The sequence below is a fragment of the Sediminibacillus sp. JSM 1682029 genome (assembly GCF_041366435.1).
GTDB lineage: Bacteria > Bacillota > Bacilli > Bacillales > Amphibacillaceae > Sediminibacillus > Sediminibacillus terrae.
The window spans coordinates 173,014-230,684 of sequence record NZ_JBEWYY010000003.1 but is presented as its reverse complement, the minus strand read 5'-3'; the positions used below and the strand labels follow the sequence as shown (position 1 = coordinate 230,684).

Annotated in this window: 53 protein-coding genes, 1 pseudogene and 1 riboswitch (1 of these 55 running past the window's edge); of the genes and pseudogenes, 21 read left to right on the top strand and 33 right to left on the bottom strand. The window is 45.9% G+C overall.

Annotated elements, in window-relative coordinates; translation table 11 throughout:
• The 3 genes in view from ABVF09_RS07400 to ABVF09_RS07390 are tightly spaced (at most 33 nt apart) and all read right to left on the bottom strand, a layout consistent with a single transcriptional unit that may run on beyond the window.
• Positions 1-135, bottom strand: the start of a protein-coding gene (locus ABVF09_RS07400) for a glycoside hydrolase family 1 protein (RefSeq protein WP_371068896.1). 1,314 nt of this gene lie to the left of the window's left edge; only the first 135 of its 1,449 coding nucleotides appear in the window; it begins with the start codon at positions 133-135; its stop codon lies beyond the left edge, outside the window.
• Positions 136-168: 33 nt separating this feature from the next.
• Entirely contained in the window at positions 169-609 is a 441-nt protein-coding gene (locus tag ABVF09_RS07395) for a threonine/serine exporter family protein (protein WP_026568774.1), read from the bottom strand.
• An 18-nt stretch (positions 610-627) separates the two neighbouring features.
• Positions 628-1,380, bottom strand: a complete 753-nt coding sequence (locus ABVF09_RS07390) for a threonine/serine exporter family protein (protein ID WP_026568775.1) — start codon at positions 1,378-1,380, stop codon at positions 628-630.
• A 319-nt stretch (positions 1,381-1,699) separates the two neighbouring features.
• Here ABVF09_RS07390 and ABVF09_RS07385 point away from each other — a divergent pair, with 319 nt between their 5' ends.
• Together ABVF09_RS07385 and ABVF09_RS07380 are read left to right on the top strand one after the other, a co-directional pair.
• Positions 1,700-1,951, top strand: coding sequence for an AbrB/MazE/SpoVT family DNA-binding domain-containing protein (locus tag ABVF09_RS07385; protein ID WP_026568776.1), 252 nt, complete (start codon positions 1,700-1,702; stop codon positions 1,949-1,951).
• Positions 1,948-2,349: a type II toxin-antitoxin system death-on-curing family toxin gene (locus tag ABVF09_RS07380; protein WP_371068895.1), complete on the top strand. Its 402-nt coding sequence runs from the start codon at positions 1,948-1,950 to the stop codon at positions 2,347-2,349. Before ABVF09_RS07385 ends, ABVF09_RS07380 begins: the two co-directional genes overlap by 4 nt.
• A gap of 143 nt (positions 2,350-2,492) precedes the next feature.
• Here the strand turns inward: ABVF09_RS07380 and ABVF09_RS07375 are convergent, their stop codons facing one another.
• Positions 2,493-2,945, bottom strand: a complete 453-nt coding sequence (locus ABVF09_RS07375; protein ID WP_371068954.1) for an NUDIX hydrolase — start codon at positions 2,943-2,945, stop codon at positions 2,493-2,495.
• Between the two features lie 518 nt (positions 2,946-3,463).
• Here ABVF09_RS07375 and ABVF09_RS07370 point away from each other — a divergent pair.
• Complete coding sequence (locus ABVF09_RS07370) at positions 3,464-4,207, top strand: MerR family transcriptional regulator (protein WP_153463851.1); 744 nt, start codon at positions 3,464-3,466, stop codon at positions 4,205-4,207.
• A gap of 93 nt (positions 4,208-4,300) precedes the next feature.
• Here ABVF09_RS07370 and ABVF09_RS07365 read toward each other — a convergent pair whose 3' ends face one another.
• Together ABVF09_RS07365 and ABVF09_RS07360 are read right to left on the bottom strand one after the other, a co-directional pair.
• On the bottom strand, positions 4,301-4,918 hold the full coding sequence (locus tag ABVF09_RS07365; RefSeq protein ID WP_371068894.1) for a flavin reductase family protein: 618 nt from the start codon (positions 4,916-4,918) through the stop codon (positions 4,301-4,303).
• Entirely contained in the window at positions 4,908-6,287 is a 1,380-nt protein-coding gene (locus ABVF09_RS07360; RefSeq protein WP_371068893.1) for an MATE family efflux transporter, read from the bottom strand. Before ABVF09_RS07360 ends, ABVF09_RS07365 begins: the two co-directional genes overlap by 11 nt.
• A gap of 201 nt (positions 6,288-6,488) precedes the next feature.
• On the opposite strand from ABVF09_RS07360, the gene ABVF09_RS07355 reads away from it, so the two are divergent.
• Entirely contained in the window at positions 6,489-6,704 is a 216-nt protein-coding gene (locus ABVF09_RS07355; RefSeq protein ID WP_035426385.1) for a Fur-regulated basic protein FbpA, read from the top strand.
• A complete protein-coding gene (locus tag ABVF09_RS07350; protein WP_162832893.1) occupies positions 6,697-6,834 on the top strand; it encodes a hypothetical protein in 138 nt (45 codons plus the stop codon). The genes ABVF09_RS07355 and ABVF09_RS07350 overlap by 8 nt, the downstream gene beginning before the upstream one ends.
• A gap of 208 nt (positions 6,835-7,042) precedes the next feature.
• Here the strand turns inward: ABVF09_RS07350 and ABVF09_RS07345 are convergent, their stop codons facing one another.
• The 7 genes from ABVF09_RS07345 to ABVF09_RS07315 all read right to left on the bottom strand — a co-directional run bounded on the left by ABVF09_RS07345 (position 7,043) and on the right by ABVF09_RS07315 (position 16,210).
• Entirely contained in the window at positions 7,043-8,248 is a 1,206-nt protein-coding gene (locus tag ABVF09_RS07345; RefSeq protein ID WP_371068892.1) for a M20 metallopeptidase family protein, read from the bottom strand.
• Between the two features lie 17 nt (positions 8,249-8,265).
• Positions 8,266-9,465: a cystathionine gamma-synthase family protein gene (locus tag ABVF09_RS07340; RefSeq protein ID WP_153463859.1), complete on the bottom strand. Its 1,200-nt coding sequence runs from the start codon at positions 9,463-9,465 to the stop codon at positions 8,266-8,268.
• A gap of 29 nt (positions 9,466-9,494) precedes the next feature.
• Positions 9,495-10,664, bottom strand: a complete 1,170-nt coding sequence (locus ABVF09_RS07335; protein WP_051382175.1) for a M24 family metallopeptidase — start codon at positions 10,662-10,664, stop codon at positions 9,495-9,497.
• Between the two features lie 340 nt (positions 10,665-11,004).
• The gene (locus ABVF09_RS07330) at positions 11,005-12,672 is read right to left on the bottom strand and encodes a PucR family transcriptional regulator (protein WP_153463862.1); all 1,668 of its coding nucleotides are present in this window, start codon (positions 12,670-12,672) and stop codon (positions 11,005-11,007) included.
• 101 nt (positions 12,673-12,773) lie between these two features.
• Entirely contained in the window at positions 12,774-13,103 is a 330-nt protein-coding gene (locus tag ABVF09_RS07325; RefSeq protein ID WP_026568785.1) for a MerR family transcriptional regulator, read from the bottom strand.
• A 622-nt stretch (positions 13,104-13,725) separates the two neighbouring features.
• Entirely contained in the window at positions 13,726-15,432 is a 1,707-nt protein-coding gene (locus tag ABVF09_RS07320; RefSeq protein ID WP_371068891.1) for an ABC transporter ATP-binding protein, read from the bottom strand.
• A gap of 136 nt (positions 15,433-15,568) precedes the next feature.
• A complete protein-coding gene (locus ABVF09_RS07315; protein WP_371068890.1) occupies positions 15,569-16,210 on the bottom strand; it encodes a hypothetical protein in 642 nt (213 codons plus the stop codon).
• 294 nt (positions 16,211-16,504) lie between these two features.
• Between ABVF09_RS07315 and ABVF09_RS07310 the strand changes: the two genes are divergently transcribed.
• Positions 16,505-18,862: an immune inhibitor A domain-containing protein gene (locus tag ABVF09_RS07310; protein WP_483314318.1), complete on the top strand. Its 2,358-nt coding sequence runs from the start codon at positions 16,505-16,507 to the stop codon at positions 18,860-18,862.
• A 119-nt stretch (positions 18,863-18,981) separates the two neighbouring features.
• Positions 18,982-19,296 carry a HesB/YadR/YfhF family protein gene (locus tag ABVF09_RS07305; RefSeq protein WP_026568789.1) on the top strand — a complete coding sequence of 105 codons (315 nt, stop codon included), beginning with the start codon at positions 18,982-18,984 and terminating at the stop codon, positions 19,294-19,296.
• Positions 19,297-19,623: 327 nt separating this feature from the next.
• Here ABVF09_RS07305 and ABVF09_RS07300 read toward each other — a convergent pair whose 3' ends face one another.
• Positions 19,624-21,111, bottom strand: a complete 1,488-nt coding sequence (locus ABVF09_RS07300) for an amidase (protein ID WP_371068889.1) — start codon at positions 21,109-21,111, stop codon at positions 19,624-19,626.
• Positions 21,112-21,260: 149 nt separating this feature from the next.
• Here ABVF09_RS07300 and ABVF09_RS07295 point away from each other — a divergent pair, with 149 nt between their 5' ends.
• A complete protein-coding gene (locus tag ABVF09_RS07295; RefSeq protein ID WP_371068888.1) occupies positions 21,261-21,986 on the top strand; it encodes a DUF421 domain-containing protein in 726 nt (241 codons plus the stop codon).
• On the opposite strand, the gene ABVF09_RS07290 is transcribed toward ABVF09_RS07295, so the two are convergent.
• Positions 21,976-22,896, bottom strand: coding sequence for a DMT family transporter (locus tag ABVF09_RS07290; protein ID WP_371068887.1), 921 nt, complete (start codon positions 22,894-22,896; stop codon positions 21,976-21,978). The genes ABVF09_RS07295 and ABVF09_RS07290 overlap by 11 nt on opposite strands.
• Before the next feature lie 167 nt (positions 22,897-23,063).
• On the opposite strand from ABVF09_RS07290, the gene ABVF09_RS07285 reads away from it, so the two are divergent.
• Entirely contained in the window at positions 23,064-25,085 is a 2,022-nt protein-coding gene (locus ABVF09_RS07285) for a methyl-accepting chemotaxis protein (protein WP_081718026.1), read from the top strand.
• Between the two features lie 517 nt (positions 25,086-25,602).
• Here the strand turns inward: ABVF09_RS07285 and ABVF09_RS07280 are convergent.
• The 3 genes from ABVF09_RS07280 to ABVF09_RS07270 form a co-directional block, all read right to left on the bottom strand.
• Positions 25,603-27,588: a fructose-specific PTS transporter subunit EIIC gene (locus ABVF09_RS07280; RefSeq protein ID WP_026568793.1), complete on the bottom strand. Its 1,986-nt coding sequence runs from the start codon at positions 27,586-27,588 to the stop codon at positions 25,603-25,605.
• Positions 27,589-27,935: 347 nt separating this feature from the next.
• Positions 27,936-29,894 (bottom strand): BglG family transcription antiterminator, encoded by a 1,959-nt coding sequence (locus ABVF09_RS07275; RefSeq protein ID WP_026568794.1) that lies wholly within the window; start codon positions 29,892-29,894, stop codon positions 27,936-27,938.
• Between the two features lie 45 nt (positions 29,895-29,939).
• A complete protein-coding gene (locus ABVF09_RS07270) occupies positions 29,940-30,488 on the bottom strand; it encodes a 3-dehydroquinate synthase II (protein ID WP_237648663.1) in 549 nt (182 codons plus the stop codon).
• Between the two features lie 215 nt (positions 30,489-30,703).
• Here ABVF09_RS07270 and ABVF09_RS07265 point away from each other — a divergent pair, with 215 nt between their 5' ends.
• Entirely contained in the window at positions 30,704-31,657 is a 954-nt protein-coding gene (locus ABVF09_RS07265; protein WP_371068886.1) for a DMT family transporter, read from the top strand.
• Between the two features lie 44 nt (positions 31,658-31,701).
• On the opposite strand, the gene ABVF09_RS07260 is transcribed toward ABVF09_RS07265, so the two are convergent.
• Complete coding sequence (locus tag ABVF09_RS07260) at positions 31,702-33,735, bottom strand: catalase (RefSeq protein WP_371068885.1); 2,034 nt, start codon at positions 33,733-33,735, stop codon at positions 31,702-31,704.
• 380 nt (positions 33,736-34,115) lie between these two features.
• Between ABVF09_RS07260 and ABVF09_RS07255 the strand changes: the two genes are divergently transcribed.
• Together ABVF09_RS07255 and ABVF09_RS07250 are read left to right on the top strand one after the other, a co-directional pair.
• Positions 34,116-34,283 carry a hypothetical protein gene (locus ABVF09_RS07255; protein ID WP_162832894.1) on the top strand — a complete coding sequence of 56 codons (168 nt, stop codon included), beginning with the start codon at positions 34,116-34,118 and terminating at the stop codon, positions 34,281-34,283.
• A 466-nt stretch (positions 34,284-34,749) separates the two neighbouring features.
• Positions 34,750-34,917: pseudogene (locus ABVF09_RS07250) on the top strand (IS5/IS1182 family transposase); the annotation flags it as partial.
• A 125-nt stretch (positions 34,918-35,042) separates the two neighbouring features.
• On the opposite strand, the gene rlmN reads toward ABVF09_RS07250, so the two are convergent.
• The 5 genes from rlmN to ABVF09_RS07225 form a co-directional block, all read right to left on the bottom strand.
• The gene (rlmN, locus tag ABVF09_RS07245; protein ID WP_026568798.1) at positions 35,043-36,119 is read right to left on the bottom strand and encodes a dual-specificity RNA methyltransferase RlmN; all 1,077 of its coding nucleotides are present in this window, start codon (positions 36,117-36,119) and stop codon (positions 35,043-35,045) included.
• Between the two features lie 197 nt (positions 36,120-36,316).
• Entirely contained in the window at positions 36,317-37,198 is an 882-nt protein-coding gene (locus ABVF09_RS07240) for a metal ABC transporter permease (protein ID WP_026568799.1), read from the bottom strand.
• Positions 37,195-38,067, bottom strand: coding sequence for a metal ABC transporter permease (locus ABVF09_RS07235; protein WP_026568800.1), 873 nt, complete (start codon positions 38,065-38,067; stop codon positions 37,195-37,197). Before ABVF09_RS07235 ends, ABVF09_RS07240 begins: the two co-directional genes overlap by 4 nt.
• Entirely contained in the window at positions 38,064-38,813 is a 750-nt protein-coding gene (locus ABVF09_RS07230; RefSeq protein WP_026568801.1) for a metal ABC transporter ATP-binding protein, read from the bottom strand. The genes ABVF09_RS07235 and ABVF09_RS07230 overlap by 4 nt, the downstream gene beginning before the upstream one ends.
• A gap of 10 nt (positions 38,814-38,823) precedes the next feature.
• A complete protein-coding gene (locus tag ABVF09_RS07225; RefSeq protein WP_237648664.1) occupies positions 38,824-39,750 on the bottom strand; it encodes a metal ABC transporter solute-binding protein, Zn/Mn family in 927 nt (308 codons plus the stop codon).
• 281 nt (positions 39,751-40,031) lie between these two features.
• On the opposite strand from ABVF09_RS07225, the gene ABVF09_RS07220 reads away from it, so the two are divergent.
• A complete protein-coding gene (locus ABVF09_RS07220; protein ID WP_371068884.1) occupies positions 40,032-41,267 on the top strand; it encodes a dicarboxylate/amino acid:cation symporter in 1,236 nt (411 codons plus the stop codon).
• Between the two features lie 198 nt (positions 41,268-41,465).
• Positions 41,466-42,515 carry an NAD(P)H-dependent flavin oxidoreductase gene (locus ABVF09_RS07215; RefSeq protein ID WP_026568804.1) on the top strand — a complete coding sequence of 350 codons (1,050 nt, stop codon included), beginning with the start codon at positions 41,466-41,468 and terminating at the stop codon, positions 42,513-42,515.
• A 23-nt stretch (positions 42,516-42,538) separates the two neighbouring features.
• On the opposite strand, the gene ABVF09_RS07210 is transcribed toward ABVF09_RS07215, so the two are convergent.
• Both ABVF09_RS07210 and ABVF09_RS07205 read right to left on the bottom strand, forming a co-directional pair.
• On the bottom strand, positions 42,539-43,381 hold the full coding sequence (locus tag ABVF09_RS07210; protein WP_371068883.1) for an aldo/keto reductase: 843 nt from the start codon (positions 43,379-43,381) through the stop codon (positions 42,539-42,541).
• Positions 43,382-43,422: 41 nt separating this feature from the next.
• Positions 43,423-44,634 carry an MFS transporter gene (locus tag ABVF09_RS07205; protein ID WP_026772010.1) on the bottom strand — a complete coding sequence of 404 codons (1,212 nt, stop codon included), beginning with the start codon at positions 44,632-44,634 and terminating at the stop codon, positions 43,423-43,425.
• A 163-nt stretch (positions 44,635-44,797) separates the two neighbouring features.
• On the opposite strand from ABVF09_RS07205, the gene ABVF09_RS07200 reads away from it, so the two are divergent.
• Together ABVF09_RS07200 and ABVF09_RS07195 are read left to right on the top strand one after the other, a co-directional pair.
• Positions 44,798-45,160, top strand: coding sequence for a winged helix-turn-helix transcriptional regulator (locus ABVF09_RS07200; RefSeq protein WP_026772011.1), 363 nt, complete (start codon positions 44,798-44,800; stop codon positions 45,158-45,160).
• A 354-nt stretch (positions 45,161-45,514) separates the two neighbouring features.
• Positions 45,515-45,829 carry a hypothetical protein gene (locus tag ABVF09_RS07195; RefSeq protein WP_026568808.1) on the top strand — a complete coding sequence of 105 codons (315 nt, stop codon included), beginning with the start codon at positions 45,515-45,517 and terminating at the stop codon, positions 45,827-45,829.
• A gap of 136 nt (positions 45,830-45,965) precedes the next feature.
• Here the strand turns inward: ABVF09_RS07195 and ABVF09_RS07190 are convergent, their stop codons facing one another.
• The 3 genes from ABVF09_RS07190 to ABVF09_RS07180 form a co-directional block, all read right to left on the bottom strand.
• The gene (locus tag ABVF09_RS07190; protein ID WP_035426389.1) at positions 45,966-46,154 is read right to left on the bottom strand and encodes an anti-repressor SinI family protein; all 189 of its coding nucleotides are present in this window, start codon (positions 46,152-46,154) and stop codon (positions 45,966-45,968) included.
• Between the two features lie 30 nt (positions 46,155-46,184).
• Positions 46,185-46,271, bottom strand: a riboswitch (cyclic di-GMP riboswitch).
• A 213-nt stretch (positions 46,272-46,484) separates the two neighbouring features.
• Entirely contained in the window at positions 46,485-48,035 is a 1,551-nt protein-coding gene (locus ABVF09_RS07185; protein ID WP_371068882.1) for an alpha/beta hydrolase, read from the bottom strand.
• A gap of 297 nt (positions 48,036-48,332) precedes the next feature.
• Positions 48,333-48,680 (bottom strand): MerR family transcriptional regulator, encoded by a 348-nt coding sequence (locus ABVF09_RS07180; protein WP_371068881.1) that lies wholly within the window; start codon positions 48,678-48,680, stop codon positions 48,333-48,335.
• A 96-nt stretch (positions 48,681-48,776) separates the two neighbouring features.
• Between ABVF09_RS07180 and ABVF09_RS07175 the strand changes: the two genes are divergently transcribed.
• Positions 48,777-49,118: a hypothetical protein gene (locus tag ABVF09_RS07175; RefSeq protein ID WP_371068880.1), complete on the top strand. Its 342-nt coding sequence runs from the start codon at positions 48,777-48,779 to the stop codon at positions 49,116-49,118.
• A 67-nt stretch (positions 49,119-49,185) separates the two neighbouring features.
• On the opposite strand, the gene ABVF09_RS07170 is transcribed toward ABVF09_RS07175, so the two are convergent.
• From ABVF09_RS07170 to ABVF09_RS07155, 4 genes are all read right to left on the bottom strand, one after another.
• Positions 49,186-50,622, bottom strand: coding sequence for a carbon starvation CstA family protein (locus ABVF09_RS07170; protein WP_371068879.1), 1,437 nt, complete (start codon positions 50,620-50,622; stop codon positions 49,186-49,188).
• Positions 50,623-50,797: 175 nt separating this feature from the next.
• Entirely contained in the window at positions 50,798-51,151 is a 354-nt protein-coding gene (locus ABVF09_RS07165) for a hypothetical protein (protein WP_371068878.1), read from the bottom strand.
• Between the two features lie 49 nt (positions 51,152-51,200).
• On the bottom strand, positions 51,201-51,836 hold the full coding sequence (locus ABVF09_RS07160) for a TasA family protein (RefSeq protein WP_237648665.1): 636 nt from the start codon (positions 51,834-51,836) through the stop codon (positions 51,201-51,203).
• 146 nt (positions 51,837-51,982) lie between these two features.
• The gene (locus tag ABVF09_RS07155; protein ID WP_371068877.1) at positions 51,983-52,456 is read right to left on the bottom strand and encodes a hypothetical protein; all 474 of its coding nucleotides are present in this window, start codon (positions 52,454-52,456) and stop codon (positions 51,983-51,985) included.
• A 134-nt stretch (positions 52,457-52,590) separates the two neighbouring features.
• Here ABVF09_RS07155 and ABVF09_RS07150 point away from each other — a divergent pair, with 134 nt between their 5' ends.
• The 4 genes from ABVF09_RS07150 (at position 52,591) to ABVF09_RS07135 (ending at position 57,084) form a co-directional block, all read left to right on the top strand.
• Positions 52,591-53,280: a response regulator transcription factor gene (locus ABVF09_RS07150; RefSeq protein WP_026568815.1), complete on the top strand. Its 690-nt coding sequence runs from the start codon at positions 52,591-52,593 to the stop codon at positions 53,278-53,280.
• The gene (locus ABVF09_RS07145; RefSeq protein WP_371068876.1) at positions 53,277-54,284 is read left to right on the top strand and encodes a sensor histidine kinase; all 1,008 of its coding nucleotides are present in this window, start codon (positions 53,277-53,279) and stop codon (positions 54,282-54,284) included. The genes ABVF09_RS07150 and ABVF09_RS07145 overlap by 4 nt, the downstream gene beginning before the upstream one ends.
• Before the next feature lie 102 nt (positions 54,285-54,386).
• Positions 54,387-55,148 (top strand): ABC transporter ATP-binding protein, encoded by a 762-nt coding sequence (locus ABVF09_RS07140; RefSeq protein WP_026568817.1) that lies wholly within the window; start codon positions 54,387-54,389, stop codon positions 55,146-55,148.
• On the top strand, positions 55,138-57,084 hold the full coding sequence (locus ABVF09_RS07135; protein WP_371068875.1) for an ABC transporter permease: 1,947 nt from the start codon (positions 55,138-55,140) through the stop codon (positions 57,082-57,084). The genes ABVF09_RS07140 and ABVF09_RS07135 overlap by 11 nt, the downstream gene beginning before the upstream one ends.
• Positions 57,085-57,671 lie beyond the last annotated feature (587 nt).

Sequence of the window (57,671 nt, the reverse complement as noted above, 5' to 3'; positions counted from 1 at the left end):
AGGTATCCGGACGAACTCGTCCCATATCGATGGAGATTTACCTTCTTCGTTCCATGCCCCTTCGATTTGATAGGCTGCCGAAGCAGCTCCCCATAAAAACCCATCTGGAAATGCTTGCAACTGCTTATGTAACATTTCATTTCCTCCTCTTTCGGATCATATTTCCTTCTACTTCGCCTTCCGTTTCCTGCCTGCTTTTTTTATCACCTGGTTGATTACTTCAGAAAACACAAGCCCAATGGCAATCGCTCCTGAAATCAATCCCGCTTTTGCAGCCAGTTGGACCCCTGCATTATAGTCATTCTCCACGAGATTGCGCATGGCGTCATAAGCCAGTCCACCTGGTACCAGCGGAATGATGCCAGAAACGTTGAAAATGATTACAGGTGTTTTATAATATTTTGCACATACTTGGCTTAACCCGCCGACCAAAAATGCACCTGCTAGTGTTGCCGGGACTGCATCGGTCCCCTCGGATGCCAATCCATAATACAGTACCCAGCCAAGCATCCCGACCAATCCGCATTGTATCAATGCTTTGCGTGGTGCGTTGAAAAGCACGCCGAAGCCGGCGGCTGCTATAAAGCTGGTGATCAGCTGTTCTCCCATACCATCCAAACCTTTCTATCAAACAAATGAAATTCCGACAGCGATCCCAGCACCGATGGCACATGCTGTCAGCAGCGCCTCTGCACCTTTGGATAAGCCGGCAACGAGATGCCCGGCCATCAAATCGCGGACAGCGTTGGTGATCAATAAACCTGGTACCAGCGGCATGACAGCCCCAATGATTATTTTATCCATTTCAGCGCCAAGCTGGAGGTGAATAAACAGAAGGGACAACAGACCGATAATCACAGATGCCAGAAACTCAGCAAAAAAGCGGATTTCCACCCAATCATGAAATCTTTCCATTGCCAAATAGCCGGCAGCACCGGCCAACATCGCCGGTACAAAATCAAGCCAGCTCCCATCAAACATGATTGCAAAGCAGCCGCTTACCAGTGCCGCTGCAATCACTTGGAAGAAGAGCGAAAAGCTATAACTGTCCAAATCGGTTTGTTTCAGCTGATCATTTGCTTCCGCCATGGAAAGCTCGCCGTTTGTAACCTGCCGCGATATACTGTTGACAATGGCTATTTTATGCAAGTCCGTCGAGCGTTCAGAAATCCGCATGAAATTGGTCGGGTCCGTTCCGTCTATTGAAAAGATAATGCCTGTGGGAGTTACATAGCTTTGAGAGGCAGTCTTTCCGAATGAAGCAGCAATCCGCTGCATGGTATCCTCGACGCGGTGTGTTTCTGCCCCGCTTTGCAGCATGATTTTCCCTGCCAGCAGGCAGACACTCGTAATACTTGGCGGTGTTGATTTTACATCCATATCCATCTTCTCCGTAATCAGCTTATATTGGTATTATAAGAGCAAATACTGACGAAAAACAATGACAACGGACTGCTTTTCCATAGCCGGGAATAAAGAATGTCATTTTCGGCATCCTGGTACCTGATCAGAGTGACTCAAAGCTTCATATGATTACTGGATAAGATATCAAAGCAATTAAATAACGAAGTTTTTTTATATCCATATAATCCCCTTTTTATAATCATCGCCAACTACCAATTCACATATTATCATATTTTTTCTAACACGCTTTTATGTGTTATAATAGTTATAACAATTATAACAAGGATGTGATCTTTTGGAACAATTCGATAGAAAAGTTACTAAGATTGGAAATAGTCTTGGCATTACCCTCCCCACTGAATTACTTAAACAAGTTGGTTTAGCCCAGGGAGATGATATCCAAGTTGAAGTTAAAGATGGAAAAATTGTGTTGAGAAAAAAAGAACAGATAACACTTCCTGAAGGCGTTGATGCTGAATTCATGGATGTTTTAAATGACGTCATAAAAGAGCATGACAAGGCATTTAAAGGGTTAGTAGATAGATGATGTGTGAAGTCATTTATTTAACGACAAATCAAGTTATCGCTATTAATACCGTTCAAATTCGACTATATTCCCCTGCTGAGCCAACTGGAGTTAAAGATCCAAAATTACTTGACTCAGCTTTAAATCGTCCTAAACAATCAGTGTTTGGTAGTGACGCTTATCCTACAATTTATGAAAAAGCAGCTGCACTTTTCGAATCAATTGCAAAAAAACACGCTTTTCATAATGCGAATAAACGAACGGCTTTAGCTTCATTAATTGTTTTCCTGAAAATAAACCATCATCTTTGGACGATGGGAATTGAAGAAGAACAAGATTTCATAGTTGATGTGGTTAATCATAAATTCACGTTTGAAGAAATAGTTTCAACGATTAAAAATCATACAGAAAGACTTTAAATCGATTCCCGATTTAATTTGAGAATGGACTTTTAAAGTTTTTACAGGAAGTCTGTATTCCAGAAACACCTCCATTAGCACAGTAGAAAAAACCTTATTCTTGCCTAGTTTTCCTGAATCCATAAAAGGTACGTGATGAACGATTAGCAAGTCTTATGTTTATATGCATTTATTATTGGTAAATCAGGCGGACTAATATTAGAAGGAAGTTCAGTCAAATTAAAAAACTTTAATTCTTGAACTTCATTTTCTTCTCTTCTTAATCCTCCCTCATAGTCCCTGCATATGTAAGCTGTCACCACATTATATACTTCATCTCCATGAGGATATTTATAGTAAAAATCTTGTCCTGAAAAGACTTTGAATAAAATTAATTGATTTGCTGTCAAACCAGTCTCTTCAAATAATTCCCTTTTTGCTACTTCTTCTAACGTTTCTCCAATCTCTAACGAGCCTCCAGCTAATCCCCAACAATGATTGTCCTTACGAAGTTGTAATAATAACTCACCATTTTTATTTACAAGAATTACACAGGCACCAGTCATAATTAAAGGGCGACTACCCACTATTTTCCTTAAATCCATAATATATCCCATAACTTCCTCCGATTTTGTGCTTACCTTTACTTCCACATAAAAAGCCACTAATCCTGCTTGGATCAGTAGCTGGTTTTCTTTTATTGCATCGTTACTTTTAGTGAAGACAATCACAAAGACGCCAAAAAGAAAAAGACAGCAGTGAAATTTTGATTCCTTACTGGTTGGCTTGAAATAGGAAAGAATTTAGCATTTGATAAACGAGTAGAACAAATGCCTATTTCAGAGTGTCAAATGTCTAACTACACAACGGTTGAGATGTTGCGGAGTGCATAAAAAGAGACCTCGTAATAGAGGTCAATAAACTTTTGTACTGTAATATACCCATCGTCTTTAAGTCTTGTAATTTCAGTGGATTTCTTTACTCCGCAGATGGATATTTTTGGAACCCCACTTTCTAAAAATCTCCTTTTACCTTTACCAGCCCTTTATGGCTTTTTGATCAAAAAATTAAAAAACCGGTTGACTCTCACGTTACGTGATAGCTTATCGTTACAAAGGAAGGGAGGTTTTAAACCATGGGAATGACAGTAAAACAAGTCGCCGATCTAGTCGGAATCAGTGTGCGCACACTCCATCATTATGATGAAATCGGATTGCTGCCTCCATCTGACATATCTTCCGGAGGGTACAGAATCTATTCCGACAAGGATTTAGAGCAGCTCCAACAAATTCTCTTTTATAAGGAACTCGGATTTTCTTTAAAGCGGATCAGTGAAATAGTAAACGCCCCTTCCTTCAACCGCCAAGAAGCCCTGGAAACCCAGCATAGCATGCTGCTGGAAAAAAGGCGCCGGCTCGATAACATGATTGCATTGGTCGCACAGACAATTCAATCAGCAAAAGGAGAGATTGAAATGACGAATGAAGAAAAGTTTGCCGGGTTTGATTTCAGCCAAAACCCTTATGAGCAAGAAGCACGGGATCGATGGGGAAATAAGGCCGTCGATGACTCGAAGCAAAAAATCGGAAACATGACGAAAGAAGAGCAGCAGGCTCTGGGTGAAGAAATGAATAAGATTTACCGGTGCCTTGCCGGCTTACGCCACCAAGACCCTGCATCAGATGAAGCACAGACTGCTATTGGAGACTGGTTCCATTTGTTGAACAGGATGGGCAGCTATTCGCCCGATGCCTTCAAGGGGCTGGGCCAAATGTATGTCGACGATGAGCGGTTCACGAAAAACATCGACCGGTTCGGACCGGGCCTTGCCATATTCATGCGGGATGCCATGGCGGTTTTTGCCGACAACCGCAAATGATCAGTAATGAAAACCCAGGTGCCATGAAGGGACCTGGGTTTCTTTTTTCTGTTTGCATATTACGTTTTTTTCTTCACATTGTGAACGGCATCTTCATGTTGTTTCATGTGAATCACGAGAAGCGCCCTTCCGTCCGGGAAGCATAAAGAAATCATCGATATGCGTATAATCACCCGCCATACGCCCAATCACCTTTAATGCTTCCGGATCCACTTTATCTTTTTCCATATATACTTCATCCTGGATATGGAAACAAACCAGCCTGCCCAGCACGAGACTGTTGCTTCCGATATCGATGATACGATCGAGCTCACATTCCATTTGAACAGGAGCAGCTGCAACGCGCGGAGGACTTACCTTCTCACCCGGAACGGCTGCAAGGCCGGTTATCGAGAATTCGTCCGTTTCAGGAGGATGTGCTTTGCTTGTTTCGTTCATTTGATTGGCAAGCTGTTCATTGACAATGTTGACGACAAATGCTTTTGTAGCCCGGACATTTTCCAGCGTGTCCTTTACTCTTCCTGATCCACCGACAGAATAACAAAGGGTGATCGGGTCCATGGAAGCCACGGTGAAAAAGCTGAAAGGTGCCAAATTGGGGATGCCTTCCTCATTGATTGTCGACACCCAGGCAATCGGACGTGGAACTACCGCTCCCTTGACCAGCTTGCTCATGTCTCGTTCTGTAAATTGCGATTGCTCAATTTTCATCCCTATTCCCCCTCGTCTTTTGACTGTCATCCTTATTCTGGAACAGTTTTTTCTCCCGCCATTTTCCATAGCGGTAATAAAGGAAAGCAAACAAGCTGCTGATAACGAAACTTATACCCATTCCAAAGGCGATACCGGTTTCCCCTAGTAGTTCCGAACATAAGTAGGTCAGCGGATAACGCAACACCCAGAAAGAGATAATATTCAGGATAAGCACCTGATACATGGCCCCTGCTGCACGTACCGTTCCATTCAGGATAAAATTGATTCCCAAAAAAGGATAAAAGAAAGCAACGATGCGTAAATAGTGACTGCCGAATTGCACCGGTCCTGGCTCCTGAATAAACAATTTGATAGCGACTTCAGCCATTATCACCAGCAACAGGGCCAACAGAAGCATGATTCCCAAGTTATACAACAGCCCGTATGTTGTAATTTTGCTAACCCGGTCCCATTTGCGTACGCCGATGTTTTGTCCGGCCATGCTGTTGACAGCCGTTCCCAACGCTTGGGCAGGAAGCATGATGACACTGTCCAGGCGCTGAGCAGCGCTGAAGCCTGCGACCACCGCTTCTCCATGAGATGTCACCACACTCATGATCGCCGCCACTCCAGCAGATATGACCGACATCTGCAATCCCGAAGGTACGCCAAGATTCAATATCAACAGTACTTCTTCCCGTTTTGGCAGTTTAGGGACAGTGAATGGCACGAGTTGATGCTTACGTACATAATAAATGCCATATAAAAAAGCGCTTCCCTGGGACAGAATGGTTGCATAAGCAGCCCCATCCACTCCTAATCCAAACCCGCTGATCAACAGTGGATCCAAAAAAATATTCAAGACTACTGCAATCGTGACGAATCGAAGCGGAGTCCGGCTGTCTCCAACCGCTCGCAGTACGGTGCCAATGAAGTTATACCCCAATAAGAAAAGGATACCGAGCGCATTGATCCGCAAGTATGTGACTGCTTCTCCCATCATGGCCTCCGGAGTGCCGAGCAAACCCAATATTGTCTCGGCGAAAAGGAAACCTACGATTCCCAGGAAAATGGCCATGGCCGTCAGCACTACAACAAAAGCATTGAGATAACGCTTCAATCCCTCTTCATTGTCTTTTCCTTTTTGCTGGGACAGAATCGTCAGAGTGGCATTATTTATTCCGATAATAAAAGATAAGATAGTAAAGATGACCGTACTGGAAACGGCGACCGCGCCTAACGCATTTCCACCGAGCAAGTTTCCCACCCACAAACTGTCCGTAAACTGATACGAAACCTGCAGCAGGTTGGTGAAAATGATCGGAGCCGAAAACGCCAGCATCTGTTTCACTATGTTACCTTCCGTAAAATCTTGTTGTCTGCTCAATAGTAAGACTCCCTTAGCTCGTCTTTCTCCTCATCTTATCACGGTGATAACAGAAAATCATGAAGCATGGCTTGGCAGTGGGAAAGAATACACAAAACCTATCGAGGATCAGAAACCATGTAAGGTTTTCTCACCGAACTGCTGTCAGTTCGAACAGCATCTTTTAAAATAAGGATATATTAACGACGAAGGAGCGCTGAAATGGCTTTTTTGAGAGAAGCGGTCGACAAACAAAAGCGGGCAATGATCCAACAGTTGGTAGTTGAAGGACTAATCAGTATCGATGACCGGGACATCTATCAAAAAACGATCAGTGAACTGGCGGATGAGTATGCGGATGTTGCAGCTGTTTCCCAATTGACCAGAAAAGCTGCAGAGAAAAATACCAGGCGAAAAGGAGTATCGATCCATGATTGATCAGGAGGCAGTGGACTTAGCAAAAAAGATCGTCGAGCTTGATTTGAAAAGGGATGAAACATGGGAGAACTTGGCTGCCCTTGCCGGAGATAAAGCGCATGAGTTACTGCGCAGAGTCCAGAACAGCTAAACATTAAAAACGACTAAGACAAAGGCGCACACCCAAAACAGAAAAACCGGACAATCATTCGAAAACCCCCAGCATTCGAACTTGTTCGGTTTTTCTGTTGTAATTATTCGTATAACGAAAAATGAACTGAAATAGCAGGCGGAGTACTACCGCTATCTGATAAATGTTTTTTCCAAGTGAATGTATGTTATGTCCCGACCCTCACTTTTCATAGCTGCCTTTGTAAAAATTTGTGAGTCGCTCCGGTTAATAATGCAACACCAAGCGGCAGCACCTCTTCATTCAAGGTGAAGTTGGGACTGTGAAGAGGAAAGTTTTCCTTGTCCTTCCATCCGCATCCCAAGAACGCCATGGCACTGGGCAACTCACTCGCAATGTGACTGAAATCTTCCCCTCCCATGCCATAAGGGGCTTCATAAATTTCTTGATCAGGGAAAAGAGTCTGAGCAGTTTCCTTCCATAACTCCACCAGTTTTCCATCATTGGACAGAGCCGGCTCACCGTTTTCAATATGCAACTGATAAGAGCCACCAAAAAGCCGTGCAGAAGCGGCAACGGCCTCCAACTCCTCGACAAGCTGTCGCCTTATCCTTTCTGTATAGGCCCGCACCGTCCCCTTGATCGTCACCTGATCGGGAATGACATTAAAAGCAGTCCCGCCACTTATACTTCCTACACTAACGGCGGCAACTCCGAGCGGATCGATTCTTCGGCTGATCAATCCATATAGTCCTTGCAGCACACTAGTCGCAATCCACACCGGGTCGATTGTCTGGTGCGGGTAGCCGGCATGCCCGCCATTTCCTTGGATTGTCAGGAAAAAGTTATCAACACTGGCCATGCTCGGTCCAGCATTCACTTGCAGGTCCCCTGTATTTCGCCAAGGACACATATGAAGAGCAAGGGCGCCCTCTACATCTTCGAGCACTCCCGCCTCCAGAAAGTAAGGTGCACCGGTCAAGCCATGGTCATCGGTATCTTCCTCTGCAGGTTGAAACAGGAATTTGATCGTTCCATTGGGAAGCAATCCAGCATGAAAATCTTCCGTAAGCAGTCGCGCAGCGCCGAGCAAAATTGCCGTATGTGCGTCATGACCGCATGCATGCATCACGCCATCAATAGCCGAAGCGAAAGGAAGTCCGGTTGTTTCCTGAATCGGCAATGCATCCATGTCAGCACGTAAAGCGAGGACGGGACCGGCTCCATTTTTCAATACGGCCACAATCTCGTAACCGGCAATTCCTTTTTGTATTTCGATTCCTTGCAGTTCTTCCAAACGGGCAGCCACAAACGCACTCGTCCTCTCTTCCTGAAAACTAAGTTCCGGAAATTGATGCAAATAACGCCGCCATTCGATTAGTTCCTGCTTTATCCCTGCCGCCCGTTCTTTAAGTTTCTCCTCATAATCAGGCATTCCTGCCCACCTCTCCCTCAACTGTTCACCAATACCTCTTCGGGTATAGAACGGAAAGCCTGCTCCAGGTCTTCCAGTAAATCTTCTATATCCTCAATGCCGGCAGAGTAGCGGATCAATCCTTCCGGAATCCCCATGGCCGCCCGCTCTTCTGGGGTGCACTCGACATGACTAGTCGTTCTGGAAGGGCCTACGATCGTTTCCACTGAACCAAGGTTGGCCGCCCGATTGGCGTATTTCAATTTTGGCAGCAAGTGTCGTACGGTATCCACACCGCCTTTAACGGCGAAGCTGAGCATTCCCCCGTATCGTTCCATTTGCCGTGAAGCAATTTCATGTCCCGGATGGTCTTCTAGACCAGGGTAGTAAACAGACTCTACAATATCTTTTGTTTTCAGATACTTGGCGACAGCCATGGCATTTTCACATTGCCTATCGATGCGCAGCTTCAACGTTTTCATCCCGCGAAGCAGCAGGTATGCTGCCATCGGATCGAGCGTAGCCCCGTTGATTTCCCGATAGTGGTACACTTGGCCGACAAGTTTTTTGCTGCCGCAAAGTGCACCACCGAGTGCATCGGCGTGGCCTCCCAGGAACTTCGTCGCACTATGGATGACCAAATCCGCTCCAAGCTCCAGCGGCTGCTGGTTGATCGGCGTGGCGAACGTATTGTCAACAATGACCAGCGCCCCTGCTTGCTTACCCGCCGTCGCCATTCTTTCAATATCGGTTATTTTCACTGTCGGATTGGTCGGCGTTTCCAAGTACAATACCTTGCAGCCTTTCGCCACCTCCTTTTCGATGGCTTCATGGTCGCCCGTTTCACAAAGGATCACCTCGACTTGCTGACGGGGAAGGAATTCCGTGAAAATTTTATTGGTGCCGCCATACGTATCCTTGATGGACACAACTCTGTCTCCCGGACTGAGAAAAGTTCCCAACGTATTGCTGATGGCAGCCATGCCGGTCGAGAAGCTGGTAGCGGCTTCTGCATTTTCCAGACAGCGGATTTTTTCCTCGAATGCTTGGACGGTCGGATTCGTGTTCCTGCCGTATATATGTCCCGGCTTGTTGCCAACCGCCACCTCGTACCATTCATCCATATCATCGTAACCAAACGATACACTATGAACGACAGGAACTTGCGTTGCACCAAAAGCCAGCGATTCCTTTTCCCCTGCCCATATCGCCTGTGTCCCTTTCCTGATATCTGTCATCACGACTCCTCCTTTTTTTGATTTAAAGTTTAACTGATTTTACCGTCTGAAGGATTGAGAAACACGGAATCCCGTATGATCACTTCCCTTGGATAGTTGGTAAACGTCTCACAGCCGGTTTCGGTGATCCGGATGGTTTCGCTTATTTCTATCCCGAAATGTTCCAACCACAGTGCAGGTATCAGATGAAACGTCATATTAGGCTGTAAAATCGTCTTGTCGCCACTGCGAAGACTCGCCGTATGCTCTCCCCAGTCCGGCGGATAGTTCAATCCGACCGAATAACCGAGCCTTGCTTCTTTCACGATGCCATGCCGCTGTATCGATTGCTTCCATATCCCGTTTACTTCTTCGCACGTCATGCCTGGAGCTATTCTTTGCAGAACTTCACTCAGGCCTTCTGTCACATAGGATGCGGTTGTAAGGATTTTTTCGTTTGGCTTACCAATGGCAACCGTCCTCGCCAACGGTACGTGGTATCGTTTATAGCAGCCAGCTATTTCTATGCTGACCGTCTCTCCCTCCTGAAAGCGATCATCCGACCAGGTCAGATGAGGGACGGCCGTATTTTCACCTGTCGGAAGAAATGGCACGATAGCCGGATAATCACCGCCATACTGCTCGGTACCTGCTACCATATGGTAATAAAGTTCGGCAGCAGTGTCGCACTGCCTGCCACCAGGTTTAACCGTTGTAATCCCTTTGGTCATCGCCTGTTCCACAATTTTTCCCGCACGGCGCATATATTCGATTTCCTGATCCGACTTAATCAGCCGGATATGATTGACCAGCAAGTCTGCGTCTTGGAAAACTGCATCCGGTAAATGCCTCACCAGCTGGGAAAACGCCTTGGCAGTAAAATAATAGTTATCCATTTCCACCCCGATGCGGCGGTTGCCCTGCCCGATTTGTTTCAGTATATCCGCAATGAAGGCCATGGGATGATGTGTGGTGGAATGAACGTAATAATCCGGGTAGTCAATGACATTTTCATCATAAAGCCATGTTCCTGATTTGGCTCCGGCTGCATCCATATGCCTTCCGATCCATAACGGCTGGGGCTGGTCCAGTATAATCACAACCATTTGGTGAACGTAAAATGACCAGGCATCGTAACCGGATAAGTAATTCATATTGGCCGGATCGGTAATGAGCAGCACCTCGATACCCTGTGCTTCCATTTGCTGCTTCGTCTCCATCAGTCGTTTCTGGTACTCCAAAATATCAAAGGGAAGCAATCCCACCCCTCCTTCAGTTATTAATTTTCTCACTATTATGATAATTAATTGGAGAGGCCGACTGCGATATGCAGGATGTATGATGTTGGGGAACAGGACGTTATACAACTTTTTGGAAGAGCGGCAGACCTTCCGATCAAATAAGTTTTTTCCTTTTCATTTTGAGTTTTTATCGCCTCGATGAAGGGATTTTTTCCCGTTTCTCTTCCTTCACTGTGGATTCCTTTGACCCGAGACAGAGATGATATTTCAAAATGCCCTTTTAACCCATGAAAAAACCTTCCATCCTGGAAGGCATTGTTCACTCTATTTTTTGCATCATCCAAAGCCGTACACTCAGCTCCAGCAGGAACAAATCATCCGGATCAACAAGCGAAAGTTGTGTCAGGGATTCGATATTGCGCAGGCGGTGCAGCAAGGACTGCCTGTGTAGGTTCAAAGAACGGGCGGTCTGACTGACATTGCCCTTATGCTGATTGTAAGCGAGAAAAGTCCGGATTAAATCGGTCTTTCGTTTTTTATCGTATTCGATTAATGGGGAAACGGTTTGGCTGACTATTTCCACGATCGCTTCATCGCCTGCAAAATTCATTAACAAACGGTTGATTTTCGTATCTTCAAAAAAAGTCCTGCCACCAGGTCCATGTTGTTTTCTCCCGATTTCCAGCGCCGTTTTTGCCTCCTGATAGCTCTCTTTAAAACAAGCAATCCCGTTGTCATGTTTACCTGCTCCCCAGGAAATGGCAAGAATCGGCAAGAAAGCATACAATCGTCTTTCCACAATGTCGAGAAATTGATTGGCCGCTTTATAATACAGGTTTTCACTGTCCTCCAGGTAAATGATCACTTCCCCGTCCTCAAAGGTCGCCATCGTCCTTCTGTTCAATACGGCACCCGCATTGGTGATCTCTTTTTGCAGATTGAAATTGAGGCTTTGGAGCGAAGAGTTGTCCGGATTGTCATTCCGGAAATCGACTTGGTTTTTGTAGGATATTTTTCCGACGAGACAAGTGTATGGAAGGGATAAGTCGTAACCAAGCAAACCCGCTTTTGCAGACTGGGACCCTGTTGGCTGCTCGCTTTTGACCAAATCGAGCACATAGGTATCCTTTAAACGGATCTCTGCCATTTCCACCGCATTTTCTTTGGCGAAATGCAGGGCAAAAGCAGTAAGTGCATGTTCGAGCACATTCATCAGGAACCAGGTTAAAGGTTGGCCTGTTTCGGGCTGGAACAAAAGATACCCTTGGATTTTATGATTGTTCTGGATGGAAAGTCGGTAGCAAGGGCGGCCCTGAAGAAAACCCGGCTCCATATAGTGATAAAGTGGGTGGTCATCAACGATACCGTTCGAGGCAGGAAAACGGCTTTGCTGATTGGAAACACCGATTTCAAACAACGCAGCTTCCGCCTCATCGAAACAAGAGTGACAGCGGATATCACCAGCCTCGTTTTGGACGGCAACCGGCATTTGGATATGCCGATACACAAGATCCGTTATATCAGTCAGCCCTTTGTCGTGCAGGACACTGCTGATAAGCTGCTTACGAACTTCTTCCGCCTGGTTTCTTTGTCCTTGTTTATCCTTGTTGATTTCCTGCAATACACTTTGCAGGATATCTCCGAAGCGGACTTCCCATGGCATTTCCACGATGATAAACTGGTGTTCCGCAGCAAGAGAAATAATCCTGTCTGGTATATTGAATACATAGCGCCCCGTGGCAATTCCCAATAGAGAAGCGCCGGATTTGATAACGTCGAGTACAAATTGCTCGAGCCTTTCCGGGTGTTCCTCACACCCAATGCCGGTGCTTAAGACAAATTCATTTTTACGGACAAAATTCTCCACCGGGCCTTCAATCACCGAGACCCATTCGACTTGCTTCCCATCAAGCAATTCTTTCCCCGTTTTTACTGCCGAGGTTTCCATCACCGGCAAGTGGACAATGTCATTCGCTGTCAAACCCATCGAATCACCCCGCCTTAAAGAATCAATCAAAAAATGAACCTGTTATTAAAATATTCTGTTAATAATGATTCTATTATGACGGTTTGATTCTGGCAATTCCCTCAGCCATCTTTTTGCACGCCGAAGCGGGCATTGATTTGACCGCGCATCAGTTCTTTGCGGATTTTTTTGTCCTCCTCCTTCCGTTTTTCTTTTAACATCTCCTGCCTGATTTCAAAAGTTTGGACGCCCTCTTCCCGCTTGTTTGCAATATCGATCAACTGCTCCACATCCGTAAAGGAATACTTTCTATTCCCGCGATGGGTGCGTTCAGGAAATATCAGTTTCCGTTCTTCATAGTAGCGAATCTGCCTTTCAGACAAACCGGTCAGTTCGCTGACAACGCCTATGGTGATTACTTTTCTTTCCTTATAAGATGTGTCCTGTTCCATTTACTCACCACCGCTAGTTAGATTCGTCAACATCTTATTCCTGATTATACATGGCTGTCAAAAGCATTCCTATGTTTATGTAAGATAATCTGACAATAGAAAACGGATATGTGAATAAACTTGACATGAAGGCCGGCATTTTTTCTTATCTATTAGGATGTCGGAGTATAATTTCATGTTACTTGCAAGACTGTACTTCCAGATTTCATGCAAAAAACTCGGACCTTTGCGATTAGAGGACCGAGTTTCAATAGTTAATTATATAATATTCTATTTCATTAAAAACCATATAATGAAAAGTATAACAGCTACGACCAGCCAAATAATGGTTTGCTTCATAATATACCCCCTCTCTCTACATCTTTAGATTTATAAACCATTATAAAGAGTGGATGCATAGCTGGTTTGCGAGTAATTCTACATGAACGAAGGCAAGGTACGCAGACTCCTGCGGGATGAGCGCGAGCTGAAGCCGCGCCCGCGGAAAGCGAAGTACCTTGCCGGAGTGGGCGTTGCTCTTTTTAAAAGGGAAGGTTAGAACGGTTTACTTTTTATAACTCAAAAACCGGGCGAATTAGTTTTGACCACGATCCATTTGTCCCTGCCTCTTCCATTCTACTATTCAACCATGCTTGTTCAGACCGGCAAACACGCCGCCTTTGTCCATCAACTCCTGATGGGTTCCTTCTTCTTCGATTCCATTTTCCGTGACGACGACAATCCGGTCGGCATTGCGGATCGTTGCCAGGCGGTGCGCAATGATCAACGTCGTTCTATCTTCAGCAAGTTCATTCAACGCCTGCTGGATGATCAGCTCTGTTTCCGTATCCAAAGCAGAAGTTGCCTCATCCAATATTAAAATCGGAGGATTTTTCAAAAACATTCTGGCGATTGCTATCCGCTGTTTCTGTCCTCCGGATAGCTTTAAGCCTCTCTCCCCAACAGGTGTTTCATAACCCAACGGCAAGGATTCGATAAAAGTCTGCAAATGGGCTTTTCGTGCCGCCTCTTCGATTTCCTCGTCACTGGCATCAAGCTTGCCATAAGCGATGTTTTCTTTTAAGGTGCCGGTAAACAAAAACACATCCTGTTGAACGATGCCGATCTGGTCACGCAGCGATTGTTTGCGCAGTTCCCGGATATCCATGTCATCCACGGTGATTCTTCCCTCATCCACATCGTAAAATCTTGGAATCAATGAACATATCGTTGTTTTACCCGCTCCGGAAGGACCGACAAAAGCCACTGTTTGCCCCGCCGGAATTGTTAAATCGATATGAGTCAAAACTTGCTTGGAATGCTCATAGCTGAAAGAAACATCCTCAAATCGGATATTCCCTTTCAATCCACTGATTCTTTTCGCATCCGGCTTGTCTTGCACCTCAGGTATGGTATCGATTAAATCGATAAACCGTTTGAAGCCCGCCATTCCCTTCGGATAGAGCTCCATCAGCGCGCTCACTTTATCAATCGGCTTGAACAATACATTGACGTACAGGACGAATCCCACCAGCTGACCATAGGATAGTTCCCCGGTAAAACTGAGCCAAGCGCCGACGACCAGAACAATCAGCGTGATAAATCTGGTCATCATGTAAATTCCGGACGTTCCGTAGGACATCACTTTATAGGAACGCAGCTTCGCCTTCCGGAAGTTTTGATTATCCTTTTGAAACCGGCTGATTTCATAATCCTCATTGGTAAAGGATTGGACGACCCGCACACCGGAAACACTGTCCTCAACCCTGGCATTGACCTCCGCGATTTCCTTGTACATCTTTCTCCAGGCATCGTTCATTTTAAAATTGCAGTAGGAAATCAGCCAGACCAAGAACGGAACAATGATCAAAATGATGACAGCCAGCTTCATATTGACCGTAAACATGATGATAAAGGCGCCCGTGAATGTCATGATCGAAATAAACAGATCTTCGGGACCGTGATGGGCAAGCTCCCCGATATCGAATAAGTCATTGGTGACACGGCTCATGATATGGCCTGTTTTGGTATTGTCGAAAAAACGGAACGATTGCTTTTGCACATGCTGAAACAGCTGGCGCCGCATATCGGTTTCGATATTGATGCCCAGCTTGTGTCCCCAGTAATTGACAATATATTGCAAAAAGGTACTTAACACATATAACGCAAACAACCCGAAGCTGACCCAGGCAATGGCATTCCAATTATGGGTCGGGAGCAATTTATCGACGAACCTTTGGACTGCCAGCGGAAATGCCAGCTCCAACAAGGCCACAATAATGGCACAGGTGAAATCTATGATAAATAACCTTCGGTGTGGTAGATAATAAGAGAAAAAACGAGAAATCACGTATAGCACTTCCTTTAATTCGACAAGTCTATACGGATTATATGCTTTTACAGGGCTTTAGGCAAGGAAGATATAGTAACAAAAGAAGCAAAATCTTTTTCAGGAAAAGGCCGGGATCCATCCCTTGCCTTCACCATTATGGTAAAACTGTTTGGTTATGATTGTCCCACGCATTATGTTTTCTATCTAACTTATAGAAAATAGCATCAAGCTCTTGGAGGACCTCTTCTTTTTCTGATGCCTCATCGCTTTCTTCGTATCTATCGAGAAGCTCCAATGCTCCGGTCATATCATCTTCCGCGTACCCAAATCCTCTGATGGTGTGTATTTCCTTACGGACGATAGATGTTACAAACTCTCCCTCGGCCTTTTCATCTGCCAACCCTTTCACACCAATATCCCCGTTCCGCAGATTGTCAATGGATTGGTGAGCGCTGTGTATCGCCATTCCTGGTTCGTTATTGATGGATACAACGTTGTTTTCTATGTCAACCTTTTTGTCAGCTGTGCTTCGTCCGAAATGGTTTTCTTTGGTAAGTTGTTCCTTATCCACTTGCACTGGCAGCGGAATATCTTCCCCCGTTTCCGTCATTGCTGCCGACTCTGCCTTTGGTTTCCCGCGGTTTGATTGATTCTCCATATCCGAGCCATGAAAGACCCTTTCTGTTACAGATCTATACTCTAAATAATCAAAAATCTCTATACTCATTATACCCAGTGTGCCAAAGCCACCTACAATAAGCACTGCGCAAGCCCACTTCATCACTCTGTTCAGCATACAATCCCCTTTCTAACATACTCTATAAAAAAGCTTATCGAAATAGTTTTTCTACTACAACCATATCATGGAATTTTTATCCTTCACATCGAGAGAACCTCCTATATCTCCCATTTTTCAAAACTGCTGCCTTTCTATGAAAGAACACACTACCATTTACCCATTCCCGTCCTGGTATTCCGGGTAGATACTACCATTTTCTTGAAATCATACGGTTATATATAGCAATCTATTAGAATTATATGGTATTTTATACTATGTAAATATTCAGAAAATTCAGGGGAGGGAAGTTTTTTGAACAAACAAAAAATAGTTTCAACTGCTATGGCGGTGGCTCTGGGTTTAGGCACCTTGACTGCAGGGGCTTTATCACCGGTCCAAAAAGCACAAGCAGAGACATTGAGTACCAAGATTCCCACGGCTCAAGTCGGCTCGCCGACAGATTTGGGAATAGCCAACGATGAAAAGCTGATCGAGATGTTGAAAGAAGAGGGGAAAATTGCTGCGGATGCAACAGCTGAAGAGGCCCAGGAAGTTCTTAACCGTTACTTGAAGGCTAAAGCAAAAGGTGCTCCTAAAGAGGAAACTCCTGATCAGGAAGTAAACAAGAAGAATATCTTGAATGAAAATAAAAGCAATAACGCATTGACGAATGGAAAAGGAAACAAACTCGGCATAGCCAAGAAGAATAAAGTCGGCAGCGTCGACGAAGAATCGTATGACGGCTCTGTCCGGGAAGACAAAGTATTGGTTCTGGCCATCGATTTTCCGGATTATGAAAAAAGTTCGATCACGGAAGATGAAACAGATATGTTCTATGAAAATTATACCCATGATCACTTCCAAGACATGATTTTTGGAGAAAATGGCTATGAAGGTCCGAACGGAGAAAACCTCGTGTCCATGAAGCAATATTATGAACAGCAGTCCGGCGGAAGTTATACCGTGGACGGAACGGTCGCCGGCTGGTACACAGCCGATCATGAAGCAGCTTACTATGGCGGAAACTACCCGACTCCAGATGGCAGTGATGCACGTCCACGTGAATTGGTGTACGAAGCATTGAGCAAGGCTGCGGAAGATCCTAACGTTGATTTGTCAGAGTACGATCAATGGGATCGCGATGACTATGACGGAGACGGCGTCTACGATGAACCAGACGGAATTATCGACCATTTGATGGTCATCCATGCCGGTGTCGGTGAAGAGGCTGGCGGAGGCAACCTGAGAGCCGATGCTATCTGGTCGCATCGCTGGAATCTTGGCAACCTGGTCGCCGTACCTGGCGCAAGCTCGGACAGCCCTCGTTTTGGCGGACAACTGGCAGCCTATGATTATACCATCGAACCAGAAGATGGAGCTGCAGGCGTATTCGCACACGAATACGGCCATGATCTTGGTTTGCCGGATGAATATGATACCCAATATACCGGAGCAGGAGAACCTGTTTCTTACTGGTCGATCATGTCGAGCGGCAGCTGGGCAGGTGACGTGCCAGGTACGGAACCTAGTGGTTTCAGTCCTTATGCAAAAGAATACTTGCAAGCAGAACATGGCGGGAACTGGCTGAGCGGAACGACCTTGAATGCGGATGATATCACCAGCAATGGGACAAGCATCCTGCTCGATGAAGGAGTTACAAAAGGGACAAACAACGATGCCGTAAGAATCAATCTTCCCGATAAGGAAACCGAAGTGAACCAGCCTTTCAGCGGCCAATATGAGTATTTCAGCGGCAGCGGCAACAATTTGAATAATTCCATGTCTCTGACTGTCGACTTAACCGGGGCATCCAGTGCGGAACTGAACTTCAAAGCATGGTATAACATTGAAACTGATTGGGATTACGCCTCTGTAAAAGTGAACGGTGAATCGATTGAAGGAAATCTCACCACCACCGAAGATCCAAACGGACAAAACCCTGGACACGGTATTACCGGAAATTCCGATGGATGGGTGGACGCCAGCTTTGATTTGTCCAGCTATGCCGGACAGGAAGTGGAACTGGAATTGAACTACTGGACAGACGTCGCAGTGGCACAGCCTGGTCTCTACGTGGATGACATAACGGTTACTGCAGATGGAACTGCTGTCGTTGAAGACGATGCGGAAAGTGACTCTCCTTTTGCATTCGATGGATTCGTGAAGGATGAAGGAAAGTTCTATTCAGAAAATTATTATCTGCTCGAGTGGAGATCCCACAACGGAGTGGACGAAGGATTGGCCCATATCCGCCGAGGTGCAAGCTTGATGAGCTTCGATGAAGGACTGATGGTATGGTATGTCGATAATTCCTATAGCGAAAACTGGACCGGCATACATCCCGGCGAAGGATTCCTTGGTGTAGTCGACGCCGACCAGCACACGAATTATTGGAGTGACGGCACAGTGGCCGATACACGCTATCAATTGAACGACGCCGCATTCAGCCTGCACAAATCAAGCAAAATGTTCCTTGATTATACCGAAACACTCGGCGTCACGTTGACAGACAACCATACGAAACGCCGACCATTGTTCGATGACAGTGTGGATTACAGCAATCCAGAATTGCCTGATGCAGGACGCATTGTACCTACAGAAGGCCTGAAATTCCGCATTATAGGAGAAAGTGATGACGGAACAGTAGGAAACGTGTTGATTTACAAGTAATGAATAGAAAAGCCGGCTGCAGAGCCGGCTTTTTTGTGTCTATTTTTTGTCGTACCATTGCGAATATAGTGAAGACAGGGGTTTTTTTGATATAGTAAAGGGGACAAGGAGGCACAAACATGATTTCCATAACTCAACCTGCAGCAAAATGGTACATAAATGAACTGGATCTATCAGAAGGAGATGCGGTCCGATTTTATGCAAGATACGGCGGGCACGGCGGCTTGCACAGAGGTTTTTCTCTCGGACTTGCAATCGAGCGGCCGAAGAATCCGTTTTTTCACACAGAAGCGTCAGGCATTAGTTTCTTTGTGGAGGAATCGGATGCCTGGTATTTTGAAGGATACGATTTCCATATTAAATATAAACGTAAGTACGATGAAATCGAGTTTTCGTTCGAACCAAAAGAAAACGCCAATTCAAACGATTCGTGAGCAGTTAATAATTGCCTCAGCGGCAAGTGAAAAGCTATTTTCAATAAGGAGTTTTTTCCGTGACCGTTTCCTATTCCGTTTCTCGTGAAACAGCTGCAGAAAAACCTCACCAGACAAAAAAGCACCGCCTGATGACGGTGCTTTTCTTCATTATCTCCCACTAATATCGACCCGCATTGCGGCGGCTGTTTCTGAACTTCCGGATGAGAGGGTACACCATCGGCCCCCACTTAATCAATCTCTTAATCCATTTTCCCATATTCGGATCCTCCTTTGTTGAAGGTAAATTCCCTTTTTTCTACGGATCCTAAACGAGAAAATATATTATCAACAATTGATTGCAGCCGCTTTCGTATCCAGCCAAAAATCCGATTTTTCCAGTTGAGCGGCCAGTTGCAGTAAATTAACTTCCCATCCTTTCCGGGCGATGAACTGGACCCCCATCGGCAGTCCGCTGTCAGACAGATGCACAGGTACTGTCATCGCCGGCTGTCCGGTCAAATTGGCCAACTGTGTATGGGGTGTGTACGTCAAGCTTGGTTCGAACATTTCGTACACCATCTCCTGCTGTCTGCGTTTGCTGACGCTATCCACCTTCAACAATTGCTCTATTTCTTCTGCAGCATGGGTAAGTTCCCCGTTTTCCGGTGCGGGATGTGCATTGGCCGGTGTGATATAAAAATCGTATGTTTTGTGAAAATCAGCCATAGTTGCTGCTGCTGCATCCCACTCGGCAAGACTGCGGGAATATTCAGCCGCCGTCACGTTCTGACCGGCCCGGTACAACACCCAGGAGACGATCTCCATATCATCGAAAGTCATCGGCCTGTCCAACGCTCTCTCCATACCTGCCATCATGGCAGAAATTTCTCCGCTGTTCATGATATAGTAATTTTCCATCAGCCTTATCCCGTCGATGGGAGCTTCCGCTTCTTCGACTTCATGACCGTGTTCCTCCAACCAGCTCACCACCTTATGTACAGCAGTCTCTGCATCTTTACTCACGGGGGTTCCCACCGGCGAAGCTGTGGTATAAGCTATTCGGTACTTTTTCTTTAAAGGCTTTTGCATGTCGCTCAGATAATTGCCATCATACAGTGGTATATGAAATGCCGCTTCCTGCTGAAAGGTCTGCAGCAGATCCAACAATGCCGCACTGTCCCGGACAGATCTGGTCAACGCAAAATCAATCGATGCTCCTTGCCACTGCCGTCCGTTCCCCGGACCGACCGGAGTCCTCCCTCTTGTCGGTTTTAAACCGAATAAACCGGTAAAAGAAGCGGGAATTCTGATAGAACCGCCACCGTCACTCGCACCGGCTGCAGGCACAACACCGGATGCGACAGCCGCTGCCGACCCGCCGCTCGATCCACCCGATGAATGGTTCAAATTCCACGGATTCTTTGTCGCTCCATATATCTCTGGCTCGGATATATTTTTCAGTCCAAATTCAGGTGTGTTGGTTTGTCCGATAAATAAAAAACCGGCTTTGCGCAGGCGCGCCACTAAATTGGAATCTCTTTTTGCCATATTGTTGCGCAATAAACGAGAGCCGGCCGTCAAAGGTTCTCCCTCCATTGCCTGGGAAATATCCTTCAATGCGATGGGCACTCCGGCAAAGGGCTGGGAGTCTATATCAAGTTGTTCCGCTTCTTTGAAAACCTTGTCTTCACGAGAGCGAATCACGGCATTGAGTGCGGGATTCACAGCTTCCAACCGTCGAAAAGCAGCCTCCAGAAGTTCCTGCGGCTTCGCTTGTTTTTGTTTTACCAGTTCAGCCAACCCGACTGCATCGTATTGATTATATGTATCCATGCTTTTCCCTCCTGCTTTCGGTTATCCTTCTATTTTGCATTACCTGGCTTGATAGATAAAGCCAAACCATTCTACTTTCCTGTATAAAGAAAAGATAAGCAAGCCATTTTAAATACGAACTAATCTTACCGAAAAGGTGTGAACGATTCATGGCCGATTTTTTAAAGGATGTCTTGCTCGTCCTGTTCCGAATAGCCACTATCCTGCCGTTATTATTGATCATCACCTTGTTCATGGGAAAACGGGCCATCGGGGAGCTGCCCGTATTCGACTTTTTAATCGTGTTGACCATCGGAGCAGTGGTCGGCGCAGATATCGCCGATCCCGGTATCGAGCATTTGCCCACTGTTGTAGCAATTCTCGGAATTGCAGTACTTCAACGTCTGGTAGCCAGTTGGAAATTGTCGAGTCGCAAATTCGGTAAACTGGTGACTTTTGAACCGACCATCGTCATCCAGAACGGAAAGCTGTTAAGAGGAAACTTGAAGAAAATCCACTATTCCATCGATAACGTCCTGCAGATGCTCCGGGAAAAAAATGTGTTTGATATATCGGAAGTAGAGACAGGTGTGATAGAGGCAAACGGTTCCCTGAGTGTATTGAAAAAACCGAGTAAAAACACTGTCACGCGGGAAGACATGGGTCTCCCACAGCAAACAGCCACTATTGCTTATCCCGTCATCATGGAGGGAAAGATTTATCATTCCGTTTTGAAAAAATTCGACGTCGATCAAGACTGGCTGCTAAGGCAACTAACCGCACAAAACATTTCCGGATCGGAGTCGGTTTTTCTGGCCACCATCAACCAGCAATTGCAGCTGCACATATCATTGAAAGATGAGACAACAATCGATTTGCCGCCAATCATTCACTAGTTTTTACAAATGTTTTTGCATTACCCTCCCTGTTTTCAGGCTGCTTTTTCCCACTTGTCAAAACAACCATGCCACTCAACAGAACGAGCATGCCAAACCAGGAAAAAGCAGTCAGGGTTTCTCCGACCAAAAACACACCAAGCACAGCAGCCGTAAGCGGTTCTGCCAGGGACAACGTGACAGCTGTGGACGAGTGCACTCTCCGGAGCCCGAGGGAAAACAAAAGATAAGCTGCACTGGTTGCAGCCACACCGAGGTGCAAACTGACGGCTATCCCCTGCCACCGCCCGAGCCAAGACGTATCATACCAAAAAAGCAACGGAGCCAACAAGAGTGCACTACCAGTGAAAACAAGCGCCGTTACAGACAACGCAGATCGGTTTTCCATCAGCTGCTTGCTCGTCAAAGAGTAGACAGCAAAGGACAAGCCCGCACCAAGTGCAAACAGTACTCCCAGCGGCCGGACAGTCACCGTTCCGGAGTTAACAAACAGCATGATACATCCCGCCACTGCCAACAGCGTAGCAATTCCCCATCGGACCGTCTGTTTTTTTCGGTAAAAAACCACTTCCAAAATCCCGGCCAATATAGGTGCACTGCCTATTGCCGTCACTGTTCCCACGGCTACGCCGGTCATCGTCACCGCAGAAAAGAACAGCGGCTGATAACAAGCCATGCTGATCACGGCAGGCAGCGCCTGCTTCCACGAAAATCCCCGAAGGGAGCTGGCCTTCCAATCAAATAACAACAATAACAGGAGAAGTGTTGTACCTCCTACAGCAAGCCGGATCGTTCCCACCGCCACTGGGTGTGCCGTTTCCGGGGCGAAGGTCTGCGCTGTCCCGGTCGTCCCCCACAGTACTGCCCCGCATATGACAAGCAGGAATGGCATCCTCTCTCTCATGATCATCAAGCACCCCTTCTATGCATGAATCTATAATTTTCTTTCTAATTAGTATAAATAATTATGAATATTATGACGATAAAAAAGGTAGAACCGCTGCTTTGTACCTATAAGAAAGTAGCTGTTTGCATGAAAAGAGCGGACCAGATACTAACAACAACGGGGGTATTTCAATGACAACCAAAACAAAAAAAGAAAAAGGAAAGGGTCGCTTTTTCTCTAAATCATTGCAGCGGCAGATCCTGATTCCGCTGATCACCTTGATATTGGCTGCCGGGGGTGCAATCGGCTATATCAGCTATACTTTCAGCGCATCCTTGACGACGGATGAATTGACCAACAGTATCGAAAGCCAGACAAATGTGTTGAACGAATCCTTTGAAACGTTTTTTCAGGGCCAAGAACAAGTCATCAACCATTATGTCGAACAAAATGAATTGACGCATTTCGACGAACAGCGAAGTGACTTGATGGAAACCTTGACGAATATTTCTTCTTCCGATGAAGCGATACAGACTGCTTACCTTGGCACCGAAAAAGAAGGGGAAATGCTTACTGCTCCAGCATTGGACCTGCCGGATGATTATGATCCCAGGACACGTCCCTGGTACCAGGAAGCAACCGAAAACATCGGCGAGGTTATTTGGACAGAGCCATATATTGATGCCGAAACCGGCGAATTGATTGTCAGTGCGGCAAAAGCAGTGGAAGCTGGTACGGGAGCCGTCGGCGTACTATCAATCGATATCAATATGCAATCCGTCCTTGATATGATAAGCACCGTGGAAATCGGAGACTCCGGCTATGCAGCGATCATGGACAAATCCGGAAAGTTCGTCGTACATCCGGATGAAGCGTATATCGGTGAAGATATGTCTGGGGAATCCTTTTATCAACAGATCATCGAGCAAAACAAACGTTCCGGCGCAGTTGATTTCACATGGGACGGCGGGGATAAAACAGCAGGATACACCTTGAATGACCGTTTGAACTGGATCATTCTCGGGACAGTGGACAAGGCTGAACTGGCGAAGAAATCCCAGCCTATCCTCATACCGATCGCCATCAGCATCTTTGTAGTCTTATTGCTTTCCACGCTCCTTACGTGGATCATCGCCGGTCGAATTACCCGTCCAATAAAAACCTTACGGGAAAAAATGAAGACCGTCGAGGAGGGTGACTTATCCGTAGAACTTACTCATGATAGCACCAATGAAATCGGACAGCTTTCCCAATCAATCAATGAGATGAAAGAGAGCCTCCGTTCGATTATCCGCAACGTGACAGAAGCCACCACGGCGGTTTCCGGTCAAAGCTCCCAGTTGAACCGATCAGCAGAAGAAGTGAAAGAAGGAAGCCAGCAAATCGCTTCGACCATGCAGGAATTGACCTCGGGAGCTGAAACACAGGCCAACAGTTCTACCGAATTATCGGAAATGATGACGGATTTCATGGCCAAAATCAACCAAGCTCATGAAAATGGCGAGCAAATCGCCGGTACATCTGATGATGTCTTGCAGATGACGCAAAACGGAAGCTCTATGATGGAAAAATCGGTAAGCCAGATGAAAAACATCGAAGGCATCGTCAAAGATGCAGTATCAAAAGTACAAGGACTGGACGCTCAGTCACAGCAAATATCCAAGCTGATCAATGTAATCAACGATATTGCAGAACAAACCAACCTGTTGTCACTGAACGCAGCAATCGAGGCCGCGCGTGCCGGGGAACACGGCAAAGGATTTGCTGTCGTGGCCAACGAAGTGCGCAAGCTGGCAGAACAAGTCTCCAACTCTGTAGGCGACATTACGGATATAGTCGGAAATATCCAGCATGAATCCAGCAGCGTAGCAGCCTCGTTGGAATCGGGATATAAAGAAGTCGAAGAAGGTTCCCGTCAAATCGGTGCTACTGGAGAAACATTTGGCGACATCGACCAATCTGTCAGAAATATGGTGGAAAGAATCCAGGATATTTCCGCAAACCTTCGCGATATCGCCGAAAACAGCAACAGCATGAATGAATCGATCCAGGAAATCGCAGCAGTGTCAGAAGAATCGGCAGCAGGCATCGAGCAAGTTTCCGCTTCTGCCCAGCAATCCACCAGCGCGATGGAGGAGGTTTCCGGAAACGCCGGGGAACTTTCCCGCCTTGCAGAGGAATTGAAGGAGCAGACAGCGAAATATAAGGCGTGAAAATGGGGAAAACGTGAAGATTTTTATACCTTCACGTTTTTTTCTTTACCTGACCCTTTATGGAAGGATAAGTATTGTCTCGTATAAAAATAAAACCTAAAGCGGAATGGTACTGTGTTAATCTATAGAAGAAGGTACTGCTTTTAAGATTAGCAGAACAAATCGTTTAAGCTAAACTGTCCTTTCATGAAAAGCAAAGAAAACAAAATCCCACTGTTCTCCGTTTTGATGTAGAGTCATTAACTACTGCAGTAAAAAAGTTAGAGAACCGTGGCGCTGTATTCTTGAATAGGACTTTACAATTTGATTAGGTACTATTGCCGTTTTACTGGACCCTGATGGAAATAGGATTGAATTAGGCGAAATAAATCATTCAAGTGGTTCATTTAAACCTAATAGTGATTAAAAGGACATAAAGCCCTTATTGAAAAAACACGCTTGGATTTATTTCCAAGCGTGTTTTCGGTTGATTGCATGGTTACTTACGATATTGAATTTTGCAGGCATGCCTACTATCTTATTGCACCTGTTGAAGCAGCTTGTATGCTTCTTCTTTTGTCTGGACTTGCAACAGCTGCTCACGATAGTTTTCATCCATCAGTTTGCGGGACAGCATCTGCAAGATTTTCAGATGGGCATTGCCTTCTGCTTGCTCCGGTACAGCAATCAGGAAAATCAGCTTGGCAGCCGTGCCATCCATGCTGTTCCAATCTACACCGTCCGGTTTCATCCCGAATACGACACTCGGACGTTTCACTGCTTTTGATTTTCCGTGCGGGATGGCGATATTCATGCCGATTCCCGTTGTGCTTTCTTGTTCCCGTTCGACGATTTTCTGCTTGAGTTCTTGCGCTGACGTCAATAAGCCGTTGGCATCCAATTTACCGATCAGCTCATCCATTACTTCATCCTGCGTGTTTCCCTGTAAATCGATATCGATCAACTCAGGACTCGTAATATCGGTCAGTTTGTTGATTTCATCCAATGATTCGGTCTCAGGCTCTTCCGTGTCAGCCGTTTCAGCAGGCGTTTTATTGTCCATCGCTAATTGCTCAGCTGCATCTTCTGCATGAACATCCTCTTCACTTCCGACAGGCGCCGGCTGGTCTGTTACATCTTTTTTAATCAACTTGATCATAAGGGCTGTCACAATAGCACCGACAATGATTGCCACGAAAAACATGATAACATTGTCCACTGCACCGAGGACGCCGACGATCGGCCCGCCATGGGCAACCCTGTCCCCTACATTCCCTAGCATGGCGATGACGGAACCTGCCATGGAACCGACCATGATGCTCGGGATGACACGCAACGGATCTTGTGCGGCAAACGGTATTGCACCTTCCGTAATGCCGAACAATCCCATCGTGAATGAAGCCTTACCTGTTTCTATTTCGGTTTTTTGAAATTTCTGCTTGAACAAGAATGTAGCCAGACCAAGCCCGATCGGCGGGATGGCGATTGCTGCTGCAATCGGCCCCATGATTTCATAATTTCCTTCCCCGATCATGGCTGAACCGAATAAGAATGCCACCTTATTTACCGGTCCGCCCATATCGAACGAAATCATTGCCCCCAAAATCAGTGCCAACAGGATGGAACTGGTTCCCTGCATGCCTGCCAGCCAAGAGGTCAGTGATTCAAATACTTGTGCAACCGGTCCGCCAATAAAGAATACAAAAGCCAAGCCTACAATGAGTGCTGAAAAAACCGGTATGATGATAATCGGCATGATTGGCTGGACTGCTTTCGGCACTTTCAGCTTTTTAATCCATAACGCAACATATCCTGCCAGGAACCCGGCGATGATTCCGCCTAGAAAACCAGCCCCTGCTTCACTATTGTAAAAACTTCCGTTAGCTGCAATATAACCACCGATGATACCAGGTGCCAGACCGGGACGATCGGCAATACTGAACGCAATGAAGCCGGCCAAGATCGGTACCATGAAGGTAAAGGAGGCGCTTCCGATGCTTTCAATCGTTTTCCAGAACGATCCTTCCGGTATCTGGATGCCCTCCGGCGTCTGTTGCCCTCCCAAAGATAACGAGATTGCAATCAACAGACCGCCGACGACGATGAACGGAATCATATAGGAAACGCCGTTCATCAAATGACGGTAGATCGGGTTTTCTTTATCCTTCTTTTTCTGCGTGTTTGTCTGACTTTGTCTATCACTATGTCCCTTATACACCGGGACGTCTCCGCTGATGACTTTGTTGATCAACTGCTTGGGCTGGCGTATCCCTTCCTGTACACCTACCACCAACAGTTTTTTTCCGGAGAAGCGGTCTTTTTCCACTGTTTTGTCGGCAGCGATGATGATACCATCCGCCTCCGCTATGTCCTGTTCACTAAATTCATTTTCCACTCCAATGGAACCTTGGGTTTCCACTTTGATGTCTACACCCAATTCATCGGCAGCTTTTTGCAGGTTTTCTGCTGCCATGTACGTATGGGCAATACCATTGGGGCACGAAGTAATCGCTAACAATTTCATCCTGATTCCTCCTGACTTCGTAATCGCTTACATACACTATACCCCTTCTGACCCAGGCCAAAAGTTTTGATTTTTACCACCGCTCCGGAAAAACGGATGTTTTTCGCGCGTCACCATGCCAATAATTCCCACGGCCTTTTCCTTCATGGAACTGCGGAGGGCGACGAGCAGCTGTACTGCCAGAATCGGCACGAACATGCGACATCAGACTCAGATAACCGGCACAGAGAGCGAGTAAAGAAGCAGGACCAGCCGCCGCAGAAGCCACAGGGGGTGAGAGCCGAACTATCCCGTGCCTTCTCAAACGGAGGACACAAATTGGATAACAGTATATAAAAAAGCCATAGCTATATAAAGCTAATAAACTGTTGCACATCGGTTTGTCCTAACAACCGTTCCACTCTGCCAGGCTGTTCCGTAAGATCAGACAACTCTTTGAATACCTCGCGGACGGCTGGATGATCATTGGGCACTGCCAGCATGAACACGAGTGAAGCTCTGCTTTCGCCCCACTCCAGCGGCTCTTTTAACGTGGCAGCAGCAATTGCCGGGGTTTTGATCAAATCGGGACTGCCATGCGGAATGGCAATGCCCGCCCCTATATTTGTATCGGAAAGCTGTTCGCGGTTGATCGCCCTGTGGGCATACTTCTTATCGACATAACCCTGCTCGGACAACCGATTGGCCAGCATCTCGATGACTTCATAGCGGTGTTCCCTTTCTACTTGGAGAAACACAAGAGACGGATCCATCAATTCCGCCAGATGAGAACCCGGTACAGTCACAGCCTGCTTGTTTCCTGATCCAGACTGCAATTTACCGATAAAGGAAGCAAGCTTGTCTATTTCATGTCCCTCCATCAACGGAGAAATTTGGATCGCCGGGATACCGGTTTTCTCGACTGGTACAGTGGATACGATAAAGTCGACTGGATGATCGGCAAGGTATTGTTTTACGTTGTATTTCGCGACACTATCGACAACTTCGATTTCCGGAAACTTTCCTTCCAGCTTCGTCCGCAACAACTGGGATACTCCCACTCCCATATGGCAGACTACGATTGCCTGCAGTTTTTCCACACGCTGATTACGCAGCCGTTCGATCGATGTTTGAAAGTGAATCGTCAAATAGGCGGCTTCTTCTTCCGGCAAAGTAAAATCGAAGTGATCATGGATATCCTCCACGATATAAATCACCATATCGAACATATATGGATACATCTGTTTAATTTCCTGAAGCATCGGATTTTTGACCGGCAATCCGTACGTAATCCGGTTGACAGTAGAAGAAAGATGCAGAATGAGATCTTCTTTCAGTTGGTCATCCTCGGCAAAATCGATCATCGTCACTTCGGACATCCGTGCTGTCAGCTTGTCGACCAGCTCGTTCACCATCGGCACCTGGCTTGTCCATGTAGCATCTGCCTGACCTCCGGGTACTGTTTGATAACGGAGCTTGGCCCCGAGAATATGAAAAGCGAGATAATACATTTCGTCTTCCGGAAACCGGACGGCAAAAGCACTTGCCATCTTTTCAAGAAATTCAGCTGCCCATTCAAGCTCTTCCTTATCATGCAGCATCTGTTTCTCTTTCGAAGAAACGGAAATCGGCTGTCTGGTTTTCACCCGTTTTATCATCACTAGCACGTGAATGGTCAGGCGATCGAACGTCTCGTCTGTAAAGGAAAGCTTATGTCTTACTTGCAAGGCATCGAGTTCTTTTTTTACCAGCCGGATATCGGCACCGGCAAACATCGTTTCCATAAATGCCGAAATCGGCATCGCCTCTTGGCTGCCGAGCCTCGACAGTTCTGAAAGGGCGAGCCGGATGTTTTTCTCCTCGCCTTGGACGGTATGCCCCACTTTTTGCTTGGAGATGACGGAAACATTCATTTTTTTCAACCATTCACGAATGGCATCCAAGTCTTTGCGAATGGTACCTTTATTCAAAAAGTATTTATCGGCAAGCTCTCCTGTGGTCAGCGGCTTTGCTTTTATCAATAACTCGTAAGCAATTTCCATCCTGCGGTCTCTATCCGTTTTCCGCTCCACTATGGGCTGCATTGATTGCAACCGGTCGAACAGACGTGATTTATCGGACTCCTCAATCTTCACGAACACCCCTAAGCCGGGCTTTTTTTCTAAACGCCCCCGGGAATGTTCGAACAAAAATTGTTCCAATTGTTTTAAATCATTGCGGATTGTTTTCTCGGAGCAATCGAAATGCTGCGCCAATGTATCTACTTGGATATAATTGTCTTCCCGGGTGAGAAGAAACCTCAACAGCCCGGTTTGTCGATCGTTCATTTTGTTCACCCAATCACATATAATAGCGTTTTTTTCTTGCCAGTTTTATCTTTCCTCTATGAATTCATCTATTTTTTTCCCGAGATGCCTGCCTGGCTCATCCATCATCCCGGCGATCCTGTCTCCTTTTTTCAAATCGAGAACAGAAACGGCACCTTTTTCCGCCTCCTCTACATATACGCTCGTAGAAGACTGCAAAGTAGCCGAAATGCTCCCTTCCTCCCCATGACAAATAACGCGTATCAACGGACGTCTTTCTATTTTCACGCGTCCGATTGAAATCGAACGGCTTCCCTGCGGACTGCTTACCACAAGGGATTCTCCTGCCTTTATTTCCTGCAAGTATCGACTTTCCTTTTCCTGATAAAAATATTGGTGGAATCCTCCACAGTTGATCCGGAACGGCCGTGGAGGGTAACCCTCCGATTGCCTGTTTTCCGACAAAACTTTAAGATATCCATGGCCGGTATTGCCGATATAAAGTCCCTCTTCCTCTTGCAGACGATCGATAAAATCCAGACAGACCCGCATACCTTCCCCTACTTGTTTGAGTTCCACTACTTCTAAATACCTTGTTTTTGCGCTTTCCTCCACTATACCACCCTTTCGCTTACTTCTTCTGTTTTCAGTGTACATAATTGGCTGCACAAAAGAAAACCCGCTGATTTGCGAAGGAAAAAGACGACGATTGATCCTGCAAAAATCTTATCTGATTTTCCTTTTGAAAGAAAGTCACAGGAACTTCCCCATTTTGCTGGAAGTTGTAGTAAAATGGTTCGCATATCCGAAAGTTTACTGGAGGTTAGCAGATGCGAGTGTTTGTGGTCGGACTATTAGCGGCATTGTTTTTCTCTGTCACCTTTATCCTGAACCGATCCATGGAGCTGGAGGGCGGCAGCTGGGTATGGAGTGCTTCTTTACGGTTCTTCTTCATGCTCCCGATGTTAATCGCAATCGTCGGTTTCCAAGGAAAAATCAGGCCAGTGTTGGTACATCTGAAAAACCATCCGACAGCCTGGATTGTCTGGAGCTCCGTCGGCTTCGGTTTCTTTTATGCGCCTATCGCTTTTGCCACTGTGTACGGTCCGGGCTGGCTAGTCGCAGCAACCTTTCAACTGACCATCATTGCCGGCTCCCTGCTCGTCCCTTTTCTTGAAAAACAAACCGGGATAAAGCAATCGATTCCGGTAAAAAGCGTCCTCATTTCTGTCCTTATACTCGGCGGTGTCATTCTGATGCAGCTCGAACACGCTTCTGCAGTCCCTTTGGCAAGTGTCTGGTTGTGTACACTCCCGTTGCTCCTATCCGCTTTCAGTTATCCATTAGGAAACCGGAAAATGATGCAAGTCGTCGGCAACGAGCTCAATACGTTTCAACGCATCCTCGGAATGACCATCGCCAGCATGCCGTTTTGGCTGATTCTTTCCGTCTACGGTGCAATAGCGCACGGCGCCCCTTCTTCCAGCCAGCTTGTGCAGACATTCATCGTCGCTGTTTCATCCGGCATCATCGCTACTGGTTTATTTTTCTACGCTACCAATCTAGTTAAACATGACAACCAAAAATTGGCCGGCGTCGAGGCCACACAATCTGGGGAAGTAGTGTTTGCCTTGATGGGGGAAATCATCTTTCTTCATGCAGCAATGCCAAGCGCGCTTTCTTTCGCCGGAGTTTTTCTCGTCATTGGCGGAATGGTGTTGCACAGCCTTAACAGCGGGATGCGGGAGAAAGAAGCATTTCAAGAGGTTTCCAAAGCAAAATGATAACCCAGAGGGAGTGAGGCCCTCTGGGTTATGTCCTTTTCATTCTATAAAACTTCTCTATCCCAATGTCGATGCTCGGCAATCGCCTTACTGAACTGCTCGGCGAATCTTGTTGTGTCTTCACTTGAAACAACGCCGGAACTGTCTTCCATGCCGTCTGCCTCCAATAGCTTTCTGCCTTCATGTGTCGCGCCGATCGGTTTATAGTGCGAGAATGCTTCCATCACGAAATAGGCGGCCTGTTTATAAAATTCTTTGTTTTCCTCTCCTCCTGCTGCGTATACCGCATCAAACAATACGGAATCAGCCGTCAGGAAGGTATGATCGACGTCCAGCTCGGTACCATCTTCTCCGGTCACCTTACCCTGGCTATCACTGATCACTTCTATTTGCAGTCCTTTTCCCTTCAGTTCATCGATAACCGGCTTTACTTCCTTGCCATTGAAGTTTTGGCCGAGGATCAAAGCAATCTTTCGGGTATCGGCCTTGAATTTCGTGTTTTCCTGGCTCAAGGCTGGAGAAGCTTTCGTTACGCCTGTATCTTTTCCTTGCGGCGGATTGGCCCCGATCGCTTTCGCAAATTCTGTCGCCAGTTCCATACTTACATTGCCGAACATATCGACAACCTGTTGACGTACGGATTCACTTTCCACTTTCCCCAGCTCAAAGCTGAATGCCTGGATCATATGTTGTTTTTCCGCTTCGCTCATGCTGTTCCAAAACAACGTAGCTTGAGAGAAATGGTCTTTGAAGCTGTCGCTTCGAGCCTGGACTTTATATCCATCCACTTTTTCCTGATAATGCTTGAACCCGCCTTCCTCTTCACTCGCCGGTTCCGGCGTATTGGCAGCAAGGGAGTTATTATGGTAGCTGACACGCCCCTTGTTGATCGTTTGCCGTCCATAACCGTCCCGCTGGTTATTGTGAAACGGGCAGACCGGACGATTGATCGGCAGCTCATGGAAGTTAGGGCCGCCCAGCCGGATTAGCTGCGTGTCCGTGTAAGAAAACAGCCGTCCCTGTAACAAGGGATCATTCGTGAAATCAATGCCCGGCACGACATGGCCCGGATGGAAAGCAACCTGTTCTGTTTCCGCAAAATAATTATCCGTGTTGCGGGTCAGCGTCATTTTTCCGATCAGCTTCACCGGAACGTCTTCCTCCGGCCATATCTTGGTGGGATCCAATATATCAAAATCGAAACGGAATTCCTCTTCCTCCGGTATCATTTGCACGCCGAGTTCATATTCCGGATAGTCGCCATTTTCGATTGCTTCCCATAAATCGCGACGATGAAAATCAGGGTCCTTCCCGTTGATTTTCTGTGCCTCGTCCCATACCACTGAGTGGGTTCCCAAAACTGGCTTCCAATGGAACTTGACGAAGTGAGCCTTTCCTTCTGCATTGACGAAACGGAAAGTATGGACGCCGAAGCCCTCCATCATCCGGAAACTACGTGGAATGGCTCTGTCGGACATCGCCCACATAATCATATGAGCCGACTCCTGGTTATTGGCGACGAAATCCCAGAACGTGTCATGGGCAGTCGCTGCCTGCGGAATTTCATTGTGCGGCTCCGGTTTAACTGCATGAATCAAGTCCGGAAACTTCATGGCATCCTGAATGAAAAATACCGGTATATTGTTTCCTACTAAATCGTAGTTCCCTTCATCCGTGTAAAATTTCGTGGCAAATCCGCGGGCATCCCTGGCCAGTTCACCGGAACCACGTGATCCGGCAACCGTGGAGAATCGAACGAATACGGGTGTTTTTTTCGAAGGATCCTGTAAAAAATCTGCTTTGGTGAATTCCTTCATCGATTCATAGACTTGGAACTCTCCGTGAGCGGCAAAACCACGGGCATGTACAATCCGTTCTGGAATGCGTTCATGGTCAAAATGCGTCATCTTCTCACGAAAATGGAAATCTTCCATCAAAGTCGGACCTCGTTTGCCCGCCTTCAGAGAAAATTCATCCTCTGATACTTTGACACCCTGATTGGTCGTCAGTTTTTCTCCTTTGTCCTCCGTCTTGAACTGTTCCAATTGTTCCTGTTTGCGGTTTTTGTTTTCACTCATTGAATAAACTCCTCCCTTTATGTAAAGATTGGACAGTTGTCTTCTTCCCGGGTAAACGTGTATACAAACAGGCAATTTAAAGTTTTTATCATTTTTTAATCATTATAATTAAATAGTCGCACTAAATTATGCTTAGTTGATCAGAAAAAAAACCCCTAAGAGGGCAAGAAAAATCTGTTACTATAATAAGTAAGAAAATTTGTTCCGGTTCTGAGGTGGATTATAAAATGAAATACTTTTTCATCCTTGCGTCCATAAGCAGTATAGTGTTCGCTGCGCTTGGGCAGGGAGCTTACGGGATAGTGGCGGGATTATTGTTACTGCTTCTGGGAGCATCCTTTAGTAAACCACGATACATAAGAGGCTGGAGGGATTGAACATTGAGGAGAAAAAATAAGCGGAGAAAAAGAGAAAATCGGCAGGAGAAATGGGATGCCCTTGAGTTATTAACATGGATTCCGGAAATCTTCATGCTTCCTGTCCGTTTGGTTGTTTGGCTGATAAGAGGGGTAGGCAGATTGATCGGCAGCATTTTTGACGGCATTTAACCTACTCAAGCCTTTCCGATGCGGAATGAAGGATTTTTTTGGATGGCGCGCTGCCTTCATTTGAGCTTAATCGACTGGATGAAGCCGTTCCGCTCTCCCTCTTTACATTTGGAAAAGGAAAAACCCGCCGGTATCAAGGCCACTGAAAAAGTCCTTTCTAATCTAGAAGAAATTTTAAAGTTTGTTGTTGATTCTCACGAATCGCTTATCGGTGGATGCTTGCCGCGGGCACGGCCACAGCTAACTTGGTCAAGAAGATCACTTGACCAAGTGGATCTTCGGCTCGCGCTGTTATCGCAGGCGTCACCACCGAACGCTCATTGTGGAATCAACAGTGGGTAAACGAAAAAGAAGTGATCTTCTTTGATTTCTAAAAGAAAGTCACTCTTTTTTCTTGTACAATGAAAGGAATACATAATAGGGAGAGATTCGATGTTAGACCGTCAATTATCCATGAATTTAAGCCAGGGCGATGGAACAATATAAGACTGAAGCGAAGAATAGCGAATGGAAACACAGACACGGATAGGAGGTCGCCTCATCTTCGGGTCTCGAAGGCATGCGCATGCAAGGTGCGATGGCGATTTTCACAGCTAATGCGAAACGAATCGTTAAACTCATGAAGGAATATTAGATAAAAAGCGGTCTGTATGGAAATTAAATTCCATACAGACCGCTTTTTTAAAATTCTACTTTTCAAAGACCTTCCGTTTTTCAGTGGCCTCCCGGAATCCGACGGGTTTTTCCTTTCCGTTCTAGTTAAACGGTCGCTTTCGCTTTTTCTTTCTTGATTTGTTTGCTTCGCAATTGTCCGCAGGCGGCATCGATATCGGAACCTTGTTCAACGCGGACACCGCAATTGATCCCCTGGTCCATCAACGTTTCATAAAAATCGAGAATGGCCTGTTTGGTACTGCGCTGATATTGGTTGTGTTCATCAACCGGATTGTACGGAATCAGATTGACATAGGACAAATGGCGTTTGTCCTTCAACAGTCTGGCGAGCTCCAGTGCCTCTTCCTTATGGTCGTTGACATCCCTTAACAGAATATACTCGAACGTGATTCTGCGGTTCGTTTTTTCGAGATAATAATCGACGGCAGGCATCAGCTTTTCGAGCGGGAACGCCTTGTTGATTTTCATGATTTTCGTGCGCAGCTCGTTATTCGGCGCATGAAGAGAAACCGCTAAATTGATTTGAATGTCTTCATCCGCAAAGTCATAAATCCGGTGGGCAAGCCCGCTTGTAGAAACCGTGATATGTCTCGCACCGATGGAAAGGCCCTTCTGGTCATTGACTACACGGAAGAAGTCCATCATGTTCGTATAGTTATCGAATGGTTCACCGATACCCATCACGACAATGTGGCTGACTCTCTCATCCTTGCCTGCCCCATCTAAATGATGCTGGACATTCATGATTTGCTCGACAATTTCACCACTGGAAAGGTCGCGATTCTTTCGAAGCAAGCCGCTGGCACAGAACGTACAACCGATGTTACAGCCAACCTGCGTGGTCACACAGACAGAAAGTCCATAATTGAACCGCATCAATACTGTTTCAATCAGGTTTCCATCCTGAAGCTCGAACAGGAACTTGATCGTCCCGTCTTTTGATTCCTGCTTGATCGCCTGTTTCAATGTCTGCACGACAAAATGTTCCTCCAGCAATTCAATGCAGTCCTTATTCACGTTTTTCATATCTTTAAAAGCGGTAACCCGTTTTTTATATAACCAATCCCAAACCTGCTTGGCACGGAACTTTTTCTGGCCATGCTCGGTTAGCCAAGACGTCAGTTGTTCGAAAGTTAATCCATAAATGGATTGTTTGTTCATTTGTTACCCTCATTTCAGTAGGTTTCCTTAATTTTTTCCTATACCCATACTACTGAATGTATCGCCATGTAGCAAGTCCCGGTTGCGTGTTTCCTTCGTTTCTCGGCACCTGGAGGTTGTTAGTCTATGCCATTCCGGTTGAAAAATTGGATGATATTGCCGAAGAGGGACGGGTATGAAACCCCTCTCACGACTTCCTAAGAACCTGCAGCCAAACGCCTTTGCTTAACCTTTTTCATCAACCAACCGTGCTTCGGACTGAAAAGAAATGCCACCATAAACAAGAGGCCTGTTGCACTTGCCATCGCGCCGGCTATCGAAACATTCCAATAAACGGCCGCTCCGTAACCGATGATGGCCGAAAAAATTCCGACTATGCCGCTCAGCAACAGCAACGTCAGAAACCGATCCGTCAACAGATAGGCAGTCGCCCCCGGAACGATCAACATGGCAACAACCAAAATAGCGCCGACACTGTCAAACGAAGCAACAGTCGACAGAGAGACCATCCCCATCAGCAAGTAATGGACAAGCACGACTGGTACTCCGATTAACTTGGCATATTGCGGGTCAAAGGTGGAAATTTTCATTTCTTTATAAAAGGCAGCGATCAGTGTCAGATTCAGAATCAAGACGATTCCCAACATCCATACAGCAACGGGTCCGTAGCTCTCTCCATTGATTTGCAACGTATCCCAAGGGACAAATGCAATTTCTCCCATCAAGGCATGTTTCGTATCCAGGTGCACTTGGTCACCGATAAAAGAGATTAACACAACACCCAACGCAAAAAATGATGTAAACACAACTCCGATGGCCGCATCAGATTGGATTCCCGATCGGTGCAACGATTCCACGAAAAATGCGGTTGCCAACCCTACCACCGCCGCACCGATCAGCATGGGAAGTCCGTTCAACGACTGACTGACAAAGAAAGCCCCGACAATACCCAGGAGTACGGTGTGGCTGATGGCATCTGCAATCATCGACATCTTCTTAAGCAGCAAAAGCACGCCGCTCATCCCACACGTGATTCCGACCAAACAACCGGTAAGAATGATCCATAATGTATAACTCACAGCTGCTTCACCATCCTTGTAAACATTCCTTTTTTACTGCCGAACAGAAAGGAAAGGAAAAAAATCGACGATGCGCTTAATACCATCATCGGACCTGTCGGCAAATGGTCGATGGTCGTACTCAAAACAGCCCCGGAAATACCGGAAACCGCGCCAAAGCTTCCCCCTAAAAACGCCATGACCCCAAGCTGTTCCGTCCAATAGCGTGCTGCAAGCGGCGGTGTGATCAACAGTGCAGCAATCAAAACCACTCCCACCATTTGAATTCCGATCACTACGACAAGGAGGACCAGGCTGAACAGCAGCCCATCGAGCAACCGGACGGGAAGGCCGATTCCTTTTGCGAATGACGGGTCGAACACCACTGTTTTGAATTCTTTAAAAAACAATGCCGCAATCAACGTTAAGATCAGCGAACCAATCGTGATCACTTGGACATCACTTTTGACCAGGGAAGCTGCCTGACCGAAGATAAATGTATCCAAGCCTGCCTTGCTTCCCCCAAAGTGCTGTTGGATGTAAGTCAACAATACAATCCCGAAACCAAAAAAGACGGATATGGTGATCCCGATCGCAGCATCTGTTTTGATCCTCGACCGGTTAATGATCAGTTGAATCGCCTGTGTGGCCAACAATCCCGTCAAAGCGGCGCCAATCAAAAACAACGGAATCGACTTCACTTGGAAAAGAATGTACACCAGACAAACTCCGGGTAAAGTAGCATGTGCCATAGCATCACTGATCAAGCTTTGTTTTTTCAATAAAACAAAACTGCCGATGGTCCCACTGGCGAAACCGAGCAGCAAACTGCCTGTCAGCACCCATTCCGTATTGGCGTCGAAACCGAACACCGAGAAGAAATCCATCATTGCCTCCCTCCCGCTGCTGTCGTTTTTTGCAGGAAGGCGATGCTGCCGCCATATGCTTTTTCCAAATTGTCTATCGTGAAAACGGATTGTGTGGGACCGCAGTCGATCGGCCGCTTGTTCAATAGCAAGACATGGTCGAAGTAATCCTCCACGGTCGACAAGTCATGGTGAACGACCAGCACGGTTTTTCCCTGCTGCTTCCAGTCTTTCATCAGTTGAATGATTGCCTTCTCCGTGGCGGCATCCACTCCGGCAAATGGTTCATCCATAAAATAAATGCTGGCATCCTGTGCAAGAGCTCGAGCGAGAAATACCCGCTGTTGCTGTCCGCCTGACAACTGGCTGATTTGCCGTTTCGCGAATTCCTCCATTCCGACTTTCTCAAGACAAGCTCTCGCCCACTCAATGTCTTTGTTAGTTGCCCTCTTGAACCAGCCAATCTGACGGTATCGCCCCATCAAGACGATATCGAGCGCATTTGTAGGAAAGTCCCAGTCCACTTCACTCCGCTGTGGTACATAGCCAATCAACTGTTTTTGCGTTTTATATGGCTGACCAAACACCTCCACGCTTCCACTTCGCGCCGGGATCAACTGAAGGGCTGCTTTGATCAGCGTAGATTTCCCTGCTCCGTTCGGTCCGATAATCCCGGTCAAAGAGCCCTCCGGCACCGAAAATGAAACATGTTCCAAAGCGGGCTGCTTATCATATACTACTGTCATCTTGTTGACGGTTAGGGCATTCATTGTTTCCACCTCATTTCAACGATTCCACAATGGTATCGATATTGTGCCGGTACATCCCTAGGTAGGTACCTTCGACTGTTCCTTCTTCACCCATGGCATCCGAATAAAGTTCCCCGCCGATTCTGACTTGATGTCCCGCTTCTTCGGCACCTTCGACCACTGCATTGATCGATCTCCCGGAAACGCTGCTCTCCACGAAGACCGCTTTGATATTGCGTTCCACCAGTACATCGATAATCCGTTGAATATCGGTCAAGCCATAGTCCGATTCTGTGCTGAGTCCCTGTAGACCGATCACTTCGAATCCAAAAGCGTTGCCGAAATAGTTAAAGGCATCATGCGCTGTTACCAAGACTCTGCTCTCTTCGGGTATTTCCTTTATGCGTTCCCGGGCATAGTCCTCTAATTCTGTTAAATCTTTTACATATTCCACCGTATTCTGCTTATATACGTTCTCATTATCTGGATCAATTTCCATCAATTCGTCCCTGATCTTCTCCGCAGCCTGTTTCCAAATAGAAATATCAAACCAGACATGGGGATCGATGATGCTTGGATTCTGTGGATCGGCCAGGAACTGATCTTCCGGTATCCCCTCCGCAACAGCAACGGTTGGTTTTTTTTGCCGCATTTCTTCAAAAATTTCTCCCATCTGTCCTTCTAAATGCAGTCCATTGTAGAAAATGATATCCGCCTGATCCAATTTCTTGATATCCCCCTGGACAGCGTTGTACAAGTGCGGATCATCCCCCGGACCCATCAAGCTTTCCACCTCGATGTGGTCGCCGCCGATCTCGGCTGCCATATCACCGATTTGGGCGATCGTGGTCACTACCTTGACCTTTTCTTCTCCGCTTCCGACGGCCTCCTTTCCAGCCGAACAACCGGACAACGCTGCCGCCAATACACCTAAAAACACTACCGAAACCCACTTCACATTTCCCACCTCCATTAATTTTTCCTTAGGGCAAAACTTTCTTTAAAAAAATTTGCCCTTGCCGTATTTCTACAATAACAAATTGTTTCCCTAAACCAAATTATATGTATTAAGGAAATAATGTCAACTGGTTTAATCATTGTTTCTTTCGCTCAAAACCGACACGGGAGGACAGAAACAGTGCTTTTGACTCCACTCTATATGTCTTGTATGTTATTAACGTAAATCCCTAGTAATCACGTAGGATTATTAATAGAATCCAAACACAAAGGAGTCATTCGATGAAAAAAGTATGGAGGGGCTATCTTGATACGCCCCTGATCGTTAAAATAACCGCCGCCCTTATGCTCGGCGTCATAACCGGCCTTCTTTTCGGCAGTCAGGCGTCCCTGCTGGAACCTTTCGGAGATTTATTGATCCGACTGCTTAAATTTCTGATTATTCCTTTGGTATTGTTTACGCTGATGGTAGGTGTGAACCAAACCGAAGTCGGAAATCTCGGAAGGATGGGCGGGAAAGTCTTCCTTTACTACATTGTTTCCTCTGCCTTTGCGATTATCATCGGTGTTACCATCGCCGGCGTTTTCCAGCCGGGAACCGGGATGACCCTGGGAGACAGTGAAGCGGTCGATGTTCCGGACAACCCTGGAGTATCCAGTGTCCTTTTGAATATTGTGCCGGACAACATCGTAACAGCTTTTACCAATATGAATTTGCTCGGAATCATTTTTACTGCTTTTGTTTTCGGGATTGCCCTTTCTTCTCTCCGCTCTTCGGAAAACCATGCGGAATTGGGCGAAAGCGTATATAACGTCATCAAAGGATTGAATGAGGCAACACTGACAATCATGAAAGTCATCCTGCAATACGTGCCGATCGGTATTTTCGCCATTGTCGCAAACACGGTCGGCAGCCAGGGACTCGATACGTTACTTGAACTGGGCAATATGGTTGCCGTGCTTTATATCGTCTTGATTGCCCAAGTACTGCTATACGTCGTTTTCCTTCTTCTGGCCAAGCTTAGCCCGGGGCGCTTTTTCTCCCAGGCCAGGACTCCGATGCTGACCGCATTCGCCACCCAAAGCAGTTCGGGGACATTGCCGTTGACCTTGAACGCTGCCGACAATTTAGGACTGTCACGCAGTCTCTACGGGTTCAGCCTGCCGCTCGGAGCCACGATCAACATGGACGGAGCCGCCATCCGAATCGCAGTTTCTGCGGTTTTTGCGGCCAATATAATCGGCGACCCGCTCAGCTTCACGGATATGCTGCAGGTTGTGTTAATCGGGACACTCGCCTCGATCGGCACGGCGGGAGTCCCTGGGGCCGGAATCATTATGATTGCCACCGTTTTCGCCCAGTTGAATCTGCCGATGGAAGCAGTCGGTCTACTGACAGCCATCGATGCCCTTGTCGGGATGGGATGTACCGCCCTCAATGTCACCGGCGACTTGGTCGGCACCTCGATCATTGATAAATCCGAAGCAAAAAAACCGAAAACAGTTACAAATGGATAAGTATTGTTATCCCAGCCTGGGAAAAAAGCTTCGTGATCAAAATGAAACCGAACGATTCGATAATTCGTTCGGTTTTTTGGTCAGAAAAAAGCAAACCGTTCTATCCTGCTCTAATATAAAACTCTCTTTATGGAAGGAATTATCCTTCATTTAGAGAAATAGTTTAAAATAACCAGTTTTCGAAACAGGAGGACTAAGATGACACTATCATCTTTTTACACGCATCCAATTATTCAAGCACCGATGGCCGGTGGAACAGCAAATCCCGCACTGGCAGCGGCAGTTAGCAATGCCGGGGGACTCGGGTTCCTTGCTGCAGGCTATAAGACTGCCCGGGACGTTCGGGAAGAAATCAAGCAAACTCGAAAACGAACGAGCGGTCCATTTGGAGTCAATTTATTTGTTCCAAGTGAGGATACGGCAGAGTCTGCAACACTCGATGACTATGCAAACCGGCTGGAACACACAGCAAAGCGGTTGGCTGTGTCCACAGGGGAAGCCAGAAACGATGACGACGACTGGGAAAACAAGCTTGAAGTAATAATCGACGAGCACATTCCGGTGGTCAGTTTTACCTTTGGCTGCCCTCCTTCCACCGTCGTGGACAGACTGAAGCAAAACGGCAGCTATGTCATCGTAACTGTCACCTCGCCTCAAGAAGCGATAGAATCTGTCCAAGCAGGAGCAGATGCCTTGTGTTTACAAGGAATAGAAGCCGGTGGCCACCGCAGCACGTTTCAAAACAACGCCGAAACAGAAGACTTTTCGCTCCTCCCTTTACTTCGTCTCGTCCGCCAGCAGGTAGATCTTCCCTTGATCGCCGCAGGAGGCGTCATGCATGGACAAGACATCGCTGCTTTGTTGACAGCGGGAGCGGAAGCGGTCCAGTTGGGTACTGCCTTTTTGCGTTGTCCGGAGAGCGGTGCAAAATCCCTGCATAAACAGGCACTTGCAGACAACCGTTTCTCGGGAACAACTGTCACCCGAGCGTTTACCGGCAGGCGGGCCCGGGGACTGAAAAATGCCTTTATCCAACAATATGACGACGCTGCACCTGCAGCCTACCCTTTTGTCCACTATATGACCAAACCGATTCGAAAAGCAGCTGCAGAAGCGAGTGACCTGGAAGCGATGGCTTTATGGGCAGGACAAGGTTATCGGATGGCCATGGATATACCGGCAGCGGAAATCGTCACGAGGCTGATGGAACAGAAACAGGAAGCAATTCAAGCACAAAAAAGGCTATAGACAAATGTCTATAGCCTTTGGGCTTAAAAGTCGAAGGTGTCCGGGTCTGGCCCTACCCGGTGGTCCTCGTTCAGATTATCGATTTGTTCGATATCTTCTTTTGTCAGTTCAAAATCAAAAAGATTAGCATTTTCTTTAATCCGGTGCGCTTTCGTCGACTTAGGGATGAGGACAATTTTCTGCTGCAAGTCCCAACGCAGGATAACCTGGGCAGGGGACTTATCATATTTCGCTGCGATTTCTCTTAGTACTGGATTGTCCAGAATCTGTCCCTGCATAAGCGGCGACCAGGCCTCCAACTGGATGCCATGCTGCTGGCAATAAGTTAATAGATCGCTCTGTGTCAACTTCGGATGCCGTTCAACCTGATTGATTGCCGGTTTGATCGCTGCGTCTTTCATTAACTCCTCGAGATGGTGGACTTGAAAATTGCTGACACCTATTGCACGAATGCGGCCCTTTTTATAAAGTTCCTCGAGCGCATTCCATGCCTGTTTATACTTTCCTTTTCCCGGCCAGTGAATTAAATAAAGATCCAAGTAGTCCAGCCCCAGCTTTTCCAGACTCGTCTCAAACGCTTGAACCGTTCCATCATAATCCAGGCCATCGTTCCATACCTTCGACGTGACAAACAAATCTTCACGACGGATACCGGCAGCTTGTATTCCTTCCCTGATCCCTTCACCGACTCCTGTTTCATTTCCATATATGGCGGCCGTGTCAATACTGCGATAGCCTTCTGTGATGGCGGTTTTCACAGCCTCTACCAGTTCTGGTCCTTCTTCTACTTTAAATACACCAAGACCGAGCCATGGCATTTTTGTCCCATTGTTTAATGTTGTCACTGCTTGTAAATGATTTGTCATCTTTCATTCCTCCTGTTTTATCAATAATTGATCAATAATACTCAACATGCTTCTTCCTGTACGACTTGCTCCATACGATCTTTTTTCTCCAAGTACCTGCTCCATACAGTAAGCAGAACGGCAGCTGTTACCATCAATCCGCCAAGCCAGCCAGTATGAATCAGTCCGATGGAATCGGTTATGATTCCTCCCAGATAGGAGCCAATCGCAATTCCGGCATTGAAGGCGGCAATATTTATGGCGGATGCCACATCGACTGCACTTGGCACAAAACGTTCCGCCAACATGACGACGTACACCTGCAGCCCGGGAACATTCATAAACGCAAACAAGCCCATTAATATGATCGTCGCCAGTCCGGCCACTTTGAACGGAGCGGTAAATGTCAACGTGAATAACACGAGCGCCTGAATGATGAACATAAACAGCAAAGCCGTAATCGGGTTTTTGTTGGATAGTTTCCCGCCGATCATGTTTCCAATAGCTATCGCCAGCCCGTACACAAGCAGCAATACAGCTACTGTCCCTTGTTTAAATCCGGTTATATTCTGGAGCAATGGAGATAAATAAGTGAATACGACAAATGTGCCGCCATAGCCCAAAGCTGTAATCACAAAGACAAGCAGCAATCTGCCGTTCGTCACAAGCTTCACCTGATCAGCAAAAGATGTCCTGGCACTCGTCTTCAGATTTGCCGGAACTAAAATACTGTTGGCGATGAAGGCAATTACCCCTATCAGGACAATCGCCATAAAGGAGAGCCTCCAACCAAACTGCTGACCTAAAAATGTACCGAACGGAACACCAGTCACCGTAGCCACGGTAAGCCCGGTAAACATGATGGAAATAGCGCTGGCCCTGCGGTTTTCCGGTACCAGGTTGGCGGCAATAGTCGAACCTATCGACATGAACACGCCATGGGAAAATGCCGAAAGCACTCGGGCAGCAAGCAATACCCCGACGCTTGTAGCACTTGCCGCAATGCTGTTCCCTATAATGAAAATAACCATGATCCAGAGCAACAAGGATTTACGAGACATAGCTGCAGTCAAGGATGTCAAAACCGGGGCCCCGAAGGTCACCCCCAAAGCATATAAAGATACGGTCAATCCTGCGGTCGTGACAGAAACGTGTAAATCCTCTGAAATGAGCGGCAGAAGACCGACACTGATAAATTCCGTCGTCCCGATGGCAAAGGCACTTACTGCCAAAGCCAATAAAGCCAGGACACTACGCTTTTTTTCTATCGTCATGTATCATTTTCCTCCTCTTGAATTTGAATAATGATGGCTATCGCTGCCGGCAAATGTTATTATGATACACAGATACACATATAGGAAGTACGTACTTCAAAGTGATATAGGAACCAAAAAGTGATGTAGGTACTTTTTAGTTCCTATAGGAGGAGAAAATGCAATGAAAAAGAAGAAGTATAATATATCAGTCGAAGCAACATTGGAAGTAATCGGAGGCAAATGGAAATGCGTGATTCTTTGCCATCTCACCCATGGGAAGAAACGGACAAGCGAGCTGAAGCGTTTGATGCCCAATATCACCCAAAAAATGCTGACACAACAGCTCCGCGAATTAGAAGAGGACGGTGTGATCAACCGGATTATTTACAACCAGGTGCCGCCGAAAGTGGAATATGAGTTGAGTGACTATGGCAAAAGTCTGGAAGGGATTCTGGACGCACTGTGTGCTTGGGGTGATCAGCATATTACCAAGGTGTATGGAGACAAATCAGAGGTTTTGGAAGAAAGCGTATTGAATAGGTAAAACAAAGACAGGCTTGATGTTTATCAGGCCTGTCTTTTTTTATGTCCTTCCTTTGTTATTTAAATGAATAAATCATTATTAAATTGGCTGAGCATTAAGCTGCAAGCGAGTGGGCTTTGATAACCTGGGTACTTGTTCACGAAACTTTGAAAACATTTATACTGCCGAGACATTCTCCATTGGCATTTTGGTGAAAAAAAAACTTTCTGTCGAAAATAATTGTTAACAGAATAGGTATTTTGTAGTATTATTAGAAAAAATAGAGTATGATTTGCCGGAATTATAGTTCTTTTTTCATATTTGGTTTTTCTCATTCTTACTCTATTTTTCAAAAAATCAAAAGGAGGAGTTGGAATGAAAGTAACACTGCAAAATGAAGCGGGTTTAACAAAAGTAGTAAAAGTTGGGTTTAGCTGGACTACTTTCTTTTTTGGATTTTTCCCGGCCTTATTCCGCGGGGATTTAAAATGGGCGGCGATTATGTTCATAATTGAAGCCATTCTTGGTTCTTTCACATTAGGTATTGGGGCTTGGATAAGCGGGGTAGTTTTTTCCTTTGTCTATAACAAAATCTACATAAAAGAGCTTATCGAGAAAGGCTACAAGCCTGCCGATGAGGCAGCCAAAGCACAATTAGAGCAAAAACAAATCCTTTCTCCAACAGCTTAATAATTTCGATTGGCTTCGGTTGAGAAAGCAAGATAAAACGCTTGGATACATTCTTATATCCAAGCGTTTATTTGTTATCTAGCGTGATAGCCGGATTTTACGTTCCTTTTGAACGGACGTGTTCAGCACTAAGTTATCAGGACTCTCCGGTTTGTTTCACCTTGCTTTGCTCCTGTTTGGAGATCAACGCATAGTACGTGACATTCCGCTTAAACTGACCATGGTTCTGTAAAAACTCCTGCAACTCCTCTATCCCGATTCCCAGATCCTTCGCTTCCACCATCAAATCCACCCATTCCTGATCAAGCTTTTCATAAACGTCCACAATAATTCCCTCCTAAAATACAGATGTATTTCAGGCGGCCCAGCCGTCATTATTGTTTCCAATAGAAGACCTGTGGCTTTGCGTCCCTATTTTTCAATAGGTTTGCCCTTATCTGAGTTTTTCCGGCAAGAAGCACGAATGAGAACCCTGACTATCGATTTTTTCTTCCCCCCATTTTACTTGATGGCTCATTACACCTTCATTACATAACCCTTTAAAAAAGCTGCTTGATTTGAAAAAAGACAAAGAATTTTTAATGATAACGGAAATATCCTCCCACCAGGGACAAAAAACCACCTTCAGCGGCAGTTTTTATGGATCATTCTTAGTTTAGTTTCTTTTATAAGAATTCCGATGTTCCTTCAAATACAGCAGCCGGTCATTCAGTTCCTCGTCCTCGCCATAGGCTGTACAGTATAATTCCAGATAGATAGCGGCTGATTTATAATCCTTTGCTTCCTCAAACCAGTCCGCCAAAAACAGAGCCATCTCCGTCCACTGCTTCTCGATCCATCTGCGCATTTCAATAAACCAGTCTTCGTATAATCCGGGCATCATGTTTTCACTCTGTTCAGACAGCAGCTGTTTAAACCTCGCTGCTTTCTCTTCATTGCCTTTCAAACGATTGGCCAGGCGAATTGCATCGAGGAGACTCTGAAGATCTGATTTTACTTTTGCCTGGAGAAAAACATGTTCCCTGTCCGTGATCAATATTGGATTCTCATTGGCAAAACCGTTTTTCTCCAACAACTGTTTCAAATGATGCAATGCCACACGCAGCCGGTTCCTGGCATTGACCAAATCCGCTTCAGGCCAGAATATATCACAAAGCTCCTCTCTGGTTGCTGATTGTTGAATGCTTAAATAGATTAAGAGCTGTTTCGCCTTTCGTTTCCCCCAGCCTTCAAATAATCGGTTTCCATTCAAATAAACGGAAAAGCCATGGATAACATTTACCAGCAGGATGTTATCCTGTCCGGATGAATCCAATTCCTGCTGCATCAACCCTCTTATTTCGGAATACAATTCCGACGTCAGGTGCTTTTGGTAGTCATAATCCAGCAAACTTATGGAAGCAGCGGGATTCCGGTGTTTCTTTATGAAACCGTCGATCCAGTCGGCAACCAGTTTCGGCTGATCCATTTGAATCATGAATGCCGCCTCGGGAACGGTATAACACCTTGCGTTCGGGTTAAAATTCAGGATGGCACTGGATAGTTCGGGAGGAAATATGATATCCTCTGAACCGGACAAAATCAGAATAGGAACCCTTATCCTGCGTAGATTTTCAACACCCTCCGGTCCAAAACCCGTATGGAACAATTCAAAATAGACCGTCGGGGATACCTTTTTGTACGCATTCAGCAGTGTGGAAGTTTTTGCCTCTGTGGGTATATAACAAGCTTTGTCGACAATTTCTTTTGCCATCGCCAGCATATTGTCCTTCCCGTCAACCATATGCTTCCTCTGGCTGACCACCTTGTCCCCCATCTGTTTCGGATAATGGATGGGTACACTGAACAATACCACTGTTTTCAATTGTCCGGGCCGCTGCCCCGCTATTTTAATGCCGATAAATCCACCCAGCCCCTGTCCGATCAAATGATAAGCCTCTATTGCTAGTTCCTTCATCAAGAAGATAAGATCCTCAGTCAGTAAATCAATGGTTCTCTTCTCACTGCCTGTACCACTTTCCCCGTGCCCTCGCAGATCATAACGCAGAATATGGTAATGCTTGCGAAAATAAGGAATGACAAAATCCCATGAGTACATATCCAATCCGATTCCATGAATAAGAACCAGCGTTTCATTGGCGAACGGGTCTTCCGATTCCATCAACTGGTAATGAATGGTTAAGCCGTCCCGATTCATCCAGGACATTCGGCCACCTCCTGTTTTACTGACTATGTAAAATACCCTAAATATTCTTACTACTATCATTCGGCAAAAGTCTGGAAAATCCTTTATACTCTGGCTGTGACATGCGAGGGACTGCCAATTTATGGTATGATGAAAAAGATACCCTTAGAACCAGAAAAAAGCAGGTGAAAATATGGAGCAAAACGCATTGCAATGTTCATTCGAGCGATTCAATTCCACGGCGAGAGAGGAACGGAATCATTTGCACCAGCCTTTAGCCGGAATTTGATGGCTTCGCAAAGATAAAACAACTCGCTTTTATCCTAAAGCTTCCAGCAATTCTTTTACCATCCGCTTTTTATTCCTTATGGCCTGCTCTTCCTTTTCCAGTTTTCCCTGCAGTATCATCAAACTTTCCGAAACACCCTTTATTAAATGTCCGGAACCACAGCCCTTCATCCGCCGCAACCTTACGATAGTCTGAATATCCTTTAATGAAAGTCCGAGTGACTTCATTTCCCGAATTGCCTCAAAATCGCGTTTTTGCTGCAATCCATATATCCTCTGGCCATTATTCCATGCGGGTTCAAGCAACTCGAGATTTTCATAATGACGAACAGTATCCTTGGTCGATTCCATTTCTTTGACAAATTCTCCGATTCTCATCGAGAAGTCTCCTTTCTTTTCCACCAAAACTATTGACGTGGGGTCGACCCCACCGTTTAATCTACCTTTACATCAATAGGAAAAGGAGGAATTTAGTTGATCAGCAGTACTTTGATTACTTTATTCTCATTAATCAGTCTGTCGGGTGTCGTTGTATTCTTAAGAACAGGAAATGACCGTCCGTTTCCCCAGCTGCGGCCAATCCAAATCATCGCTTTGACCTTCTTTACATGTACTCATTTGGGCTTTCTCTTGTTGGGGATGTTCTCGTTCATCATGCATGCACCAATTCAATGGGTGATATCCGGAATGGCAGCAGTAATCCTTTCGAGAGTGGGCAATGGCCACTTCCTTTTCGGAAAGAACAACTGGCAGCATTACCTCGTTACGGGAGGATGGATGGCATGCATTCTCGTACTGCAGGTTTCGGGCCTGTAAGGTCTGTAAGCATTCCATTCGACTTAAAAAAGCGTCTTCCAGGTAAGTCTCCGGAAGACGCTTTTCCTTATGCGATGTTGTATTGGGCGCTTTTCTGCTTGATACTGTGATATTTGATGATCTGGCTGGCATACCACAGGATGACGACAAAGGTGAGCGAAAATCCGATAATGACGGACAGCTGGTAATCAAGGCTCAAGCCTTCTGGTGCATAGAAGATGTAGGTGCAGACAACGCCGGTCATGAACACTGCCGGCACACCGCAAATCCAATGCAGCTTGAAATTCTTCAATAAATACAAGGTACCAGTCCAAAGCATCACCGTGGCCACGACCTGATTGGTCCAGCCTACGTACCTCCATAAAAAGGTGTAGTCGATTGTCGCCAGGAAAAATGCCGGAATCGAAATCGGAATCGTGACAAGCAACACCTTCCACTTGTTATCCATTCGATAGAATTTTGACAAAATGTCCGTCGCAATCATCCTGGATGAACGAAGGGCCGTATCCCCGGTTGTAATCGGCAGAATGATGACACCGAAAATCGCAAGAATCCCACCGATTGTACCTAGTAAGGAGGTTGAGATTTCGTTTACCACTCCAGACGGCCCGCCTGCAGCAAGGGCTTCCGAAAGACCGGCTGTTCCGTTGAAGAAAGTCATGCCGGCGGCTGCCCAAATCAACGCAATCACTCCTTCGATGATCATCGCTCCGTAAAAGATTTTACGTCCATCCGATTCCTTTTTCATCGTACAAGCAATGATCGGACTTTGGGTGCAATGGAACCCGGAAATCGCCCCACAGGAAATCGTCACCATCAACAATGGCCATACCGGCAGGTCTCCTGGATGGAGATTCGCCATCGTCAGGTTCGGCATCGGTTTGCCGGATACAATAGTACCAATTGCAACAGCCACTGCCATGATAAGCAAAATCGCTCCAAGCAAAGGGTAAATCCTCCCGATAATCCGATTGACCGGAAGAACAGTCGCCAAGAAAAAGTAACCAAAGATGATGGCGAGCGCAACCATAAAGCTTAGCGGCGTGATTTGTGAAATCAACTGTGCAGGTCCAGCTGTGAAAGCCGCCGCAACAAGCAGCATCAATACCAGTGAAAGGCCGTTAATAAACACTTTCGCAGGTTTTCCCAAGTAACGGCCTACCAATGTTGGAAACTGCGCGCCGTTATGGCGAAGCGACATCATACCAGAAAAATAATCGTGAACCGCTCCAGCGAATACACTCCCGACTACAATCCAAATAAATGCCACAGGCCCATAGAGAGCACCGGCAACCGCCCCATAAATCGGACCGAGTCCGGCAATGTTCAATAGTTGGATAAGGTTCCCTTTCCACCAACTCATCGGGACAAAATCCAGATTGTCCCGCTTGGTGTACGCAGGGGTAGCGGTTCTATCATCGATTCCAAAAATCCGTTCTACAAACTTACCATAGAAAACATAGCCGAGTATAAGTAAGATCAATGCTGCAAAAAAGGTTACCATTGCCAATCCTCCTGTTGAAAAATCTAGTAGAGTATCAACAATCTTAACATGTTTATCGAGAAAGTAAATACAATATTCAGAAAAAAACTACTATTTTGTTTAGTAAAGGGCTTTCATAAATATCCCGCCCAGTGAACCTTAAAATTCCGAAGCACAAGAAATAAATTGATTTTATTTAACCCGTTTCCGCTCTTCTTTCGGACGGAGTCGATCCTCTTGGACAGAAAGTCGATCTTCTTCCGGGGAGTTGATCCTCTTTCTTCCGTTTTCGCTCTTCTTTCGGACGGAGTCGATCCTCTTTCTTCCGTTTTCGCTCTTCTTTCGGACGGAGTTGATCCTCTTGGGCCGAAAGTTGATCTTCTTCCGGGGAGTTGATCCTCTTTCTTCCGTTTTCGCTCTTCTTTCGGACGGAGTTGATCCTCTTGGGCCGAAAGTGGATCTTCTCGATGACTTGATTCTCTTCGCTCGATAAAACAGCAAAAGGCACCCGTGATTGGGCACCTTTTGCTGTTAAACCGTCAATCCGCAAGCAAGCCCCAGCCTGAAGGGCTTGTCTTTCTTTCGTTCATATAAACTTTTTATCGCTCCTCTCCATCTTCTTGCATCGCTTCGAATGTCCATTCCAAGTCCAATTGCAGTCCCTGCAGTTCATTTTGTGGTTCGCCACTATCTTTGAACCTGAATTTCACGTAAAGACTATCCTCTGCATTTTCCCCATTACCCGCTTCGATACCGTCTATTAAACCCATGAAATTACCATCTAATAATTCATGTTCCGTTGCCGCATTTTCCAATACCATATCTTTTAATTCAAATAATGATGTGCTGCTGACGATGACCGGATAAGCAAAAACGTTCCCATCACCGGTATTTTTAAGAAAATCCACTCTAAGTGCTTGTGCATACTGAGTGGCGAGTTCCTCGCTTACAGGGTTTCCGTCTTTATCCGTTACCGTATAATCGGTATGGAGCAGTACTTTTTTGATATCCAGCGTTCCTTCATTGGTAAGGAAAAAGCTTTTTTCTGTCCAATCCCCCGGTTTTAAATTATCCAATTCTACTATAGTGGATGGGTTGGCGCTAAGTTCCAGTGTGCCTGAAGAAAAAGTGCTTGCCGTAGTGGTCGTGTCACTGAAATAAGCAAAGGTCCCTCCTCCTACTAAAGCGATCCCCAATACCGCTGACATGATTGCTGTGCTGATTTTTTTATACACAATGATTCCTCCTCTGATTTTGTTATATTTCAACCCATTAAAAAATGGGAGTGCTCGTCTCTTATCAGCGAACAATTTTGTTCTTTTTTAAGAACGATGAATTCATTCTAACTGGTGAACTCTAAAATTCAAAACGTCAAATTTCTTCATTTATTCGTTATAAAGAACAAATCGCTGATATTTGCTCCCATTTCCTCTTTCTTCCTTTTATTTTCTTCTCTTTTTCCACGTAAAAAAACAGATTGCGGTTCCCTTTGAAACAAGCAATCTGTTTTCGCTGATAAAGGATAGTAGGCATAAACCGCTCTTTCAGGCGTGACGATTGGCTGGGGGTGGCAGGTCAATAGCTGCTTGTCGATTACCTCGTCAATCCACTCCGACTCCCACACTTGATCGAGTACAGAAAGCGGCCGCCACTCCTGATTTCTCAAGCGAAACCAAACGGAGGAAGCATCCATATGGTCCTGACAAAAATCTTGAAAATCCTTCATAGCCGGCTCTTCGATGATTAAACGGCCCTGTTTCTCTCTTACCGGAAACCCCTGCCTTTTCAGATGGTGTAACACCGAAGGCATAATGGATCGATTTGTTTCTCTCTCTAACGCAACCTCAAAATTCAATTCTCCTATCATACAGAGGAAATGGACTGAATCCTATTAATTGGTTCGGGCTAAAATTGTCTGGAAGGTAGAGAATAAAATGTCTATATTTGCTATACTTTTGCTAGAAGAATAAAAAAAGCGTGGTGAGCGTGTTGTTTAAAATCCTGTTGATAGAAGATGATGAAGCCTTGTACCAGGAAATCAAAGACCGGCTCGGGCAATGGTCGTATGACGTATATGGAATCGATGATTATGAACGGGTGATGGAAACATTCACAGCTATTCAGCCTGACTTGGTGATTATCGATATCCAGCTCCCTAAATTCGACGGATTCCACTGGTGCCGGATGATCCGGGAGCACTCCAATGTGCCGATCATCTTCCTTTCTTCCCGTGACCACCCGACAGATATGGTAATGTCGATGAATCTCGGGGCAGATGACTTTGTCCAAAAACCTTTTCATTTTGATGTGTTGATTGCCAAAATCCAGGCGATCCTCCGCAGGGTATATAATTACAGTAATGATGGGAACGAACTGAAAACCTGGGCGGGAGCGACCATCGATTTGGAGCGTAACCGGGTCAGCAACGAGACGGGAACAATCGAATTGACCAAAAATGAAATGTATATTTTAAAACTGTTGATCGAGCGAAAAGGCAAAATTGTCAACCGCGAGGAGTTGATCAACCGGTTGTGGGACGATCAGCGATTTGTCAGCGACAATACGTTAACGGTTAACGTGAACAGGTTGAGGAAACGGCTGGGCGAGCTTGGACTTGGCGACTTGATCGAAACAAAATTCGGCCAAGGATATGTAGCGAAGGAGCTGGAAAGTCGATGATCGGAACCTTTTTACGAGAACGGTTAAGCTGGATTTTCCTATACTTGCTGATACAGCTGCTGGCTCTGCTGATCGGTTATCTGGATGAAGCCATCCGCTTTTCTTCAATCATTTATTATGTATTTCTTTCTCTTGTCGCCTTTGTGATTTTTCTAATCGTCCGGTATCAACGGGAAACGACGTTTTTCCAGGAGCTGGCCGACCGTGAATATGACCTCGATGTAACCAGCCTGCCTGAACCAAAATCGCCATTCCAGCGACTGATCATCGACAGTATCGTGATTCCAATCGAACAATTGAAAAAAGATGCTTCGACCAATCAACAACTGTTGGAACAGGAAAAAGACGATTTGCTATCGTGGATTCACGAGGTGAAAACCCCGATGACGACGATGCATTTGATCATCGACCGGATAGAGGAGCAACAATTGAAATCGCAATTGAAAAACGAATGGCTGCGCATCCATTTACTGCTGGATCAACAACTGCATCAAAAACGGATTCCTTTTATCGAGAACGACCTTTATATGGAAACAATCGAACTGGAACCGCTTTTGTTCAATGAAATCAATTCCCTGCGATCCTGGTGCATGCAAAAACGGATCGGCATCGATGTCGACCTCTCTGTTTCCACTGTCCTGAGCGATGCAAAATGGCTTTCCTTTATCATCCGCCAACTCCTGACCAATGCGATTAAATACAGTGAAGTCTCGTCCGAAATCGTGGTCAAAAGCAGCCAGAAAGACGGACAAAGTCAACTGCAAATCACCGATAATGGCAGAGGAATCGAAGCCAAAGATCTTCCCCGCATTTTTGATAAAGGCTTCACATCTACGACGGATCACCGGGACAATGCAGCAACCGGCATGGGATTATACCTTTCCAAAGTGGCAGCGGATATCTTGAAAATAGACATCCGCGTACAGTCCGATCCTGGTACAGGAGCCACTTTCACGTTGACTTTCCCTGATCCGGATGAATTCGTGAAAATCCGAGGCATGTGACAAAAGTGTCACATGCCTTTGCTATTTTGTTAGAAGAATGAAAGGACTCCTAGAATCAGACATTATAAAATGAAGCTAACAACGCACTTTGGAGGGTTACAAATGAATGTATTGGAAGCATCAAAAATCCATAAAAGCTATGGAAACAAATTCACCAAACAAGAAGTCTTGACAGGTATCGACATAAGTATCAAAACCGGAGAGTTCGTCACCATCATGGGAGCGTCTGGTTCCGGAAAAACCACGCTGCTCAATGTCCTTTCATCCATCGACCGAGTCAGTCATGGCACAATCAAGGTCAATGGGGAGGAAATCACCGGCAGGAAAGACAAGCAACTGGCAGAGTTCAGGAAGCATCACTTAGGTTTTATTTTTCAGGAATACAATTTACTCGACACCTTGACGGTGAAGGAAAATATCCTTTTACCGTTGTCCATATCGAAAGTGTCCAAGCAAGAAGCCAACAAACGATTCCAACGTATAGCTGATGAATTAGGGATTGCCGACATCCAGCACAAGTATCCAAACGAGATATCCGGAGGACAAAAACAGCGTACATCGGCAGCTCGAGCCTTCATTCATGAACCAAGCATCATTTTTGCCGATGAACCGACCGGCGCACTCGATTCCAAGTCGGCATCCGACTTACTTTCGAAAATGAGCGACTTGAACGAAAAACGGAAAGCCACCATCGTCATGGTTACTCACGATCCGGTGGCGGCAAGCTACAGCAGCCGGGTCATTTTCATCAAAGACGGCAGCATTTATACGCAATTGAACAAAGGGGATCAGACAAGGCAAACCTTCCTGAAAGATATCATGAAAACCCAAGGGGTACTGGGCGGGGTTCAATATGAACATTAATCAACTGATCTTCCGCAATTTGAAAAAGAACTTAAAAAACTACTACTTATATGTCTTTGCCTTGATTTTCAGCGTGGCTCTCTATTTTGCTTTTGTCACCATGCAGTACGATCCGGCAATGGATGAGGCGAAATCAGGAATTAAAGGGGCGGCAGGAGTACGTGCAGCATCTGTCCTGCTAGTGGCAATCGTCTCCGTGTTTCTGTTGTACGCCAACAACTTATTTATCAAAAGGCGCAGCAAGGAAATCGGGCTGTTCCAGCTAATCGGGATGACAAAAAACCGGATTTTCCGGATTCTCAGTGCAGAAAACCTGATCATTTATTTCGGGTCGCTGGCAATCGGCATCGCGGTAGGGTTTTCAGTCTCCAAGCTGATTACCATGGCTTTCTTCAAAGTAACCGGTATCGAAGCCGTAGCAAATCTTTATTTTTCACCGCAAGCACTTGTTCAAACCCTTATCGTGTTCAGTGCGATCTATTTGTTAATCATGCTGATGAATTATCTGTTTATCAGGCGGCAGAGCATACTTTCTTTATTCCACGTCACTTCTCGTACTGAAGAAAAAGTGAAGAAAATATCAATCTGGGAGATTTTGATGGGTATTTTAGGCCTTGGATTGATTGTGACAGGTTATTATGTTTCTTCCAAATTGTTTGATGGAGACTTCAATTCTATTACCCGTTTGTATATGGCCATGCTTTTCATTCTCGGTTCTGTGATTGTCGGGACTTATTTCTTTTACAAAGGATCCGTCCGTTTTGTAGCAAATTTGATCCGAAAAAACAAAGGCGGCTATTTGAATATCAACGAAGTACTCTCCTTATCGTCGATCATGTTCCGGATGAAATCGAATGCCATGCTGTTGACGATTATTACCACCGTATCGGCATTGGCGATCGCTTTGTTGTCCTTGACGTACATTTCCTATTATTCGGCGGAAAAAACAGCAGAAACGATGTCGCCTGATGACTTTTCGTTGATTGACCAGGAGGCTGCCGAAAGCTTCGGAGAAAATTTAGCCGAACATAGTATTGCCTATCAAAAAACCGAGATAGAAGTATTGACGGCTGACATCGATATTTCAGAAATTACGGATGCAAACTTGGAAGAGTTCAATACAGATGGCGGAAATATGACTGTACCAGTTATAAGCGATACAGATGTGGAAGGGATGAATCTTACAGAAAACGAAACCTTGTTTACCGGGTACAATGACGCTCTTCAAAAAATGATTAACTTAGATGGAGAGGGCAATGTCACGATTCACGGAAAAAACGAAGAAATACTCCAGCGCTATGCCGGCCTATCCAAGGAAAAAGTAATCTCCAACTACTTTACCGTAGGCGGTCTACCCACTGCAGTCGTCGATCGTACAACATATGAACAGTTGAAGCAGGATCTAAATCCAGAGGTACAGCAGGAAGCATCGACCTATATCGGCATCACTTTGAAGGACGAAAACCAAGTTGAGGAAGCAAATGATATTTTCCAAAGCATGGAGATAAGTGAAGAATTCGGGAACTATTCGCTATACCAATCTACGCTGAACCAAAAACAAAACATGGGATTGATCATGTTCATTGTCGGTTTCTTGGGACTGACATTCCTGGTCACTTCGGGTTGTATTTTATACTTCAAGCAAATGGGAGAAAGCGAAGAAGAAAAACCGAGCTATACCATTCTGCGCAAGTTAGGCTTTACCCGGAAAGACTTGGAAAAGGGGATCCACGGAAAACAAGTATTCAACTTCGGAATTCCGCTAATTGTCGGGCTGCTTCACAGCTATTTTGCTGTTCAATCCGGCTGGTTCTTTTTCGGCAATGAACTTTGGACACCGATGTTGATCGTGATGGGGCTGTACACGGCGCTCTATTCAATATTCGGATTCCTTTCCTTTCTCTATTACAAAAAAATCATTCATGAGTCCTTGTGAATACAAGCCCTGATCCCGTTGGCATCAGGGCTTTTTTCTTTAAGCCCTTTTCGCAGGCTTTGTGCTTTTAACATTTCCCTTTTGATACAAACTGTACAATACCTGTAATGGAAGGTTTTCAATGCTATCCAAATAAAGTGTTGACCACCGCTTGGATAGCATACTTCGCTTTCCGCGGGCACGGCTTCAGCTAACTTGGTAAAGAAAACCGCTTTACCAAGTGGATCTTCAGCTCGCGCTTTTCCCGCAGGAGTCTGCGTATGCTACCTGCGCTAAGAAGCAAGAAGCATACTGTTTATCACAAGCGGAGAAGCTTATACCGTTGAAATCCAACCAGACTTCTTAATAACGCTTTTCAGGAAACGTGTTTTTTCTCTTCACAAAAATGTGGAGTTCCGTATGTTCTCCTTCTCTTGGACTATCTGCTTGTATTCCTAGTAACGCCTTTTGATAGACAAGACGTTTCACGCAGTATCAAGTGATGCAAGAGAAAATGTTTCACACATGCATTCCTAAACAGGAGTCCGGCTCCAGCGGAGGAAATACCTGTAGACTCCTGCGGGAGGAAAGGCCTCGGTGAGATTCCA

Coding starts and splice junctions, on each gene's coding strand:
- ABVF09_RS07395 (WP_026568774.1), bottom strand. CDS start 609: ATGGGAGAACAGCTGATCACCAGCTTTATAGCAGCCGCCGGCTTCGGC.
- ABVF09_RS07390 (WP_026568775.1), bottom strand. CDS start 1,380: ATGGATGTAAAATCAACACCGCCAAGTATTACGAGTGTCTGCCTGCTG.
- ABVF09_RS07380 (WP_371068895.1), top strand. CDS start 1,948: ATGATGTGTGAAGTCATTTATTTAACGACAAATCAAGTTATCGCTATT.
- ABVF09_RS07375 (WP_371068954.1), bottom strand. CDS start 2,945: ATGGGATATATTATGGATTTAAGGAAAATAGTGGGTAGTCGCCCTTTA.
- ABVF09_RS07370 (WP_153463851.1), top strand. CDS start 3,464: ATGGGAATGACAGTAAAACAAGTCGCCGATCTAGTCGGAATCAGTGTG.
- ABVF09_RS07365 (WP_371068894.1), bottom strand. CDS start 4,918: ATGAAAATTGAGCAATCGCAATTTACAGAACGAGACATGAGCAAGCTG.
- ABVF09_RS07355 (WP_035426385.1), top strand. CDS start 6,489: ATGGCTTTTTTGAGAGAAGCGGTCGACAAACAAAAGCGGGCAATGATC.
- ABVF09_RS07350 (WP_162832893.1), top strand. CDS start 6,697: ATGATTGATCAGGAGGCAGTGGACTTAGCAAAAAAGATCGTCGAGCTT.
- ABVF09_RS07345 (WP_371068892.1), bottom strand. CDS start 8,248: ATGCCTGATTATGAGGAGAAACTTAAAGAACGGGCGGCAGGGATAAAG.
- ABVF09_RS07340 (WP_153463859.1), bottom strand. CDS start 9,465: ATGACAGATATCAGGAAAGGGACACAGGCGATATGGGCAGGGGAAAAG.
- ABVF09_RS07335 (WP_051382175.1), bottom strand. CDS start 10,664: ATGGAGACGAAGCAGCAAATGGAAGCACAGGGTATCGAGGTGCTGCTC.
- ABVF09_RS07330 (WP_153463862.1), bottom strand. CDS start 12,672: ATGGGTTTGACAGCGAATGACATTGTCCACTTGCCGGTGATGGAAACC.
- ABVF09_RS07325 (WP_026568785.1), bottom strand. CDS start 13,103: ATGGAACAGGACACATCTTATAAGGAAAGAAAAGTAATCACCATAGGC.
- ABVF09_RS07315 (WP_371068890.1), bottom strand. CDS start 16,210: ATGCTGAACAGAGTGATGAAGTGGGCTTGCGCAGTGCTTATTGTAGGT.
- ABVF09_RS07305 (WP_026568789.1), top strand. CDS start 18,982: ATGATTTCCATAACTCAACCTGCAGCAAAATGGTACATAAATGAACTG.
- ABVF09_RS07300 (WP_371068889.1), bottom strand. CDS start 21,111: ATGGATACATATAATCAATACGATGCAGTCGGGTTGGCTGAACTGGTA.
- ABVF09_RS07295 (WP_371068888.1), top strand. CDS start 21,261: ATGGCCGATTTTTTAAAGGATGTCTTGCTCGTCCTGTTCCGAATAGCC.
- ABVF09_RS07290 (WP_371068887.1), bottom strand. CDS start 22,896: ATGATCATGAGAGAGAGGATGCCATTCCTGCTTGTCATATGCGGGGCA.
- ABVF09_RS07285 (WP_081718026.1), top strand. CDS start 23,064: ATGACAACCAAAACAAAAAAAGAAAAAGGAAAGGGTCGCTTTTTCTCT.
- ABVF09_RS07280 (WP_026568793.1), bottom strand. CDS start 27,588: ATGAAATTGTTAGCGATTACTTCGTGCCCCAATGGTATTGCCCATACG.
- ABVF09_RS07275 (WP_026568794.1), bottom strand. CDS start 29,894: ATGAACGATCGACAAACCGGGCTGTTGAGGTTTCTTCTCACCCGGGAA.
- ABVF09_RS07265 (WP_371068886.1), top strand. CDS start 30,704: ATGCGAGTGTTTGTGGTCGGACTATTAGCGGCATTGTTTTTCTCTGTC.
- ABVF09_RS07260 (WP_371068885.1), bottom strand. CDS start 33,735: ATGAGTGAAAACAAAAACCGCAAACAGGAACAATTGGAACAGTTCAAG.
- rlmN (WP_026568798.1), bottom strand. CDS start 36,119: ATGAACAAACAATCCATTTATGGATTAACTTTCGAACAACTGACGTCT.
- ABVF09_RS07235 (WP_026568800.1), bottom strand. CDS start 38,067: ATGATGGATTTCTTCTCGGTGTTCGGTTTCGACGCCAATACGGAATGG.
- ABVF09_RS07230 (WP_026568801.1), bottom strand. CDS start 38,813: ATGAATGCCCTAACCGTCAACAAGATGACAGTAGTATATGATAAGCAG.
- ABVF09_RS07220 (WP_371068884.1), top strand. CDS start 40,032: ATGAAAAAAGTATGGAGGGGCTATCTTGATACGCCCCTGATCGTTAAA.
- ABVF09_RS07215 (WP_026568804.1), top strand. CDS start 41,466: ATGACACTATCATCTTTTTACACGCATCCAATTATTCAAGCACCGATG.
- ABVF09_RS07210 (WP_371068883.1), bottom strand. CDS start 43,381: ATGACAAATCATTTACAAGCAGTGACAACATTAAACAATGGGACAAAA.
- ABVF09_RS07205 (WP_026772010.1), bottom strand. CDS start 44,634: ATGACGATAGAAAAAAAGCGTAGTGTCCTGGCTTTATTGGCTTTGGCA.
- ABVF09_RS07200 (WP_026772011.1), top strand. CDS start 44,798: ATGAAAAAGAAGAAGTATAATATATCAGTCGAAGCAACATTGGAAGTA.
- ABVF09_RS07195 (WP_026568808.1), top strand. CDS start 45,515: ATGAAAGTAACACTGCAAAATGAAGCGGGTTTAACAAAAGTAGTAAAA.
- ABVF09_RS07185 (WP_371068882.1), bottom strand. CDS start 48,035: ATGTCCTGGATGAATCGGGACGGCTTAACCATTCATTACCAGTTGATG.
- ABVF09_RS07180 (WP_371068881.1), bottom strand. CDS start 48,680: ATGAGAATCGGAGAATTTGTCAAAGAAATGGAATCGACCAAGGATACT.
- ABVF09_RS07170 (WP_371068879.1), bottom strand. CDS start 50,622: ATGGTAACCTTTTTTGCAGCATTGATCTTACTTATACTCGGCTATGTT.
- ABVF09_RS07145 (WP_371068876.1), top strand. CDS start 53,277: ATGATCGGAACCTTTTTACGAGAACGGTTAAGCTGGATTTTCCTATAC.
- ABVF09_RS07140 (WP_026568817.1), top strand. CDS start 54,387: ATGAATGTATTGGAAGCATCAAAAATCCATAAAAGCTATGGAAACAAA.
- ABVF09_RS07135 (WP_371068875.1), top strand. CDS start 55,138: ATGAACATTAATCAACTGATCTTCCGCAATTTGAAAAAGAACTTAAAA.